Annotated in this window: 50 protein-coding genes (2 of these 50 cut by a window edge); 28 read left to right on the top strand and 22 right to left on the bottom strand. The window is 73.5% G+C overall.

What is annotated here, in order from left to right; genetic code table 11:
• Positions 1-977 carry the 3' portion of a hypothetical protein gene (locus IRQ30_RS05530; protein WP_193611990.1) on the top strand. Its footprint begins 190 nt before the window's first position, so the window shows 977 of its 1,167 coding nt (coding positions 191-1,167); its start codon lies beyond the left edge, outside the window; its stop codon occupies positions 975-977.
• On the top strand, positions 974-2,071 hold the full coding sequence (locus tag IRQ30_RS05525; RefSeq protein WP_193611989.1) for a hypothetical protein: 1,098 nt from the start codon (positions 974-976) through the stop codon (positions 2,069-2,071). Before IRQ30_RS05530 ends, IRQ30_RS05525 begins: the two co-directional genes overlap by 4 nt.
• A 21-nt stretch (positions 2,072-2,092) precedes the next feature.
• Here IRQ30_RS05525 and IRQ30_RS05520 read toward each other — a convergent pair whose 3' ends face one another.
• From IRQ30_RS05520 to IRQ30_RS05505, 4 genes are all read right to left on the bottom strand, one after another.
• A complete protein-coding gene (locus IRQ30_RS05520) occupies positions 2,093-2,641 on the bottom strand; it encodes a hypothetical protein (RefSeq protein ID WP_193611988.1) in 549 nt (182 codons plus the stop codon).
• A gap of 93 nt (positions 2,642-2,734) precedes the next feature.
• On the bottom strand, positions 2,735-3,139 hold the full coding sequence (locus tag IRQ30_RS05515; RefSeq protein WP_193611987.1) for a hypothetical protein: 405 nt from the start codon (positions 3,137-3,139) through the stop codon (positions 2,735-2,737).
• Positions 3,140-3,151: 12 nt separating this feature from the next.
• Positions 3,152-3,388 carry a hypothetical protein gene (locus IRQ30_RS05510; protein WP_193611986.1) on the bottom strand — a complete coding sequence of 79 codons (237 nt, stop codon included), beginning with the start codon at positions 3,386-3,388 and terminating at the stop codon, positions 3,152-3,154.
• A gap of 32 nt (positions 3,389-3,420) precedes the next feature.
• The gene (locus IRQ30_RS05505; protein WP_338089584.1) at positions 3,421-4,935 is read right to left on the bottom strand and encodes a DEAD/DEAH box helicase; all 1,515 of its coding nucleotides are present in this window, start codon (positions 4,933-4,935) and stop codon (positions 3,421-3,423) included.
• Positions 4,936-5,068: 133 nt separating this feature from the next.
• On the opposite strand from IRQ30_RS05505, the gene IRQ30_RS05500 reads away from it, so the two are divergent.
• Positions 5,069-5,782 carry a ferritin-like fold-containing protein gene (locus IRQ30_RS05500; protein WP_193611985.1) on the top strand — a complete coding sequence of 238 codons (714 nt, stop codon included), beginning with the start codon at positions 5,069-5,071 and terminating at the stop codon, positions 5,780-5,782.
• Here IRQ30_RS05500 and IRQ30_RS05495 read toward each other — a convergent pair.
• Both IRQ30_RS05495 and IRQ30_RS05490 read right to left on the bottom strand, forming a co-directional pair.
• A complete protein-coding gene (locus tag IRQ30_RS05495; protein WP_193607350.1) occupies positions 5,779-6,000 on the bottom strand; it encodes a DUF3107 family protein in 222 nt (73 codons plus the stop codon). The genes IRQ30_RS05500 and IRQ30_RS05495 overlap by 4 nt on opposite strands.
• Before the next feature lie 26 nt (positions 6,001-6,026).
• The gene (locus IRQ30_RS05490) at positions 6,027-6,614 is read right to left on the bottom strand and encodes a TetR/AcrR family transcriptional regulator (RefSeq protein ID WP_193607471.1); all 588 of its coding nucleotides are present in this window, start codon (positions 6,612-6,614) and stop codon (positions 6,027-6,029) included.
• A gap of 235 nt (positions 6,615-6,849) precedes the next feature.
• Between IRQ30_RS05490 and moeZ the strand changes: the two genes are divergently transcribed.
• From moeZ to IRQ30_RS05475, 3 genes are all read left to right on the top strand, one after another.
• Complete coding sequence (moeZ, locus tag IRQ30_RS05485; RefSeq protein ID WP_193611984.1) at positions 6,850-8,076, top strand: adenylyltransferase/sulfurtransferase MoeZ; 1,227 nt, start codon at positions 6,850-6,852, stop codon at positions 8,074-8,076.
• A 142-nt stretch (positions 8,077-8,218) separates the two neighbouring features.
• Entirely contained in the window at positions 8,219-9,103 is an 885-nt protein-coding gene (locus tag IRQ30_RS05480) for a chymotrypsin family serine protease (RefSeq protein ID WP_193611983.1), read from the top strand.
• An 86-nt stretch (positions 9,104-9,189) separates the two neighbouring features.
• Positions 9,190-9,507, top strand: a complete 318-nt coding sequence (locus IRQ30_RS05475) for an MGMT family protein (protein ID WP_193611982.1) — start codon at positions 9,190-9,192, stop codon at positions 9,505-9,507.
• Here IRQ30_RS05475 and IRQ30_RS05470 read toward each other — a convergent pair.
• Genes IRQ30_RS05470 through IRQ30_RS05455 form a run of 4 tightly spaced genes read right to left on the bottom strand, consistent with a single transcriptional unit; the run spans position 9,486 to position 15,462 of the window.
• Positions 9,486-11,888 (bottom strand): zinc ribbon domain-containing protein, encoded by a 2,403-nt coding sequence (locus tag IRQ30_RS05470; RefSeq protein WP_193611981.1) that lies wholly within the window; start codon positions 11,886-11,888, stop codon positions 9,486-9,488. The two genes, IRQ30_RS05475 and IRQ30_RS05470, sit on opposite strands and share 22 nt — an antisense overlap.
• A gap of 48 nt (positions 11,889-11,936) precedes the next feature.
• Positions 11,937-13,343 carry a YlbE family protein gene (locus IRQ30_RS05465; protein ID WP_193611980.1) on the bottom strand — a complete coding sequence of 469 codons (1,407 nt, stop codon included), beginning with the start codon at positions 13,341-13,343 and terminating at the stop codon, positions 11,937-11,939.
• Entirely contained in the window at positions 13,340-14,812 is a 1,473-nt protein-coding gene (locus IRQ30_RS05460) for an FdrA family protein (protein ID WP_193611979.1), read from the bottom strand. Before IRQ30_RS05460 ends, IRQ30_RS05465 begins: the two co-directional genes overlap by 4 nt.
• Complete coding sequence (locus IRQ30_RS05455; RefSeq protein ID WP_193611978.1) at positions 14,809-15,462, bottom strand: oxamate carbamoyltransferase subunit AllH family protein; 654 nt, start codon at positions 15,460-15,462, stop codon at positions 14,809-14,811. Before IRQ30_RS05455 ends, IRQ30_RS05460 begins: the two co-directional genes overlap by 4 nt.
• 110 nt (positions 15,463-15,572) lie before the next feature.
• On the opposite strand from IRQ30_RS05455, the gene IRQ30_RS05450 reads away from it, so the two are divergent.
• From IRQ30_RS05450 to IRQ30_RS05425, 6 genes are read left to right on the top strand one after another with little or no spacing between them, the layout of a single operon-like run.
• Positions 15,573-17,036 (top strand): uracil-xanthine permease family protein, encoded by a 1,464-nt coding sequence (locus tag IRQ30_RS05450; protein WP_193611977.1) that lies wholly within the window; start codon positions 15,573-15,575, stop codon positions 17,034-17,036.
• A 6-nt stretch (positions 17,037-17,042) separates the two neighbouring features.
• Positions 17,043-17,855: an FAD binding domain-containing protein gene (locus tag IRQ30_RS24105; protein WP_193611976.1), complete on the top strand. Its 813-nt coding sequence runs from the start codon at positions 17,043-17,045 to the stop codon at positions 17,853-17,855.
• The gene (locus IRQ30_RS05440) at positions 17,848-18,348 is read left to right on the top strand and encodes a (2Fe-2S)-binding protein (protein WP_193611975.1); all 501 of its coding nucleotides are present in this window, start codon (positions 17,848-17,850) and stop codon (positions 18,346-18,348) included. Before IRQ30_RS24105 ends, IRQ30_RS05440 begins: the two co-directional genes overlap by 8 nt.
• A complete protein-coding gene (cutA, locus tag IRQ30_RS05435) occupies positions 18,345-20,750 on the top strand; it encodes an aerobic carbon-monoxide dehydrogenase large subunit (RefSeq protein ID WP_193611974.1) in 2,406 nt (801 codons plus the stop codon). The genes IRQ30_RS05440 and cutA overlap by 4 nt, the downstream gene beginning before the upstream one ends.
• Positions 20,747-21,367, top strand: a complete 621-nt coding sequence (locus tag IRQ30_RS05430; RefSeq protein WP_193611973.1) for an SRPBCC domain-containing protein — start codon at positions 20,747-20,749, stop codon at positions 21,365-21,367. The genes cutA and IRQ30_RS05430 overlap by 4 nt, the downstream gene beginning before the upstream one ends.
• Before the next feature lie 4 nt (positions 21,368-21,371).
• On the top strand, positions 21,372-22,763 hold the full coding sequence (locus IRQ30_RS05425) for an amidase (RefSeq protein WP_193611972.1): 1,392 nt from the start codon (positions 21,372-21,374) through the stop codon (positions 22,761-22,763).
• 14 nt (positions 22,764-22,777) lie between these two features.
• On the opposite strand, the gene IRQ30_RS05420 is transcribed toward IRQ30_RS05425, so the two are convergent.
• Positions 22,778-23,425, bottom strand: coding sequence for a hypothetical protein (locus tag IRQ30_RS05420; protein WP_193611971.1), 648 nt, complete (start codon positions 23,423-23,425; stop codon positions 22,778-22,780).
• Positions 23,426-23,509: 84 nt separating this feature from the next.
• Here IRQ30_RS05420 and IRQ30_RS05415 point away from each other — a divergent pair, with 84 nt between their 5' ends.
• On the top strand, positions 23,510-24,166 hold the full coding sequence (locus IRQ30_RS05415) for a maleylpyruvate isomerase family mycothiol-dependent enzyme (RefSeq protein WP_193611970.1): 657 nt from the start codon (positions 23,510-23,512) through the stop codon (positions 24,164-24,166).
• Between the two features lie 28 nt (positions 24,167-24,194).
• Here the strand turns inward: IRQ30_RS05415 and IRQ30_RS05410 are convergent, their stop codons facing one another.
• Both IRQ30_RS05410 and IRQ30_RS05405 read right to left on the bottom strand, forming a co-directional pair.
• Entirely contained in the window at positions 24,195-24,371 is a 177-nt protein-coding gene (locus tag IRQ30_RS05410) for a hypothetical protein (protein ID WP_193611969.1), read from the bottom strand.
• 102 nt (positions 24,372-24,473) lie between these two features.
• A complete protein-coding gene (locus IRQ30_RS05405) occupies positions 24,474-25,754 on the bottom strand; it encodes an HNH endonuclease signature motif containing protein (protein WP_193611968.1) in 1,281 nt (426 codons plus the stop codon).
• Between the two features lie 1,091 nt (positions 25,755-26,845).
• Between IRQ30_RS05405 and IRQ30_RS05400 the strand changes: the two genes are divergently transcribed.
• Together IRQ30_RS05400 and IRQ30_RS05395 are read left to right on the top strand one after the other, a co-directional pair.
• On the top strand, positions 26,846-27,508 hold the full coding sequence (locus tag IRQ30_RS05400) for a GNAT family N-acetyltransferase (protein ID WP_338089579.1): 663 nt from the start codon (positions 26,846-26,848) through the stop codon (positions 27,506-27,508).
• A gap of 35 nt (positions 27,509-27,543) precedes the next feature.
• Positions 27,544-28,212, top strand: a complete 669-nt coding sequence (locus IRQ30_RS05395) for a lysophospholipid acyltransferase family protein (RefSeq protein ID WP_193611967.1) — start codon at positions 27,544-27,546, stop codon at positions 28,210-28,212.
• A 10-nt stretch (positions 28,213-28,222) separates the two neighbouring features.
• Here the strand turns inward: IRQ30_RS05395 and IRQ30_RS05390 are convergent, their stop codons facing one another.
• Positions 28,223-28,645 (bottom strand): DUF5990 family protein, encoded by a 423-nt coding sequence (locus IRQ30_RS05390; protein WP_193611966.1) that lies wholly within the window; start codon positions 28,643-28,645, stop codon positions 28,223-28,225.
• A 27-nt stretch (positions 28,646-28,672) separates the two neighbouring features.
• Here IRQ30_RS05390 and IRQ30_RS05385 point away from each other — a divergent pair, with 27 nt between their 5' ends.
• The 3 genes from IRQ30_RS05385 (at position 28,673) to IRQ30_RS05375 (ending at position 33,111) form a co-directional block, all read left to right on the top strand.
• Positions 28,673-30,754, top strand: a complete 2,082-nt coding sequence (locus tag IRQ30_RS05385) for a hydantoinase/oxoprolinase family protein (protein WP_193611965.1) — start codon at positions 28,673-28,675, stop codon at positions 30,752-30,754.
• Positions 30,751-32,655, top strand: a complete 1,905-nt coding sequence (locus tag IRQ30_RS05380; protein ID WP_193611964.1) for a hydantoinase B/oxoprolinase family protein — start codon at positions 30,751-30,753, stop codon at positions 32,653-32,655. Before IRQ30_RS05385 ends, IRQ30_RS05380 begins: the two co-directional genes overlap by 4 nt.
• Positions 32,656-32,727: 72 nt before the next feature.
• Positions 32,728-33,111: a hypothetical protein gene (locus IRQ30_RS05375; RefSeq protein WP_193607373.1), complete on the top strand. Its 384-nt coding sequence runs from the start codon at positions 32,728-32,730 to the stop codon at positions 33,109-33,111.
• On the opposite strand, the gene IRQ30_RS05370 is transcribed toward IRQ30_RS05375, so the two are convergent.
• Positions 33,108-33,830, bottom strand: a complete 723-nt coding sequence (locus IRQ30_RS05370) for a winged helix-turn-helix transcriptional regulator (RefSeq protein WP_227466995.1) — start codon at positions 33,828-33,830, stop codon at positions 33,108-33,110. The genes IRQ30_RS05375 and IRQ30_RS05370 overlap by 4 nt on opposite strands.
• Positions 33,831-33,942: 112 nt before the next feature.
• On the opposite strand from IRQ30_RS05370, the gene IRQ30_RS05365 reads away from it, so the two are divergent.
• Positions 33,943-34,752, top strand: a complete 810-nt coding sequence (locus tag IRQ30_RS05365; RefSeq protein WP_193611963.1) for a class I SAM-dependent methyltransferase — start codon at positions 33,943-33,945, stop codon at positions 34,750-34,752.
• Here the strand turns inward: IRQ30_RS05365 and IRQ30_RS05360 are convergent.
• Together IRQ30_RS05360 and IRQ30_RS05355 are read right to left on the bottom strand one after the other, a co-directional pair.
• The gene (locus tag IRQ30_RS05360) at positions 34,749-35,393 is read right to left on the bottom strand and encodes a response regulator (protein WP_338089578.1); all 645 of its coding nucleotides are present in this window, start codon (positions 35,391-35,393) and stop codon (positions 34,749-34,751) included. The genes IRQ30_RS05365 and IRQ30_RS05360 overlap by 4 nt on opposite strands.
• Entirely contained in the window at positions 35,390-36,373 is a 984-nt protein-coding gene (locus IRQ30_RS05355) for a sensor histidine kinase (protein ID WP_338089577.1), read from the bottom strand. Before IRQ30_RS05355 ends, IRQ30_RS05360 begins: the two co-directional genes overlap by 4 nt.
• Before the next feature lie 139 nt (positions 36,374-36,512).
• Between IRQ30_RS05355 and IRQ30_RS05350 the strand changes: the two genes are divergently transcribed.
• The 3 genes from IRQ30_RS05350 to IRQ30_RS05340 are packed head-to-tail and all read left to right on the top strand — an operon-like array spanning position 36,513 to position 39,050.
• Positions 36,513-37,058 (top strand): SPFH domain-containing protein, encoded by a 546-nt coding sequence (locus tag IRQ30_RS05350; protein WP_193611961.1) that lies wholly within the window; start codon positions 36,513-36,515, stop codon positions 37,056-37,058.
• Positions 37,045-38,562 (top strand): potassium/proton antiporter, encoded by a 1,518-nt coding sequence (locus IRQ30_RS05345; protein ID WP_193611960.1) that lies wholly within the window; start codon positions 37,045-37,047, stop codon positions 38,560-38,562. The genes IRQ30_RS05350 and IRQ30_RS05345 overlap by 14 nt, the downstream gene beginning before the upstream one ends.
• Positions 38,559-39,050: a GNAT family N-acetyltransferase gene (locus IRQ30_RS05340; RefSeq protein WP_193611959.1), complete on the top strand. Its 492-nt coding sequence runs from the start codon at positions 38,559-38,561 to the stop codon at positions 39,048-39,050. Before IRQ30_RS05345 ends, IRQ30_RS05340 begins: the two co-directional genes overlap by 4 nt.
• Before the next feature lie 6 nt (positions 39,051-39,056).
• On the opposite strand, the gene IRQ30_RS05335 is transcribed toward IRQ30_RS05340, so the two are convergent.
• The gene (locus tag IRQ30_RS05335; protein WP_227466994.1) at positions 39,057-39,755 is read right to left on the bottom strand and encodes an SDR family oxidoreductase; all 699 of its coding nucleotides are present in this window, start codon (positions 39,753-39,755) and stop codon (positions 39,057-39,059) included.
• Positions 39,756-39,872: 117 nt separating this feature from the next.
• Between IRQ30_RS05335 and IRQ30_RS05330 the strand changes: the two genes are divergently transcribed.
• From IRQ30_RS05330 to bar, 4 genes are all read left to right on the top strand, one after another.
• A complete protein-coding gene (locus tag IRQ30_RS05330; RefSeq protein ID WP_193611958.1) occupies positions 39,873-40,442 on the top strand; it encodes a TetR/AcrR family transcriptional regulator in 570 nt (189 codons plus the stop codon).
• Between the two features lie 304 nt (positions 40,443-40,746).
• Positions 40,747-43,821, top strand: a complete 3,075-nt coding sequence (locus IRQ30_RS05325; RefSeq protein ID WP_338089576.1) for a M14 family zinc carboxypeptidase — start codon at positions 40,747-40,749, stop codon at positions 43,819-43,821.
• A 92-nt stretch (positions 43,822-43,913) separates the two neighbouring features.
• Positions 43,914-44,846 carry a carbamate kinase gene (locus IRQ30_RS05320; protein ID WP_193611956.1) on the top strand — a complete coding sequence of 311 codons (933 nt, stop codon included), beginning with the start codon at positions 43,914-43,916 and terminating at the stop codon, positions 44,844-44,846.
• 20 nt (positions 44,847-44,866) lie between these two features.
• Positions 44,867-45,964: a barbiturase gene (gene bar / locus IRQ30_RS05315; RefSeq protein WP_193607382.1), complete on the top strand. Its 1,098-nt coding sequence runs from the start codon at positions 44,867-44,869 to the stop codon at positions 45,962-45,964.
• An 18-nt stretch (positions 45,965-45,982) separates the two neighbouring features.
• Here the strand turns inward: bar and IRQ30_RS05310 are convergent, their stop codons facing one another.
• Together IRQ30_RS05310 and IRQ30_RS05305 are read right to left on the bottom strand one after the other, a co-directional pair.
• The gene (locus IRQ30_RS05310; protein WP_193611955.1) at positions 45,983-46,561 is read right to left on the bottom strand and encodes a TetR/AcrR family transcriptional regulator; all 579 of its coding nucleotides are present in this window, start codon (positions 46,559-46,561) and stop codon (positions 45,983-45,985) included.
• A 100-nt stretch (positions 46,562-46,661) separates the two neighbouring features.
• A complete protein-coding gene (locus tag IRQ30_RS05305; protein WP_193611954.1) occupies positions 46,662-48,344 on the bottom strand; it encodes a hypothetical protein in 1,683 nt (560 codons plus the stop codon).
• Positions 48,345-48,519: 175 nt separating this feature from the next.
• Between IRQ30_RS05305 and IRQ30_RS24100 the strand changes: the two genes are divergently transcribed.
• Positions 48,520-51,768: a UvrD-helicase domain-containing protein gene (locus IRQ30_RS24100; protein ID WP_193611953.1), complete on the top strand. Its 3,249-nt coding sequence runs from the start codon at positions 48,520-48,522 to the stop codon at positions 51,766-51,768.
• Positions 51,769-51,821: 53 nt separating this feature from the next.
• A complete protein-coding gene (locus IRQ30_RS05295; RefSeq protein WP_193612026.1) occupies positions 51,822-54,968 on the top strand; it encodes an ATP-dependent helicase in 3,147 nt (1,048 codons plus the stop codon).
• Here the strand turns inward: IRQ30_RS05295 and IRQ30_RS05290 are convergent.
• Both IRQ30_RS05290 and deoD read right to left on the bottom strand, forming a co-directional pair.
• Positions 54,958-56,004, bottom strand: a complete 1,047-nt coding sequence (locus tag IRQ30_RS05290; RefSeq protein WP_193611952.1) for an FAD-dependent oxidoreductase — start codon at positions 56,002-56,004, stop codon at positions 54,958-54,960. The genes IRQ30_RS05295 and IRQ30_RS05290 overlap by 11 nt on opposite strands.
• 37 nt (positions 56,005-56,041) lie before the next feature.
• Positions 56,042-56,398: the final stretch of a purine-nucleoside phosphorylase gene (gene deoD / locus IRQ30_RS05285; RefSeq protein WP_193611951.1), read on the bottom strand. 360 nt of this gene lie beyond the right edge of the window; 357 of the gene's 717 nt are visible here — the last part of the coding sequence; its start codon lies beyond the right edge, outside the window; it ends in the stop codon at positions 56,042-56,044.

The raw sequence follows: 56,398 nt of genomic DNA, 5'->3' as shown, positions 1-56,398 counted from the left end.
GCCAGCTGTTCGACTCGCCCTTCCAGCAGGACGACCTGGCCGACTACGGCGAGGTGCTGCTGCCGTGGGCGCGCACGAAGGCCGGGGCGGGCGACGTGCGCGAGGAGCTGCCGGACCTGCTCGGGGCCGCGGCCAACGTGCGGGCGCCCGAGGGCGGGCGCTTCGTCCGGGTCGAGGTCAAGCTCGAGAAGGACTACCAGATCCCGTTGTCCGCGATCGCCCGGCCCTACGCGCAGGAGACCGAGGTCGTGCTGCGCGCCGACGGTCGCGACTACCCCGTCACCGGGCGTGGTGGCCTCGTCCTGGACCCCAACGGTCCCCTCCAGCAGGGAGGCGGGCGCTGGGTCGCGGTGGAGGGCGACCCGACCGAGCTCGAGGTGCGCGTCACCGTCGACGGCGTCACCCAGGTCGTCGACGCCTCCGACGGGTCCGTCGAGGCCGGTCAGGCGGTCGACCTCGCCGAGCTCCCGTCGCAGGAGGAGATCCGCGACGCCCCGGACACCCCCTGCGGCGCCCCGCGACGCCTCGACGACAGCGAGGTGCGGGTCGACTACCGGCCGGGGCTCGAGTGCCGGGTCCAGTTCACCCTGCGCACGCCCTACGTCGACGGGCTCGGCTGGGCCGAGGAGGGCCGCGAGTTCTTCATCGTGCACGTCGTCCGGCCGCACCGGCTGTCGCTGGTCAGCGGGCGCGGGGACGACACGACGTACTGGGACGACGAGCTGGAGCTCTCGGCACGGCTGGGAGACGCCGAGCCGCTGCGGCCGGCGGGGAACGTCAACCAGCTGAACGCCGGGTTCCTCAGCATCCAGGACCCCGACGACCCCGACCAGCTCGTCTTCGACGTCGCCCGGGGCGAGCCGGTCGCCGACCTGACCATCGACTACCGGGGCGAGGCCACCGACGGCGAGCCGTTCGTGAGCGAGCGCCGCCCGGTGCACTTCCAGTGGACGATCGCGGGCGGAGACCTGTCATGACCAGCAGCTCCTTGACCGACGCCCGACGCCAGGACCGCCTCCGGGCGCTGTCGCTGCTGCTGGCCGTGGGGCTCGCCGTGGCCGCCCTGGTCCTCGGCGTCCTCGTGTGGAACGCGGCCGCGGGCGAGCCGACGGTGGAGGCGGACGTCGGGGAGAGGCTGCCGCTGCGCTCGCAGCCCTACGGCCGCGAGGTGACGGTCAAGCTGCCCGGGAGCGACGTCACGGTGAGGGTCGGCGACCCGGTCCAGACCCTCGGTCACGACCTGCTCGACGTGGAGTACGACGACCCGACGTGGGACGAGCAGCAGGACCTCGTGGCGCCCGAGGACGGCAGCCTGGTGACCGCCAGCTGGAGGGTGCAGGCCCTCGGGGGGTTCGCCCGCGAGCCCGACTCGAACCCGATCGAGATCCGCCTCGTCGTCGACGACCAGCGCGTGGACCTGGACTCGGTGGTCGTCGGGGACACCAGCGACGCCATGAGCGCCCTCGACCCGACCTCGGTCGCCGTCGGCGTCGACGGGCACCCGGCCGCCGACGACCTCGTCGTGGAGGTCGAGTACGACGGCCACACCCAGACCGCCCACATCGGGTCGGGCGAGGTCGACGCCGGCGTGGCCCAGGCCCTCTACGACGACAACAACGACTTCAGCCCCGGCTGCGCCCAGGTCCAGGACACGTGTGCGATGCGCGCCGCGCCGGGCTCGAGCTACCGGCCGCGACGCGCCACCTTCACCGCCACGAACGTCACGCTCTACCCCTACGACGCCACCCTGGGCTGGGCCGACGAGGGCTCGGTGTGGGCGGGTGTGCGTCTCCAGCTGTTCGGCGCGGACAGCGTGGAGGACGCCGCGGGGGGCTACTGGTCCGTCCGTCGTCAGAGCGCCCCGCGCATCAGCCTGGACGGTGCCGACCCGGTGCGCCGCGAGGGGCTGGAGGCGTCGACGTTCGACTCGCACGGCCGGGTGGTCTTCCAGGTGGACGCCGACACCGAGCCGCGCGAGCTGGTCGTCGCTCAGCTCGTCACGCCCCGGGGCGCGGGCGCACCCTCGCCGCTCACGATCCGGGCCCGGCTCCCGCTGACCCCGGTCGGCTGACGGACCAGCCGGCCCACGCCGTCAGCGAGAGAAGCGGGCGTACTGCCAATCGCTCTCGCGCCCGAGGTTGACCCGGTCGCCCGCCCACTCGGCCCGCACCCGGATCGGGATGCCCACGAGGTGTGGCTGACCGGGTAGGTAGACGCGCGCCCTGCTGGAGCGCGACATCCTCACGCACTTCGTGCCGCTGCCGCGGTCCCACCGGCCGGCCACCTTGAACTGGAGGTGGAAGCGGAGACAGTCGCCCGCGTGGTTCGGGCTGACCCTGCCCACCATCCACAACGTCTGGCGTGCCCCATAGATCGCGTACCGGCCCGCTCGGCTGCGGAACCTGGTCATCCGTCCCGTCACCGCGGCCCGCACCCGGATCGGGACGGTGTCGGTCGCCGAGTCGATGCTGGCGTTGCCGGTGAAGACGGCGGTGAACGTGGTGGCGGAGCGGGCCCTGGCCCTGACCACGAGTCGACCGCGCGCGTCGACGCGACCCACCGCCAGGCGCTGACGGCTCTCTCCGGCGCGGACCTGGTAGACGGCGACCAGGCTGCGGGTCGGCGCCCCGGTCAGCTGCACACGGAGGGCCCTCCTGGGTCGCAGTACCGGACGACCCTAGGCCACGACGTGGCTGCGCGCCGGCAAAGGCCCGAGGCCCCCCTGCGTGCTAGCTCAGGCTGCAGGTGCCGCGGGGTCGCGCGCGTGGGACAGCCACGCCGGGGCGAGGGGCAGCAGCGTCAGGGTCACCAGCAGACCCGCGACCGGGGCCTCCAGGTCGCGGCGCAGGAACCACAGCACGGAGGCGAGCACCAGCACCGCGGCGACCGTGGCCACGCCGAGGCACCAGGTGCGCTCGCGGTAGGTGTCGGCGTAGCCGGTCAGCGCCGCCAGGGCCAGCTCCAGGCACATCAGGAAGATGAACGGCGTGCTCATCACCAGACCCGCCAGCACCGCCTCCGTCGACGAGTTGCTGCTGTACTCGTCGTCGTGGACGGTGCGGTAGACCAGCCACACCAGGATCGCGGTGACCGCCGGGGGCAGCCACATCAGCACGGCCGTCAGCCGAGCTCCCCGCATCGGCGCCGCGGGCTAACGGGGGAGCTGCGGCTCGGGACGCTCGTAGTCGTCGGGCTCGCGGTCGATCATGAAGTTCGGGTCCTCGTGGATCTTCTGCACGATGTGCTCGATCCAGGCCTCGTCCTTGGTCTCGATGTCGCGCTCCTCCAGCTGCTCGCGCAGGTAGGAGGCGAGGTCGGTCTCGCCGATGGACTTGGCGATCGAGGTCGCGTCGACCGCGGCCTGGAGGTTGGCGTCGTACGTGGCCATGAGGGGCTCCCGGGACTCGAGGGGGTGGACGTTCAGACGGGCTGCTGGGTGGCGTCGCCGCCACCACCGGTCGCACCGCCGCCGCTGCCGCCGCGCGAGCGACGGCGCCGGTTGCGGCTGCGCGGGGCGCCCTCGCCGGCAGGGGCCGGGGCGTCGGAGGAGGCGGGGGCCTCGGTGCTCGAGGACGCCTCGCCCGACGCGGCGCCGCTGCGGGTGCGGGTCCGGTTGCGGTCGCGGTTGCGCGGGGGGCGCTCGCCGCTGCCACGACGGTCGCCACCGCGGTCGCCGCGGTCGCCGCGGTCCTCGCGGGGCTTGCGCTCCACCGGGGCGGGGTCGACGATGCGGCCCTTCGTGCCCGGCGGGATGCCCTGGTCGTGGTAGAGGTGCTCGGAGGTGGAGTACGTCTCCTGCGGCTCGTCGAAGGGCAGGTCGAGCGTCTTGTTGATCATCTTCCAGCGGTGCAGGTCGGCCCAGTCCACGAAGGTGATCGCGATGCCCGAGGCGCCGGCGCGGCCGGTGCGGCCGATCCGGTGGACGTAGGTCTTGTCGTCCTCGGGGCAGGTGTAGTTGATGACGTGGGAGACACCGGCGACGTCGATGCCGCGGGCGGCGACGTCGGTGGCGACGAGTACCCGGATCTTGTCCTCGCGGAACTTCGCGAGCGCCTTCTCGCGCGCCACCTGCGCCATGTCGCCGTGCAGGGGGCTGGCGCTGAAGCCGCGCTCGGCCAGGTCGTCGGCGACGCGCTGGGCCTGGCGCTTGGTGCGGGTGAAGACGATGATCTTGCCGGCGTCCTCGGCCTGCAGCACGCGTCCGATGATCTCGGGCTTGTCGAGGTCGTGGGCCTGGTAGATGAACTGCGCGGTCGCGGGCACCATCGTGGTGTCGTAGGACGACTCGGCGCGGATGTTCATCGGGTGGCGCATGTGGGTGCGCGCGAGCGCCACGATGGCCGCCGGCATGGTTGCCGAGAAGAGCATCGTCTGGCGGGTCTCGGGGGTCATGCTCAGCAGGCGCTGGACGTCGGGCAGGAAGCCCAGGTCGAGCATCTCGTCGGCCTCGTCGAGCACGACCGCGTGCACGTGGGAGAGGTCCAGGGCCTTGCGGTTGGCCAGGTCGATCAGCCGGCCCGGGGTGCCGACGACGATGTCGACGCCGGCCTCGAGGGTGTCGAGCTGGGTGTCGTAGCCGACGCCGCCGTAGACGGTGAGGACCCGCAGGCCGAGGTCCTTGCTGGCGAGGTGCAGGTCGTTGGAGACCTGGAGCGCGAGCTCGCGCGTCGGCGCCACGATCAGCGCCTGCGGCTTGCCCTGGGGCAGGTCGGCGTAGGCCGCGTCGGTCGACACGACGCTGCGCTGCAGCACCGGGATGCCGAACGCGAGGGTCTTGCCGGTGCCCGTGCGGGCCTGGCCGATGAGGTCGGTGCCCATCAGGGCGACCGAGAGGGTCATCTCCTGGATGGCGAAGGGGGTGGTGATGCCGGCGCGCTCGAGCGCATCGCAGATCTCGGGCAGGACGCCGAGCTCGCGGAAGGTGGTGGAAGTCAGTGTCTTTCGCTTTCGTGTGGGATCAGCCGGTCAGCCGAGTCGATGTCGGTTGCGGCTAATTCACACGTAGCCGCGCACATACGGGCCGCCTGTGGCGGCACAAGTGCCCTCAGTCTATCGGTAGGGTGCGGCCATGCCCGCATCTCCGGTCGAGCCGACCGACCCCGAGCTCTCGGTCGCGTTCGCCGATCCGGTCTACCGCGAGGCGGTCGTCGACCTGCTCGGCGTCATCGCGTACGGCGAGATCTCGGCGTTCGAGCGGCTGGCCGAGGACTCCAAGCTGGCGCCCTCCCTCGAGGACAAGCTGGAGCTGGCCGAGATGGCCTCCACCGAGCTGCGCAAGGTGGCGCTCCTGCGCACCCGCATCGCCGAGCTGGGCGCCGACCCGTTCGCCGCGATGGCGCCGTTCCGCGGGGCGATCGACCTCTTCCACGCCCACACCGCCCCGGCCGACTGGTACGAGGGCCTGGTCAAGGCCTACGTCGGCGACGGGCTGGCCAACGACTTCTACCGCGAGATCGCGGCCTACCTCGACCCGGAGACCCGGGACCTGGTCGTGTCGTCGGTGGACACCGCCGGCAACTCCGCGTTCGTGGTCGACCGGGTGCGCGAGGCCATCGTGGCCGACCACCGCCTCGGCGGCCGGCTCGCCCTGTGGGGTCGCCGGCTGATGGGGGAGGCGCTGATCCAGGCCCAGCGCGTCGCCGCCGAGCGGGACGCGCTGACCGCCCTGCTCGCGGGCGGCGTCGACCGACCCGGCCTGGACCTGGCGAGCATCGGCCGGATGTTCACCCGGCTCACCGAGCGGCACACCGAGCGCATGGCCGACCTCGGGCTCGCGAGCTAGCTCCGGAAGCCCACGTGGCCGCCGGTGGCGCGGCCGAGCTCGACGTAGGCGATCTTGGCGCCGGGGACGATGATGCGGCGGCCCTTGGTGTCGTTGAGGGCGAACACGCCGTCGCCGGACAGGGCGTCGGCCACCAGCTTCTCGACCGTCTCCGCGGTCTCGTCGGTCTCCACGACCAACTCGCGGGATGCGTACTGAACGCCGATCTTGACCTCCACAGGTCGTCTCCTTCTGCTCGTGCTTCTCAGTGCTCGTCGGTCTTGGGGTAGCCGCGGATGCCGCGCCAGGCGAGGGCCGACACCAGTGCCGCGGCGTCGGTGCGGGTGATGTCGCCCGCCTCGCTGAGCCAGAACCGCGCGCTCACCTGGGCCATTCCCACCAGGGACACGGCGAGCAGCTTGGACGCCGCGTCGGGCAGGCCGGTGTCGTCGTGGATGACGTGGGCGATCAGGGTGGCGCACTCGGTGGTCACGCGGTCGACGTGCTCGCGCACGGCGGGCTCGTTGGTGAGGTCGGACTCGAACACCAGCCGGAACGCGCCGGTGTCGTTGGCGACGTACTCGAAGAAGGCGTCGACGGCCGCGCCGACCCGCAGCTTGTTGTCCTGCGTCGACTCCAGCGCCAGGCGGCAGTTGTCGATGATCTGGTCGCAGGAGACGTCGAGCAGCGCGAGGTAGAGGTCGAGCTTGCCCGGGAAGTGCTGGTAGAGCACGGGCTTGGAGACGCCGGCGCGCTCGGCGATGTCGTCCATGGCCGCGGCGTGGTAGCCCTGGGCCACGAACACCTCGAGGGCGGACGACAGCAGCTGCGCGCGACGCTCGCGCCGCGGCATCCGGGCGCCGCGCGGGCGAGGTGCGTCGACGTCGTACTGCCCTGCGCTCACCCTGTGCTCCCTCGTGCTGCCGGTGCTGCGGACGTCGGTCCCTGCTGACGCTGGGAGCCTACTCGTTGGTACCTGGTCCGGATGACGGGACGCCGTCGGGTGGCCCCACCACGCCCGAGGGAACATGGCAGGAGGCCCCGGCGTTGGGCCAGAGCATCCCCACCACCCGCACCGAGGAGTATCCGTGAGCTTTCCCGCGCTGGTCGAGCCAGCTGACGAGCTGACCATCGACGAGGTCCGGCGCTACAGCCGGCACCTGATCATCCCCGACGTGGGCATGAGCGGGCAGAAGCGGCTCAAGAACGCCAAGGTGCTGGTCATCGGCGCCGGCGGCCTCGGCAGCCCCGCCCTGCTCTACCTCGCCGCGGCGGGTGTCGGCACGCTCGGCATCGCCGAGTTCGACACCGTCGACGAGTCCAACCTGCAGCGCCAGGTGATCCACGGCGTCAGCGACATCGACAAGCCCAAGGCCCAGTCGGCGAAGGAGTCGATCGCCGAGATCAACCCCTACGTCGAGGTCGTGCTGCACGAGGAGCGCCTCGACAACGACAACGTCATGCAGGTCTTCGAGGGCTACGACCTCATCGTCGACGGCACCGACAACTTCGCGACGCGCTACATGGTCAACGACGCGGCGTACTTCCTGAAGATCCCCTACGTGTGGGGCTCGATCTACCGCTTCGACGGCCAGGCCTCGGTCTTCTGGCCGCACGCCACCGACGAGAGCGGCGAGAGCGTCGACGCGCCCTGCTACCGGTGCCTCTACCCCGAGCCGCCGCCGCCGGGCATGGTCCCGAGCTGCGCCGAGGGCGGCGTGCTCGGCGTCCTGTGCGCGCAGATCGGCTCGATCCAGGTCAACGAGGCGATCAAGGTCCTGACCGGCATCGGCGACCCGGCTGTCGGCAAGCTCGTCATCTACGACGCCCTCGAGCTGGAGTGGCGCAAGCTCAAGGTCCGCAAGGACCCCAACTGCGCGCTGTGCGGCGAGAACGCCACGGTCACCGGGCTCATCGACTACGACGCCTTCTGCGGCGCGATCTCGACCGAGGCCGCCGACGCGGCCGCCGGCTCGACGATCTCGGTCGTCCAGCTCGAGCACATGCTCAAGGAGCGCGAGGAGGGCACCCGCGACTTCGTGCTGGTCGACGTGCGCGAGCCCAACGAGTACGAGATCAACCGGATCCCCGGCTCGGTGCTGATCCCGAAGGGCGACTTCCTCAACGGAACTGCTCTGGCGAAGCTTCCCCCTGTCGACACTGGCAAGCAGGTGGTCATGCACTGCAAGTCCGGCGTCCGCTCGGCGGAGACGCTGGCGATCGTGAAGGGCGCCGGGTACGCCGACGCCGTGCACGTCGGCGGCGGGGTCGTGGCGTGGGTCGACCAGATCGACCCAAGCCAGCCCGCCTACTGACCGACTCCTGGAGCGTCCGGGACCTGCGCCCGAGTAGTCAGATTTGACTACTCGGGCGTAACCCGTTCGGGGGGTGTGCCGTTGGGCAGGGGACACCAGCTCTCGGCACCACCGCCGACCGCACCCAGGAGGGACCTCCCCGATGCAGCTCGCCACGAAGACCAAGCGCCTCGCCGCGCTGGGCGCCGCCGCCGCCAGCACGACGCTCGCGGCCGCGCTCGTCACGGCGCCCACCGCTCAGGCCGCCGACGCGACCGTCGCCTGGGCCCCCGCCGGCAGCGCCGCCATCACCCCGGGGGTGCAGACCAACACCGCGGGCAGCGGTCAGTGCACCGCCAACTTCGTCTTCTCCGACGCCGCCGGCGGCGTCTACCTCGGTCAGGCCGCCCACTGCGCGAGCACCGGCGAGGCCACCGACACCGACGGCTGCGTGGCGGCGTCCCTGCCGCTCGGCACCCGAGTCACCTTCAACCGCGGCGGCTCCCTGCTGAGCGCCGGCGAGCAGGTCGGCGCCGGCACCCTCGTCTACAGCTCCTGGGTCACCATGCAGTCGCGCGGCGAGACCGACGCCGACACCTGCGCCTACAACGACTTCGCGCTGGTCAAGGTCGACGCGGGCGACGTCTCCAAGGTCAACCCGAGCATCCCGTTCTGGGGCGGTCCGAGCGGCATCAACACCTCCGGCACCGCGGCGGGCGACCGCGTCCACAGCTTCGGCAACTCCGGCATCCGCGCCGGCATCGAGCAGCTCTCGCCCAAGACCGGGGTGAGCCTCGGCGCCGACGGTGGCGGCTGGACCCACCCGGTCTACACCGTGACGCCCGGCGTCCCCGGTGACTCCGGCTCGGCGTTCGTCGACGGCCAGGGCAAGGCGCTCGGCACCCTGTCCACGCTGGCGCTCGCACCGCTGCCGGCCTCGAACGGCGTCGGCGACCTGGGCCGCGAGCTGGCCTACGCCCAGCAGCACGGCACCATCTCCGGCCTGGCCCTCGCGCAGGGCACCGAGCCCTTCTCACCGGTCCTCTGACACCTCGGCACCGCAGGGTGCAGCACGTGGCTCCGTCCGCCTCGGCGGACGGAGCCACTGCGCCGTCAGGGGAGTACCTTGCTCGCATGCCGGACCGCGAGGACTACGTCGAGCGCGTGCTCGGTCTGGTCGAGCAGATCCCGCGCGGGCGCGTCACGACGTACGGCGCGATCGCCGACGTCGTCGGGGGAGGCCCACGGCAGGTGGGCGCCGTGATGTCGCGCGACGGCGGGCCGGTCCCGTGGTGGCGCGTGGTGCGCGCCGACGGGTCCCTGCCGCCGAGCCACGAGGGCGAGGCGCGGCAGGCCTACCTCGAGGAGGGCACCCCGATGCGGGCCTCCGGCAACGTGGACATCGTGGCGGCGTTCTGGTCGCCCAAGGCTCAGCGCAGGCGCTCGAGGTAGGCGCCGGCCGAGCGCAGCTCCACCAGCCGGCGCTCCCAGGTGACGCCGACGACCGTGAGGAGCGTGCCGGCGAGCCCGAGCAGCACCCACTGCGGCGTCTCGGCGACGTACGGCGCGAGCTCGCGCAGGACGAGCAGCCCGCCCGCGGCCGCGCCGACGACGAGCGGCGAGCTCCACCGCAGCCGGCTGCCGGCGAGCACCAGCACGAGGCAGGTGGCGCCCAGGAGCACCGCGCGCACCGACACCGGGTCGCCGGCCAGCACCCACAGCAGCGACGGGACCGTCGCGAGGACCAGCCCGGGGGTGAGGGCGGAGGTGGAGGCCTCGTCGCGGCGGAGCACGGCGTGCAGGCCGACCAGCGTGAGGACCACCGCGAGCGGCAGCGTGTAGGCCTCCGGCGCCTCGACGCCGAGGTCGGCCAGGCGGACCCAGGTCGCGGCGAACAGCAGCGCCCCGCCGGCGACCACGGTGGCCCGGCGCCGGTGCAGCAGCCCCGAGGCGGACACGACCACACCGCCGACCGTCAGGTGCACGCTGGCCGCCGTGCCGAGGTCCTGCGCGGCGAGCACGCTCGCGAGCGCCGCCAGCGAGCCCGCGACGACCGCGGACGCCTCCAGCTCGACCCGTGACCTGGCGATCGCCAGCAGGCCCACGACGAGCAGGATCGGGACCCCGCGCAGCACCGGATCGACGTCGGCCAGGCCGGCGCCCGACCAGATCAGCCCGGTCAGGGCGGCGGGCAGCAGCAGGTCGCCGAGCGGGCGCGACTCGGGGGACCAGCCGCGGGTGACGAGGGCGACGGAGGCGAGCGTGACGAGCGCCAGGGCGCCGGTCACGAGGACCTCGCTGGAGCGCCCGGCGAGCAGCGCCGACCCCAGGACCAGCAGCCCCGCGACGGTCTCGGCGATGCCGGTCTCGCGGCGCAGCGAGTCCGCGACCAGGGCGGTGCCGGCCAGGGCGAGGATGACGACGACGCTCCACAGCGGCACCGGGTGGAGCGCGAGCGTCGCGACGCCGGCGGCCGCGAGCGACGAGACGGCGGCGACCCGGCCGGCGGTGCCGCGCGTGGTCGGGAGGGCGACCGCCACGAGCGCGAGCAGCGCGGCGAGCGAGGGCAGCAGCAGCGCGGGGTGCACGAGGGCCTCGAACTTCTCCAGGGACACCCGGGCACCCCGCTGCTGCCCGGCGGCCAGCGTGCGCACGGTGGCCTGGAGGGAGAGGCTGCCGGAGACGACGAGGACGGGGAGCGCCGCGGCGCAGGCCGGGACCAGGGCCACGACGGTCCACGCCCGCGGCACCAGGACCGCCGCGGCGGTCCAGGCGACCAGGAGGCCGAGCGCCACGGTGGCGAGCACGGTCGCGCTCTCGTCGCCGGCGGGCAGGGCGAGGGTCAGCGACGTGAGGCACGCCGCCGCGGCGACGGCGCACACGACGGTCTCGCGGCCCCGGTGGAAGGCCAGCGGCAGCAGGAGCATCCCCGAGGCGGCCAGCAGCGCCCACCCGGGGCCGGACCAGAGGGACGCGAAGGTCATGGGGCCGTCGTCGGTGGCGGCGAGTGCGTAGGTCGTCAGGACCATCCACGCGACGGCACCGCCCGTGGCGGCCGACCACAGCAGGACCGGGAGGGCGACGCGTCGTGCCAGCTCGACGACCGCGGTGAACACCACGACGGTGGAGCCGGCCAGCCACAGGGAGCCCTGGGTCAGGTCGAACGCCGCGATGGCGGCGACGCCGAGCCCCACGACGCCGGCCAGCTGCGGGGCCAGGAGGCGCGTGGGCGTCAGGGCCAGGCTTAGGGAGACGGCCGCCACGACGACGCCCACGACGAGGAACAGCCCCTCGTCGGTGAGGGCGCCCAGCCAGCCCGAGTTCTCGGCGCCGACCACGTCCAGCACCAGCAGGCCCAGCGCCACCGTGGTGAGGGCCTCGCCCGCGACGCGGAGCCCCCGGCGCGCGAGCCACTGGCCGAGGACGCCGGCGCCGGCAGTGAGGGTGAGCAGGACCGCCGTACGACCGCCGACGCCGAGCCACGACCAGGCCACGGCCAGGAAGATGACGGAGGCGACGAGCAGGCAGAACGCGCCGAGTCCGAGCAGGATCGTCGGCACGGACGCCGCCCGCACGCCCGTACGGCGCTCAGGTGCGGCGGGGCGGGGCAGCGGCGCGACCGGCGGCACGAACGACGCCAGGCGCGGCGACTCCTGCGTGCGGGCGACGACGCGCAGCCGGGTGAGGAGGGTGTCGGCGTAGGTCAGCGTGCCGAGCAGCTCCGCGGCGATCGGGTGCGCGAGCGGCAGGTGGCAGGCGGGGCACTGCTGGGCGCCGACGGGCAGGTTGGCGCGGCAGTCGGGGCAGGTGAGCGGGTCGGCGTAGCGCGTCATGGACCCAGTAGGCCCCAGGGGCACGCCCCCGCGAGCGTGCCGCAGCGCTCAACCGGTCTGAGTACGCGTGCTCAGCTCGGCGAGCCGGGCCAGGGCCTGCGGGAAGATCTCGGCCGGCGGCGTGACCAGTCCGGCGCCGACCTGCCCGACGCCCGCGACCCGGCCGGCCATGCCGGTGTTGATCTGCGGGAGGATGCCGGTGCGGCAGACCCGGGTGACGTCGATGCCGGTGGGCGTGCCCTGGAACTCCAGCACCGGGACGGACCAGCGGGGGTTCTTGGCGAGCGTGATCTCGTGCATCCGGCGCGTGGTGGCGAGGGCGTCGGGCACGCTGCCACCCACCAGGCGGACGATCGCCGGCGCGGTGGCCATCGCGAAGCCGCCGATGCCGGCGGTCTCGGTGATCGCGGAGTCGCCGATGTCGGGGTTGGCGTCGTCGGGGCCGTAGTCGCCGAGGTAGAGCCCGTCGGCGACCTGGGCCGGTCCGGTGAACCACTCGTCGCCGGTGCCGGAGACCTGGATCCCGAAGTCGGTGCCGTTACGGGCCATCGCGACGACCATCGTGGAGCCCGGCACGTCCCTGGCGGCGTCGAGGGCGAGCTTGCAGGCGGGCATCGCGAGGTTGAGGAAGAAGTGGTCGTTGCCGCCGACGAAGCGCAGCACCTCGGCGACGTCGGTGGCCGGGAGCCCGCTCGTGGCCAGGGCCGGGGCGAGGTCGCGCAGCAGCATCAGCGTGCCGGCGCGGTTGCGGTTGTGGGCCTCGTCGCCCATCTGCAGCATCTGGGTGAGGATGCCGGTCACGTCGACCGGCCCCTGGGCGTCGACGGTGGCGCGCACCGCGGCCCTCAGGGCGGGGCCCAGGACGTCGCCCATCCACCGGAGGCGGGTGAGGACGTCGGGGGAGTAGGCGCCGTAGCGCAGCACCTTGCCGAGGCCCTCGTTGAGCGAGCAGTGCGTGCGCCGCCCGGTGGCTCGGTCCTCCAGGACGAACATCCACATGCTCGGGGTGACCACCCCGGCCATCGGACCGACCGTGCCGCGGTGGTGGCAGGGCTCCAGCGAGACGCCGGCCCCGGACTCGAACAGCGCGACGGCGTCCTGGGGGTCCTCGACCAGGCCCTCCAGCGCCGCGCCGGCCATCAGACCGCCGCGCAGCGGACCGGAGGCGCGGGCCCACTCGATAGGGGGCCCGGCGTGCAGGAACTCTCCTCGCTCGAGGCCCAGCACCTCGGAGGCGGGACCCACGTCGACGAGGTGCGCGGTGACGCCGAGCATGGCGGCGACGGCCTGCGCGTTGGCGGCGGCGCGACGCGGGTCCACGGCCACCGTCGCGAGGTCGGCCTCGGTGCCGGGCATCGGCGGACGCCAGTCGACGCGCGTGACGTCGACGGCCTGGGCCTCGACGGCGTCGGCGAGCAGGTCGACCCCGGTGGTCGCGACGCGGGCGGTGCTCATCGGGTGGCTCCCAGCAGCTCGAGGGCGCGCCGGGTGGCGCGCGCGTTGGAGAGGTGGACCTCGGCGCCGGCGGCGGCGAGGGCGGCGCGCTGGCGCTCGAGGCCCTGGGGATCCCCGGCGGTGCCGACGAGGCTGACGACGACGGGCGCCGTCACGGCCTCGAGGGCGGGTGCCAGCAGCGCGGCGGGGTCGGGCTCGGCGCCGTGGCCCAGCACGACGTCGAGCAGCACCACGCCGGTGCGCGGGTCGTCGGCGACCCGGGCGAGGTGGTCGAGGCGCAGGGTCGGGTCGATCATCGGGTGGGCGCGACCGGAGGTGTAGGCGTCGTCGCCGAAGTCGACGACGCCGTGCCCGTCGCCGTGCAGGTCGTCCAGCGCTGCGCCGACGGCGCCGAGCGCCTCGGCGGCCAGCTGTCGGGCCTCCCCGGCGAGCGTCCCGCCCACGAACAGCCCGCGCAGCATGGTGCCGCCGACCGGGCCTCGCGCCGTGGCCGGCTCGGCGACGGGCCAGGTCGGCACGGGACGGCCGAGACGCTCCAGGACCCGCTCGGCGGCGGCGGTCAGGTCGGGCTGCCCGGCCCCGAGCAGCGCCAACTCGACCGGCGTGGCCAGGCCGGCGGCGTACTCCTGCACGGAGGTGGCGACCTCCGGCGCGGGCGGCTTGGAGACGAGCACGACGAGCTCGACGGACTCCTCCGCGTCGAGCCGGCGCAGGGCCTCGCGGGTGGCGAGCCCGCCGACGTCGGCGCCGAGGTCGCGACCACCCACGCCCAGGGCGGACGTGACGCCGACGCCGGCGTGGTCGAGCAGGGCGAGCAGCTGCTGGCAGCCGGTGCCGGAGGCGGCGACGATGCCGACGGGTCCGGGGGAGACGACGTTCGCGAAGCCGAGGCCCACGCCGTCGACGATCGCCGTGCCGCAGTCGGGTCCCATGACCAGGACCCCTCCGGGCTCGGCGGCCCGCTTGAGCGCGAGCTCGTGCTCGACCGGCACGTTGTCGCTGAAGATCATCACGTCGCGTCCGGCCTCGACGGCGTCCATGGCCTCGACCACGGCGCTCGGACCGGGCACCGAGACCAGCACGACGACGCCACCGTCGTGGACGTCGCGCAGCGCGGTGGCGGTCGTGCGGTGCGCGGCGAGCTCGGCCGAGCCGGACGGTCGGCGGGTGCTGTCCGCGAGCGCGCGGTCCACGCCGGCCAGCACGTCGGCCAGCACGTCGGCCAGCACGGCCTCGGCCGGCGAGTCGTTGGCGGTGTCGTCCAGGCGCACGGCGACGACGAGGTCGTTGACGCCCGCCTCCGGCGGGATCTCGAAGCCCATGCCCTCGAGGACCTCCACGTTGAGCGGGGTCGCCATCGCCACCTGCGCGGCCGCGACGCCGGGCAGCTGGGCGACGGTGCGGCTCACCTGCAGCAGCGTCACCGAGTCGGCGTACGCGCCGGGTCGGAGCTCGACGTGGGCGCTCATGCGGCGAGCGCCAGACGGGCGCCCTCGAGCAGGCCCGCCCCGGACGAGCTGCCGACGCGCAGCAGCGCGGCCTCCGCGTCCGCGGCGCGGCCGGTGCCCCAGGCGGTGAGCAGGTCGCCGACCTCGGGCAGCACCTCCCCGCGCATGGCGCACTCCAGGAGGGTGGCGGACAGGACGGTCGTGCGGGGGAGCAGGTCGGACACCTGCGCGTCGAGGTCGGCGGTGGCGCTGCCGGCGGCACGGTGGGCGGCGAGGTAGCCGCACAGCACGTCGTCGCCGTACGGCGTGAGGCCGGCGCCGCTGCCCACGAGCGCCGCCGGGTCGAGGCGCCGGCCGGACAGCCCGAGCGGGCGCACGGCCACCCGGGTGCTGACGACGCGGCCGACCTGCACCGGCACGCCGTCGAGGTGCAGGACGCCGCCGACGACCGCGGCGGAGCGCACGTCGGGCAGCTCGTCGAGGCGGGTGCGCAGCGCGCACGGCACCTGCCACGCGCGACGCCCGACCACCCCCAGCGCGCGTCCGTCGAGGTCGACGTAGACCGCGTCCGGTCCGGTGTGGAGGAGGGCCAGGGGCCCGTCGGGAGCCGAGCGGAGGCGGGCCGCGACCCGGTCCGGGGCGCTGGCCGGGATGGCAGGTCGCTGCGTCACGGTCCAGACGCTACTCCGCAACGATGCGGCGTTCCTCCAGCGCCAGGAGGCCCGGAGGGTGTTTCCTAGGGGTCGCATGGGGGCCATCGCCACGATCTAGGAGGGTTCTGATGTCGCAGTTCACGTGGGAGAAGGTCGACCCCGGGCCCGGTGAGGCCGTCGCGCCGCACCAGCGGCTCGGCTGGGGCAAGACCGCGGGACTCGGCGCGCAGCACGTCGTGGCGATGTTCGGGGCGACGTTCGTCTTCCCGATCGTCATGGGGCTCAACCCCAACCTGGCGATCCTGATGAGCGGCATCGCGACCATCTGCTTCCTGCTCATCGTCAAGGGCAAGGTGCCGAGCTACCTCGGCACGTCCGCGTCCTTCGTCGGCGGCGCCACCGCGATCTACACCTACTCGGGCTCGGGCGGCCCCGGCGGCCCGGCCGACGTGACCGGCGCGATCCTGGTCGCGGGCGTCGTGCTCGCACTCGTGGGCGTGCTGATCCACGTGCTGGGCGCGGCCGCGGTCAACGCGGTGCTGCCGCCGGTCGTGACCGGGGCGGTCGTGATGCTGATCGGGTTCAACCTGGCCCCGGTCGCCACCGGCACCTACATGCCCTCCGACCCCTGGATCGCGATCGTCACGATGACCCTGGTCATCCTGATGGCGGTCGGGCTGCGGGGCTTCCTGGGCCGGATCGCGATCTTCCTGGGGCTGATCGCGGGCTACGTCATCTCCTGGCTCGCCGACCTGGCCTTCGGCAAGATCTCCCTGCCGCTGCCGAGCAGCGCCGAGCCCGGTCCGCACCACCGCGTCGACTGGTCCGGCGTGAAGGCGTCCGACTGGGTCGGCTTCCCGGTCCACACCAAGGACGGGCTCGTCGGCAACCAGAACGCGAGCCCCGACTTCCTCGAGGTCGTCGGCTGGCACGCCCCGTCGTTCAAGATCGCGTTCATCCTCCTCGTCCTGCCGGCGGTGATCGCCCTCGTGGCCGAGAACCTCGGCCACGTCAAGGCGGTCGGCGAGATGACCGGCGTCGACCTGGACCCGGTGATGGGCAAGGCCGTGGCGGCCGACGGGGTCGGCACCGTCGTCGCCTCGGTTGTCGGCGGCTCGCCCACCACGACGTACGCCGAGAACATCGGCGTCATGGCGGCCACCCGCGTCTACTCCACCGCCGCCTACTACGTGGCCGCCGTGGTGGCGATCCTGCTCGGCTTCGTGCCGAAGTTCGGCGCCCTGGTCAACGCCACCCCGCCGGCGGTGCTCGGCGGCATCACCTTGGTGCTCTACGGGATGATCGGTCTCCTGGGCGCCAAGATCTGGAAGGAGAACGGGGTGGACTTCGGCAAGCCGATCAACCTCGTGCCGATCAGCGCCGGCATCATCCTCGCCATCGGCAACGCCTCGCTCGAGATCACCGACGACTTCGTGCTCAGCGGCATCGCCCTCGGCACGATCGTCGTCGTCGCCGGCTACCACCTCGCGCGGCTCGTGGGCCGCAACGACGACGGCACGATGATCGCGGTCGGCACCCCCGGCGCCCACACCGAGGGCCAGGACCCCGTCCACCGCCACCGGGAGGGATAGCACCGCGTGAAGCCCGCCCCCTTCGACTACGTCCGCCCGGGCTCGCTGGACGACGCGCTGGCCGCGCTGTCCGGCGACCCGGGTGCGAAGGTGCTCGCGGGCGGGCAGTCGCTGGTGCCGCTGCTGTCCATGAGGCTGGCGGCGCCCTCGACCCTGGTCGACATCAACGGCCTGCCCGGGCTCGACTCGGTCGAGGTCACCGACGACGGCGTGCGCGTCGGCGCCCTGGCCCGCCACGCCGACGTGCTCGCCCACGACGAGGCGGCCCGCGTGCAGCCGCTGCTGCGGCTGGCGCTCTCCCACGTGGCCCACGCGACCATCCGCAACCGCGGCACGACCGTCGGCTCGATCGTGCACGCCGACGCCGCCGCGGAGATGCCGGTGGTGCTGCGGCTGCTCGGTGGCTCCGTCGACGTCGCCGGCCCCGGTGGCGCCCGCACGGTCCCCGCCGACGAGCTGTACGTCGGTCCGCTGGAGTCGAGCCTGGCGCACGACGAGATCGCGACGTCGGCGTTCTTCCCGGCGCTGGCGCCCGGCGCCCGCGTGGCGTTCGCCGAGATCGCCCGCCGCCACGGCGACTACGCCCTCGTGGGGGCCGCCGCGCTGGTGGACGGCGACACCGTGCGGGTCGGCTTCGTGTCGGTGAACGACGTACCGACGGTGGTGGACCTGACCGGCGTCGCGACCGAGGACCTGGGCGACGCCGCGCTCGCGCAGCTCGACCCGACCGACGACATCCACGCCACCGCCGCCTACCGCGCGCAGCTGGTGCGGGTCCTGACCGCGCGCGTGGTGCGAGAGGCGACGACCGATGAGTGAGTCCCTGCTGGACGTGCGGCTGAGCGTCAACGGCGTGCTCCACGAGCTGCGGCTGCCGGCGCGGCGGCTGCTGTCCGACGCGCTGCGCCACGACCTCTGCCTGACCGGCACCCACGTGGGCTGCGAGCACGGCGTGTGCGGCGCGTGCACCGTGCTGGCCGACGGCCGCCCGGTGCGGGCGTGCCTGATGTTCGCCGTGTCGGCGGTCGGGCTCGAGCTCACCACGGTCGAGGGGCTGGCCGACGACGACGGCACCCTGAGCAACGTGCAGCAGGCCTTCGTGGAGTGCCACGGTCTGCAGTGCGGCTTCTGCACGCCGGGGTTCCTGACCACGATCACCGCCGGGCTGCGCGAGAACCCGCAGCCGACGCACGAGGAGGCGCGCGACATGATCGCCGGCAACCTGTGCCGCTGCACCGGCTACCAGAACATCGTCAAGGCGGTCGAGCGCGCCGCCGAGCTGGGGGCCCAGCAGGAGGTGGAGGGCTCGTGACCACCAAGCTGATGGGCACCGGCGTCCAGCGGGTCGAGGACCAGCGCCTCCTGCGCGGCCACGGCCGCTACGCCGACGACGTCGCCGTCGACGCCTCCACCCTGCACTGCGCCGTGCTCCGCTCGCCCCACGCGCACGCCCGGATCGTCGACATCGACGTGGCCGACGTGCTCGACGTCGACGGCGTGCACGCGGTGTGGACCTACGACGACCTGACCGGCCCGATGGCCGAGCCGCTGCCCCTGCTGATCCCGCACCCGGCACTGACCCACGGCCGCACGCAGTACGCGCTGGCCAAGGACGAGGTCAACTACGTAGGCGAGGCCATCGCGTTCGTCGTCGCCGACGACCGCTACGTCGCCGAGGACGCCGTCGGGCGGATCCGGGTCAGCTACGACCTGCTCCCGCCCGTCGTCGGCATCGAGGCGGCGCGCGCCGCCGACCGGCTGGTCCACGACGACGTCCCGGGCAACGTCGGCGCCCGCATGGAGCAGAGCACCGGCGACGTCGAGGCGGCGCTGGCCGCGTCGCCCCGCCGGCTGACCCTCGACCTCGACGTCGAGCGCAGCGCCTGCATGCCGCTGGAGGGCCGCGGCACGGTCGCGCGCTGGGACCCCGACATCGACCGGCTCCAGGTCTGGTCGTCGACCCAGACCGCCACCGGCGTGCGCGCGGTGGTGGCCGTCAAGCTGGGGCTCGACCTGCGGCAGGTCGACGTGATCACGCCCGACGTGGGCGGCGGCTTCGGCGTCAAGATCAACCACCCCTGGCCCGAGGAGCTGCTGGTCCCGCTGGCGGCGCGCACGCTGGGGCGGACCGTGAAGTTCACCGAGGACCGCCGCGAGCACTTCATCTCCTCGGCCCACGAGCGCGGCCAGGTGCAGCACATCGAGGTGGGCTTCGACGACGACGGGCGGCTGCTCGCGCTGGACGTGATGTTCTGGCACGACCACGGCGCCTACTCGCCGTACGGGCTGATCGTCCCGATCATCACCTCCACCCAGCTGCTCGGGCCCTACAAGCCCGAGGTTTACCGCGTGGTGTTCGAGTCGCTCTACACCAACACGGTCATGGTCACGCCCTACCGCGGCGCCGGGCGCCCCCAGGGCTGCTACGCCATGGAGCGCGCCATGGACGCGATCGCCGCCGAGCTCGGCAAGGACCGCACCGAGGTGCGCGCGGCCAACTTCATCCAGCCCGACGAGTTCCCCTTCGAGCAGGGGCTGGTCTTCCAGGACGGCCGCGAGCTGACCTACGACAGCGGCGACTACCCGGCGTCGCTGGAGAAGATCAAGGCGCTCATCGGCTGGGACGACTTCCCGGCCTACCGCGCCGAGATGGCCGCCCAGGGCCGTCGCGTCGGCATCGGGCTGGCCTGCTACGTCGAGGGCACCGGCGTCGGCCCCTACGAGGGCGCCCACGTGCACGTCGAGACCTCCGGCAAGGTCAAGGTCGCCACCGGCCTCACCACCCAGGGCCAGGGGCACGCCACGGTCTTCGCGCAGCTGGTCGCCGACGAGCTCGGCTGCCGGTTCGAGGACGTCGAGGTCGTCACCGGCGACACCCGGCGGATGCCCTACGCCGTCGGCACCTTCGCCTCGCGCGCCGCGGTGATGAGCGGCTCGGCCATCCACCTGGCGGCCAGGAAGGCCAAGCAGAAGGCCCTCAAGATCGCCGCCGAGGCGCTCGAGGCCTCGCCCGACGACCTGCAGATCGTCGACGGGGTGGTGTCGGTGAAGGGATCGCCCGGCTCCGCGATCGACCTCGGCACCGTCGCGGTGCTCTCCAACCCGCTGCGCTACGCCTTCGACGAGGCGTCCAAGGCGGCGACGCAGTTCACCGTCGGCGACGCGAGCAAGCCGCCCGTGGCCGAGGACGAGGAGCCGGGGCTCGAGGGCACGGACTTCTACTCGCCCGAGCGCTCGACGTTCGCCTCCGGGATGCACGCCGTGATCGTCGAGACCGACCCGCTGACCGCGGAGATCACGGTGCTCAAGTACGCCGTCGTCCACGACTGCGGCAAGCTCATCAACCCCACGATCGTGGAGGGCCAGATCCACGGCGGCGTGGCGCAGGGCGTGGGCGGCGCGCTCTACGAGCGGATGGTCTACGACGAGTCCGGCCAGCTGCTCAACGCCTCGTTCATGGACTTCCTGATGCCCTACGTCACGGAGGTCCCCGACGGCATCGACATCGACCACCTCGAGACGCCCTCCCCGCTGAACCCCCTCGGCATCAAGGGCGCGGGGGAGGCCGGGGTCATCCCGTCGGCCGCCGTCTTCGCGTCCGCGATCGAGGACGCGGAGGGGCTCACCTCCACCGGGTTGGCGATCACGGCGATGCCGATCTCGCCGTCCGACCTCTTCCACCTCCGACTCGCGCACGCCGAGGAGACCTCGTGAAGATCACCGGAGCCAACGTCCTGCCCCACCCGGTGGACCGGGTCTGGGACGCGCTGCTCGACCCGCAGGTGCTGGTCTCGACCATCCCCGGCTGCTCGCGGCTGGAGACGGTGGGGGAGCACTCCTACGCGATGACGGTCACGGCCGGCGTCGCCGCGATCAAGGGCACCTACGACGGCTCGTGCTCGCTGACCGACCTGGGCGAGCGCGAGTCGCTGACGATGCGCCTCCAGGGTGCCGGGGCGCCCGGCACGGTCGACGCCACGGTGGCCGTGCGGTTCGAGGAGGTCCCCGAGGGCACCCGCATCGCGTGGGACGCCGACGCGGTCGTGGGCGGCATGGTCGGCGGCGTGGGCCAGCGGATGCTCTCCTCGGTCTCGAAGCGGATGGCCGGGGAGTTCTTCGACAACGTCGGCGGCGCGCTCTCCGGCCCGCCGGCCCCCGAGGCGTCACCCGCGGTCGCCTCCGGAGACCCGGCCTCGCAGCCCGTCTACGTCGGCGCGGCGTCGGCGCGCACGTCGTCGCAGGAGGACTTCGTCCGGGGCATCGCGGTGGGCGCCGGCCTGGTGCTCCTCGGGGTCGTCGCGCAGGGTCTCTTCGGCCGTCGGCGATCATGACCCCATGAGCGAGCTGACCGTCGAGTCCACCGCACGGGAGATGGCGGCCGCGGTCCGCGAGCGGCGCATCTCCGCCCGCGAGCTGCTCGACCTGCACCTGCAGCGCATCGGCAGCCGCAACTACGAGCTCAACGCGATCGTCTCGCTGGACGTCGAGCGCGCCCGCGCGGGCGCCGCCGCGGCCGACGAGCACCTGGCGTCGGGCGGACCCGTGGGCCCCCTCCACGGGCTGCCGTTCGCCGTCAAGGACACCCACGCGGTCGCGGGGTGGCGCACCACCTACGGCTCGCCGCTGTTCGCCGACCACGTCCCGGACGCCGACGACCTGCTCGTCGAGCGGATCCGCCGGGCGGGCGTCGTGCTCCTGGGCAGGACGAACGTGCCGGAGTTCGCGGCCGGCTCCCACACCTTCAACACCGTCTTCGGCACGACCCTGAACCCCGTCGACACCAGTCGGTCGGCGGGCGGGTCCAGCGGGGGAGCGGCGGCCGCGCTCGCCTCCGGCATGGTGCCGCTCGCCGACGGCTCCGACATGGGCGGCTCGTTGCGCAACCCGGCGTCGTTCTGCGGTGTCGTGGGGCTGCGCCCCTCGCTCGGCCGGGTGCCGGAGTGGCCGCTCTACAACCAGTGGGAGACGACGTCGGTCGGCGGCCCGATGGCGCGCAACGTCGGCGACGTGGCGCTGCTGCTGTCCGTGCTCGCCGGGCCCGATGCGCGCGCGCCGCTCGCGCTGGGCGACCCGGGGTCGACGTTCGCGCCGCCGGTGTCGGGGAGCCTGCAAGGGCTGCGCGTCGCCTGGTCGCGCGACCTCGGCGGAGCCTTCGAGGTCGACCACGACGTGGCGTCCGTCGTCGAGGAGGCCGGGCGGCTGATGGTGCGCTCGGGTGCTCGCGTGTTCGGCGACCACCCGGACCTGACCGGGGCCGACGAGACCTTCCGGACGCTGCGCGCGTGGCACTTCCAGGCCCGCTTCGGCGAGCTGCTCGCGCGCAACCCGTCGTCGTTCAAGCAGTCGCTGGCCGACAACATCCGTGCCGGGGAGTCGCTGACCGGCGCCGACGTGGCGACGGCCTACGCGATGCGCACGACGCTCGCCGAGCGGATGCGGGTCTTCTTCACGCGCTACGACGTGCTGGTGCTGCCGGTCTCGCAGGTGCCGCCGTTCCCCGCCGACCAGGAGTACCCCCCCTCGATCAACGGCGTCGAGATGGACACCTACCTCGACTGGATGCGCTCGGCGTACTTCGTCACCGTGACCGGCTGCCCCGCGATCTCGGTGCCTGCCGGGCTCACGCCCGACGGGCTGCCAGTGGGGGTGCAGATCGTGGGACCGCACGGGAGCGAGCGCCGGCTGCTCGAGGTGGCGGCGGCGTTCGAGGCGGCGCGGGCCGGCTGAGGCCTAGCGCGCCCTCACTGCGGAGCGGCGTTGACCGAGAGGACGGCGTGCAGCGACACCGGGCCGGTGAGCACTCCGGCGACCGTGCCCTCCCCGTCCTCGTCGCCGGCAGGGGTGCTGCTGAACGGGTCGTCGGTCATGCGGACGTCGCGGCAGCCGAACTCGTCCATCACGACACCGGTCAGGCCGTCCTCGCGGGGCACCACCAGCAGCAGGCGCCGCCCCAGGTCGGCGGTGCAGACGCGGTCCACGGGCGCGGGCTCGAGCTCGGACAGGGAAGCAGCCAGGTCGGCGAGCCGCGCGTCGGGCACGAACCTGCCCGGCCCCGACGGCACCCAGCGCGGGTCGGGCTCCGCGCCCGACTCACCGCCCGACTGCGTGTCCCGGAGGTCGTAGGGGCAGACCCAGGCCGCGGCGGGCGTGTCGACGTCCGGTGGCGCCTCGGCGGCCGGCTCGTCGGTCCCCAGACCGAGCTCGGTGCCCTCGCCCACGGCCAGCTCGCCGGGGCACTGCGGCTCGTCCGGCTTCGTGGGCGTGGTCGTCGCGGTGGGGGTGGGCTCACCGCTCCCGCCGGAGTCGGTCGCCGACCCGGAGTCCTCGTCGGAGCAGCCGGCGAGCAGGGCCAGCACGAGCAGGGCGGGGGCGAGGAGACGCGGGACCATGGTCATCCCAGTATGACGGCGCGGCCGCTCGCACGGTTTCCTCGACGGGCGATGAGTAACGCGCCCGCTGGAGGTCGGAGGGCCATGGATCCGACCTCTGCCGACCCGACCCTGGACCGAGCCTCGATCGACGCCGCAGTCGGCGCTGAGCGCCTGGCCCTCGCCGACCTCGTCGCCGGACTCGACGACCGGCAGTGGGCCACGCCGTCGCTGTGCGGCGCCTGGACGGTCCGCGACGTCATCGCCCACCTCTGTGGCACCACGCGCGACAGCCTGGGCACGATCCTGGTCGCGGCCGTGCGCGCCCGGGGCAGCTTCGACCGGATGGAGGTGGACCGGGCGGCGCGACGCGCTGCCTCCCACTCCACCGCCGACCTCGTCGCGATGCTGCGCGAGAGCGCCGGCTCGCAGCGGCGGATGCCGGGCAGCAGCCCGATGGACCCGCTCATGGACCTCGTCATCCACGCCCAGGACGTCGCCCGGCCCCTCGCTCTCGACCACTCCTCACCCCCGGACGTGGTCACCGCGTCGCTCGCGTTCGTGGCGACGAACAGGTTCATGGGAGCGCCGAAGCGCCTGCGCGGCCTGCGGATCGTGGGCTCCGACAGCGGCTGGTCCCACGGTCACGGGCCGACGGTGCGGGGTCCCGACCGCGACCTCCTGCTCGCCGTGTCCGGGCGTCCCGCCGGGCTCGCCGCCCTCTCGGGTCCGGGGCTCTCCAGGCTCACCGCCCAGCTCTGACCGTCACAGCCTCAGCCCTCGGGCTGGGTCAGGGCGTGGGGGCGTCCGCGTCGTCGCTGCGGTTGGTCGGGCAGTCCGGGTTGGTGCAGATCCGCAGGTCCACCGTGCCGTCCGGGTTCGTCCCCGGGCGCACCTCGGAGGCGTCGTGGGCACGCAGCTCGACGTCCGATCCGCAGACGCTGCAAGGCTTGTTGTCGAAGTACATGGAGGTCCCGTCCCTAGGAGAGTGCTCACGCTAGCGGCCGACGGCTGGCTCCCTCACGCGCGGACGCGCCGATGGCCCCGCCCGGGGCGGGGTGTGGGGCGGTCAGGGTCGTCGTTCGGGCTCGAGCGGGGTGGTGCCGGTGTGGTCGCGGCGGTAGAGGTGGCCGAAGGGCGAGTGCCACAGGTAGGTGCCGCGGTCCAGCACGTCGTAGGTCCACCGGCCGTGCGTCTTCAGGCGGTGGTGCCCACGGCACAGCGGTGCGGTGTTGCACGAGCAGGTCGGCCCGCCCTCGGCGTGGGGGATGGCGTGGTCGATGTCGCACCTGGTGGCGGGTCTGGTGCACCACGGGAAGACACAGGTGTGGTCGACGAGATCGCCCTGCTCGCGCAGCCGGTCGGGGATCTCGTAGGCCGCGACGTGGACGTGGTCGGCGAGGTCGCGGACTGGCTTGACGATGACGCGGGTGCCGGGGTTGCCGCACCAGGTCCGGATCGTCTCGGCCAACACCGGTGTCCGGGTGTTCCCCAGCCGTCCCACCCCGTCGAGGTCCTCGTGCACGTGGAGCACCACCTCGGTGCCCCCGGTGGTTGAGGTGCGAGCGCAGCGAGCCTCGCAACCACCCTCAGCGGCGTGCCCAGCATCCTCGAACGGCAGCGAGTCATACCCGCGAGCCAGATCGCCGGCCGCGATCGACCGCCGTACGTCCAGCGACTCCTCGGAGCCGGCGGCCTTGATCTCAGCGGCGCGCCGGGAGAGTGCGGCGTCGAAGTCGCACGCGTCGACGTAGTCCAGGGTCCCGGTGACCTCGACGGTGCCGTTGATCGAGACCTCGCCCTTGTGGACCTCGAGCCGCCGCCCGTCGGCGGCGAGGAGTCTGGCCTTCTCGGCGGCCTCGGGGTCGAACCGGGCCTGCGCGGTGGTGATCTGTCGCTCGATCTCGGCGTAGGACACCGAGTGGGCGCAGAAGCCGACCATCTGGTCCACGTAGGCCGCGGCGGCCTCGGACAACGCCATGGTGTGCTCGGCGATCCAGCGGGCCTTGTAGAACGGCAGCTCCATCGCCTCGACGCGTCCCCAGATGCGAGGCAGGCGATAGCGGGCCTCGAGGGTGGCCCCGACGTAGCGCTTCGCGGCGTCGGTGGACATGCCGAGCGCGGCGCCGAGCTCCATGACCGCGAACTCGCTGACCCAGGGGGCGCCGTCGCCGGCGAGCGGGATCCCGCGGTCACCGAAGGACGCCTCGCCCTCGTCGGTCGTGGTGTGCAGGAGGCACCACTTCAGGACGCCGTGGAGGGTGTCGAGCTCGGCCCGCGCCTGGTCGGCCTTGCCCGCGCGGACCTGGGCCAGCACGGCGCTGGCCTCGGGTCCGGTGGGGTTGCTCATGGGTCTACTCAAGCACTGGCCACCGACAGTCGACGGCCTGAACCGATCGTCAGGAGGCCTTATCCACAAGGGGCTTTGAGTATTTTTGATCCCTTTTTCGGTGGGGTGGTTTCGAGGCTCGCTGCGCTCGCACCTCAACCACCGACGGCTGCCTCGTTGGTTGAGGAGGTTGCGCTAGCAACCGTCTCGAAACCAACCCCACCCCAACGCCCTGCCTTCGCTGCGGGGGTCTCGACGGGCGCTCCTCGCTGGCGCTCGTCGCTGCTCGACCACCGGTCGTGGTCGGCCTCGTTGGTTGAGGAGGTTGCGCTAGCAATCGTCTCGAAACCAACCCCACCCCAACGCCCTGCCTTCGCTGCGGGGGTCTCGACGGGCGCTCCGCGCTGACGCTCGTCACTGCTCGACCACCGAGGGTGGTCAGGCCCCGTTGGTTGAGGAGGTTGCGCAGCAACCGTCTCGAAACCAAGCCTGCCCCAGCGGCCTGCCTTCGCTGCGGGGGTCTCGACGGGCGCTCCTCGCTGGCGCTCGTCGCTGCTCGACCACCGGTGGGGTGGTTTCGAGGCTCGCTGCCCTCGCACCTCGACCACCGAGGTCCCGGGTTGTCCACAGGGGGCGGTGGAGAACCTGTGGAAATGGGGTGGCTGTGGTGGAGGACGGGGGGTGGATCTGTGGAGTCGCGGTGGAACCAGAGGAATGTGGGAGAAAGGCTTGCGGGGTGGGGGCGGACGGGCATAGAACTGACCCACGCACTCCCCCCGGGGAGAGCGGGACAGCTCGGAGACGAGGGTCCGAACGGCGGAGAACCGGCTTGCCGGGGACCTGCCGCGGTAGCCGGATGGTGAGGCTGCCGGGGCCGGAGGAGAAGAGCAGTCGATCGGGACCACCATCGGACCGGTCACCTGAAGGGCCCTTGTGACTCATACTCACGAGGGCCCTTCGCCTATTTCCGCCGAGTCCCGGGAGCTGCCATCACCGTCGACCTCCTCGCCGTCTACGACGACCAGCTGCGCGGGCACGCCGAGGTCACGGGCGCCCGCACCTGGGACCGCGCGGGGCCGCTGTGGCGCGCGACGTACGGCGACAGCGGGCTGGTGTCGTACCGATCCCTGGCCGGTCTCGAGCGGGCCGCCCTGGAGCGCCTGGTCGGTGAGACCGTCGAGCACTTCGCGGCGCAGGAGGGGCTCACGTCGTTCGAGTGGAAGACGCGGGGCCACGACGAGCCGGCCGAGCTCACGGACTGGCTCGCGCAGCTGGGCTTCGTGCCGGAGGAGGCCGAGACGGTGATGCTCGGCGAGGCGGCGGTCCTGGTGGACGCGCCCGCGCCGCCGGTGGGCGTGGTCGTCCGCCGCATCGACGACCTGCCCGACCGCGCCGCGCTCCTGGAGGCTGCCGCCGACATGCAGGCGGGGGTCTTCGGCCACGGAGGTGGGGGAGCCGAGCTCCTGGAGCGGGTCGAGCGCAACCAGGGCGGCACGGAGGTCTGGGTCGCCGAGGCCGACGGCGTCGTCGTCTCCGCAGGACGGCTCGAGGTGGTGGCCGGCACGGAGTGCGCGGGGCTCTGGGGCGGAGCCACTGTCGCCGAGTGGCGCGGCCGCGGGATCTACCGCGCGCTGACGGCGGCCCGCGCGGCCTCGGCCCTGGCCCGCGGGGTGCGCTACCTGCACAGCGACTGCACCGAGATGTCGCGGCCCATCCTGGAGCGGTCGGGTCTGCGCGCGGTCACCACGTCCACGCCGTACATCTGGACGCTGTAGGTCCCGGCGCCCCGAGGGACGCCTACCATCGGGCCATGCTCTACCGCGTGCTCCACGCCGTCGTCCCGCCGCTGGCCAAGGCGGTCTGGCGGCCGACGGTGCACGGGCTGGAGAACATCCCGGCGACCGGCGGGGTCATCCTGGCCAGCAACCACCTGAGCTTCGCCGACTCGATGGTCATCCCGATCGTGGCGCCGCGCCGCGTGGCGTTCCTGGCCAAGTCCGACTACTTCACCGGCAGCGGGGTCAAGGGCGCGCTGTCGAGGATGTGGTTCGAGGGGATGGGGATGCTCCCGGTCGACCGCGACGACAGCAAGGCCGCGATCAAGAGCCTCGACACGGCGCTGGGCGTCCTGGGTCGCGGAGAGGCGTTCGGCATCTACCCCGAGGGCACCCGCTCCCGCGACGGCCGCCTCTACCGCGGCCGCACCGGCGTCGCCCACCTGGCGCTGACCGCCGGCGTGCCCGTCGTGCCGGTCGGTCTGATCGGCACGGACAAGCTGCAGCCGGTCGGCTCCTCGCGTCCCAAGGTGGTGCCGGTGACGGTCTCGTTCGGCGCCCCGATCCAGGGGGTCGGCAGGTACGACGGCGTGCCGCTCGGCCGCGCCCGTCGCGAGGTGACCGACGAGATCATGGCGGCCATCCAGGAGCTCACCGGCCAGGTGCCGGCCGGCATCTACAACGAGCGCGCCGCCGACGCCTGAGGCGTGAGCCTCAGCCCGACGTGACCGACCACGCGATGGCCGGCGGGTCCACGCGCGCGCACCGGGGCCCGCCGCGCTCGTCGGTGAGCTCGACCGTGCACCGCAGCGCCGCGCCCGGCCGCTCGGCCGGCTCGAGGAGGCTGCCGTCGAGCCCGGAGAGCACGAGCTTGGCGCGGCGGAACATCTCCCACGCACCGTCACCGCCCGGCTCGCCCCACGTGAGGTACAGGAAGCGCTGCCCGCGCGGCCCGTGGACGGCGGGCCCGCGGAAGTCGCCGTCGACGTGGCGGACCTCGACCTCCCACCGCGCGGACGCGGCGTCGCCGGGCACCGGAGCCTCCGGATCGCGGCCCACCTGCAGGGCGACGTGGACGTCGTCCCTGCCCTCGAACGAGCGGCCCGGCAGATTGCGACCCTCCACGACGATGCGCATCCACCCAGTGTGCACTTAGATCTACCCATGCCTCGGATCAGGATCGGGATCGACACGGGCGGCACCTTCACGGACGTCGTGGCCTTCGACGAGGAGTCGGGGGAGCTCGTCACGACCAAGACGCCGTCGACGCCGAGCAACCCGGCCGACGGGTTCCTGGAGGGGATCGAGAGGGTCCTCGGCCTGATCGGCGCCACCGGTGCCGACGTCGCGGCCGTCAGCCACGGCACCACGGTGGCGACCAACCAGCTGCTCGAGGGCAAGGTCGACCGGCTGGGCTTCGTCACCAACACCGGCTACGAGGCGATGCTCGAGATCGCGCGCCAGTCCGTGCCCGACGGCTACGGCAACTCCTACTTCTGGGTCAAGCCCGACCGGATCGTCCCGCGCGACCTCGTGAAGGGCGTCGAGGGCCGGCTCGACGTGACGGGCGCGGAGGTGCGGCCCTTCGACGAGGCGGGGGCCCGCGAGGTGGCGCGCTGGTTCCGCGACCACGACGTCAACACCCTCGGGATCTGCTTCCTGCACTCCTACGCCAACGCCGACCACGAGGAGCGGATGCGCCGGGTCCTCGCCGAGGAGCACCCCGACTGCGTGGTGTCGGTGAGCAGCCAGGTGCTGCGCGAGTACCGCGAGTACGAGCGCGCGATGACCACGCTGGTCGACGCGGCGGTGAAGCCCCGGCTGTCGGCGTACGTCACGAACATCAAGAGCCGCCTGGTCTCCTACGGCGACCTGCCGTTCTACGTCATGAAGTCCAACGGTGGCGTCCTCTCGGCCGACGAGGTCGTGCACCAGCCGATCACCACCGTGCTGTCGGGCCCGGCGGCCGGCGCGCTGGGGGCGGCGATGATCGCCAAGGTGGCCGGCTTCGACCACGTGCTCACCAGTGACGGGGGAGGGACGTCGACCGACGTCTCGGTGGTCGTCCACGGCGAGCCCACGCTCACGACCGAGGGCTCGGTCGGCGCGTTCCCGTCCAAGATCCCGATGATCGACGTGGTCACCGTCGGCGCGGGCGGCGGCTCGATCGCCTGGCTCTCGCCCGAGGGCACGCTCAAGGTGGGGCCGCAGTCGGCGGGCGCCGACCCGGGCCCGATCTGCTACGGCAAGGGCGGTCGCGAGGTGACGATCACCGACGCGCACGTGTTCCTCGGCCGGATCCCGCCGCACCTGCTCGGCGGCGAGATCCCGCTGGACGTCGACGCCGCCGCGACCGGCGTGCGCGCGCTGGCCGAGGAGCTGGGCCTCACCCCCGAAGCCTGCGCCGCGGGCGTCCTGGAGATCTCCGCGTGGAACCAGGCCAACGCGCTGCGCCAGGTCACCGTCAAGCGCGGCCTCGACGTCCGCGACTTCACGCTGACGACGTTCGGCGGCTCCGGGTCGCTGCTGCTGTGCCGGCTGATGGACGTGCTCGGGATCCCGACCGTGCTGGTGCCGCCGAACCCCGGCAACGTGTCGGCGTTCGGGCTGCTGACGGTCGACGTCAAGAACGACTACGTGCAGACCCACGTGGCGCTGGCCGAGCAGCTCGAGGCGGCCACCGTCGCCGCTATCTACGACGACCTCGCCGAGCAGGCCGCGCAGGCGCTCACGACCGAGGGGTTCGCCCCCGAGCAGCACCAGTTCGTGCGCACCGCCGACCTGCGCTACTTCGGGCAGGCCTTCGAGGTGCGGGTCCCGGTGCCCGACGGGGTCGTCGACGTCGCCGTCCTGGCCGACGTCGCGGGCGCCTTCCACGCCGCCCACCGCGGCCTCTACGGCTACGACTTCTCGGCCGACCCCACCCAGCAGGTCGAGTGGGTCAACCTGCGGGTCTCCGGCATCGGGCCGATCCAGCGGCCCGAGATCGCGCGGCACCCCGTCGTCGAGGGTGGTGCCGAGGCTCGCACCTCGACCGCCGAGCGGCCGGTGTGCTTCGACGCCGCCGCGGGCTACGTCGCCACGCCGGTCGTGCCGCGGACCGCGCTGCCACCCGGGTCGGTCGTGGCGGGGCCGGTGATCATCGAGGAGTTCGGCTCGACGGTGCCGATCCACCCCGGCTTCACCGCGCGCGTGGACGAGTACCTCAACATCATCGTGACCCGGGTCGAAGGAGCACGGGCATGAGCAGGCGAGCGCCCACCCAGTTCCCGTTCGGGCACCTCACCGACGACGCGGGCGCGAGCGCCGACCCCGTGCTGGTCGAGATCGTGCAGGGATCCCTGGCCAGCGTGGAGATGGAGGTCGAGACCGCCATCGGGCGCACCAGCCGCAGCCCGATGATCCGCGACGCGCACGACTTCCGCGCGGGCATCCACGACCGGCTGCTGCGCAAGCTGACGGGCCGCTCGTACTCCGCGCTGGTGCACCCGGTGGCGCGCGACTTCCCGATCGAGGAGATGCAGCCGGGGGACGTGTTCTTCCACAACGACGTCTACCGCTCCGAGGGCGGGATCGGGCACCTGCCGGACCTGTGCGTCACCGTGCCGGTGTTCAGCGAGGGCCGCGTGGTGGCCTTCGTGCAGGCGTTCGGCCACCACGACGACATCGGCGGCGCCGTGCCCGGCTCGATGCCGAGCAACGCCACCAGCGTCTTCTCCGAGGGGCTGATGGTGCCGCCGATCAAGCTGTGGGACGCCGGGGTGCCCAACCGGGCCGCGCTGGCGATCATGACCCGCAACTCCCGGATGCCCGAGTCGCTCGCGGCCGACCTGGACGCCGAGTGCTCCGCCTGCCTCATGGGGGCGCGCCGGCTCGGCGAGCTGTTCGACCGCTACGGCGTCGACGTCGTCGAGTCGTGCTTCGACGCGATCATCGACCGCACGACCACGACGTACCGGCGCGAGATCCTCAGTCAGATCCCTGTGGGCAGCTGGGTCTGGGAGGACTATGCCGAGCACGACGGCGTCGACGAGCCGCAGCTGCACACGCAGCGGATCACGCTGACCCGCACGGCCGCCGACGATCCCGACGGCGAGCGCATCGTCCTCGACTTCGACGGCACCTCGCCGCAGGCGAAGGGACCGATCAACCACTGCGGCGACTACAGCGACGGGGTCTTCCTCAAGAAGTGGCTGGCGCCGATCCTGCGCAACCTCGCCGAGTCGCCGGAGCGGATGGCCGAGCTCGACGTCAACGAGGGCATCGTCCCGCTGATCGAGATGCGGTTCCCCGAGCCCGGCACGCTGCTGACGCCGGTCTTCCCGGCGCCCACCAACGCCCGGACCTTCGTGATCCTGCGGCTGCTCGGCGTGCTGGCGGGCGTGCTCGCCAAGGCCGTCGACGGCCGGATGCCGGCCGACCAGGAGACGATCCGCTACACCGGCGTCTACGGCGAGGACCTCAACGGCCTGCCCTACCTGATGCGCGAGGTGCTCGGCGGCGGCTCCGGCGGGCGCCACTACGCCGACGGCGAGGACACCATCCACGTGGTGCCCGACTCGCGCAACCTGCCCAGCGAGTTCACCGAGGCGCGCTTCCCGTTCCGCGTCGAGTCGCTCTCCCTCGCAGTCGACAGCGGGGGAGCCGGCCGGTTCCGCGGCGGCCTCGGCTACGAGAAGCACATCCGGATGCTCAAGGACGGCCACTTCATGTCGATCGCCGACCGCTCGATCCTGGCCTGCTGGGGAGTGCGCGGGGGACTGGCCGGACAGCCGTTCTCGGTCGTCATCGACCCCGGCGGCCCGGCCGAGCGCGAGGTCGACGCACTGGCCGACGCGGAGCCGGTGCGCGCGGGCGAGGTGATCCGGATCCGCACCACCGGCGGCGGCGGCTGGGGCGACCCGCTGGAGCGTGACCCGGCGCTGGTCGCGCGTGACGTGCGGTGGCACAAGGTCTCGCCGGAGGCCGCCCTCACGGCGTACGGCGTGGTCCTCACCGGGGAGGGCGACGACCTCGGCTTCGACGTCGAGGCCACCGCCGCCGAGCGGTCGTCGCGGCCCGCGGCGAGCGAGGCGTTCTTCGACCGGGGCGCCGGCTACGCCAGCCTCGCGGGCGGTGCCGCGTACGCCGACGTCGACCTCGTGTGACCGCGGGCTGTCACGCTCGAGGGGCCCTGTGACAGGTAGGGGGTGACAACCGCCTACACCTCAGGAGCTCACATGACGAAGTCCACCAGGATCGCCGCAGCCGTAGCCGGTCTCACCCTGTCCTTCGGCGCCCTGACCGTGCCCGCAGCCACGGCCGCGGACGAGGCCCCCGCCGACAAGTGCGCCACGCAGGCCGCGCAGCTGGAGAAGGCCGAGGGTGCCCTGGCCCGGGTCACCGCCGTCCACGAGCGGAAGCAGGACAAGGTCGTCAAGGCCCGCAAGGCCGTCGCCCGCGCGGACAAGGCCAACGAGCGCAGCAAGGCCAAGGCGGCCCTCGCCAAGGCGAAGGAGCAGCGCGCCACGTCCCGCAAGGCGAAGAAGGCCCAGGTGCAGCGCGTCGCGAAGGCCACCGAGCGCCTGGAGAAGTGCGAGGCGACGCAGCAGCCGGCCGCCTAGCCGACGGCAGTCACCGGGCGCGGCACCACCGCCAGGGTGGACCGGCCGAGCCAGCGCGGGATCTCCCGTCGCACGGCGCTCGGCCCGTCCACCCGGCACCCGCCGCCGGCGAGGAGCTGCGCCCACTCGAGGTCGCCGCGCCACAGCCGGGTGAGCGTCCGCAGCCCGGTGTGCAGGGTCGCGGTGACCTCGAAGCCGGGGTCGTAGTCGCAGACGTCGACCTCGTCGCCGGACACGACGATCCACCACCGGGCGGCCCGCGGGTCGACGTCGTCGAACTCGATCGCCAGCACCGTGCGCGACCTCGGCCACGCGTCGAGCGGCACCGTGCGCCGGATGTCCCAGAGGAGCAGGTGCGGGTCGAGGTCCTCGGCGCCCAGCTCGCCGACCCATCGCACCCCCCACACCCCGAGGGCCTCCACGACCACCCGGAGCTCGCGTCCGCTCTCGGTCAGCGCGTACGACGTGCGGCCGCCCTGCTCGGTGCGCCGGACTACGCCGGCGCGCTCGAGGGTGCGCAGCCGCTTGGACAGCAGCGCCGGCGACATCCGCGGCACCCCGCGCCGCAGCTCGTTGAAGTGGCTGCTGCCGGCGAGCAGCTCGCGCACGACGAGCAGGGTCCACCGCTCGTCGAGCACCTCCATCGCCTTGGCCACCGGGCAGAACTGTCCGTACGTCGACATGCCGACCTCCTCGGGCTGCCTCCAGTAGACGCCCATGGACGGTGTCCTGGCCAGTACAGATCCTGAACCGCGGCCGGTGCAGAAGCGGCACTGGAGCGCGTGCCGTGGCGCGGCCAGCATGGGACTCCGACCACGACAGGAGCGTCCCATGACCGACACCGCCACCGCCGACCTCAAGGCGAGACACCGGGCCCTGTGGGCGCTGGGCGACTACCCCGACGTCGCCGCCAGCGTCATCCCCGACCTGGGCCAGGCCCTCGTCGACGCCTGCCGGATCGGCCCGGGGGACCGGGTGCTCGACGTCGCGGCCGGCTCCGGCAACGCCAGCGTGCCCGCCGCCCTCGCCGGCGCCGACGTGGTCGCCAGCGACCTCACGCCCGAGCTCCTCGACGCCGGCCGGGTCCGAGCCGGGCGCGACGGCGTCCGGCTCACCTGGGAGGTGGCCGACGCCGAGGCGCTGCCCTACGCCGACGCGTCGTACGACGTCGTGATGTCGTGCGTCGGCGTCATGTTCGCGCCCGACCACCGGGTCGCGGCCGGCGAGCTCCTGCGGGTCGCGCGTCCGGGCGCCCGGATCGGGCTGCTGAGCTGGACGCCGGAGGGCTTCATCGGCCGGATGCTCGCGACGATGAGGCCCTACGCGCCGCCTCCGCCCCCGGGGGCGCAGCCGCCGCCGCTGTGGGGGGACGAGGGTCACGTCCGTGACCTGCTCGGGGACGGGGTGGTCGACCTGGTCGCCGCCCGCCGGCACGTGACCGTCGACGGCTTCGCGACGCCGGAGGCGTTCCGCGACTACTTCAAGGCGCACTACGGCCCGACGATCGCCGTCTACCGCGGCCTCGACGACGACCGCGCCGCCTCCCTGGACGACGCCCTGTGCGGTCTCGCCCGCGACGCCGACGAGGGCGGCGGGGTGATGCGCTGGGAGTACCTGCTGGTCACCGCCCACCGCGCCTAGGGCTCGATCAGCCCGGCCCGGATCGCGTAGCGGGTGAGCTGGGTGCGGTCGCGCATCCCCAGCTTGGCCAGGATGTTGGCGCGGTGGCGCTCGACGGTCTTGACGCTGATCGTCAGGTCCCGCGCGATGTCCTTCGACGACCGGCCCTCGGCGATCAGCTTGAGCACCTCGTCCTCGCGCTCGGTGAGCACGGTCTGCGGGACGCTCTCGCCGCGACGCAGCCGGTCGAGGTAGTCGCGCGCCAGCGAGCCCATCGCCCCGGGGTAGACGAAGGCCTCGCCGCGCATCGCGGCCCGCACCGCGCCGACCAGGTCCTCGTCGGCGACCGACTTCAGCACGTAGCCGCTCGCCCCGACCCTGAGAGACTCGAAGAAGTACTGCTCGTTGTCGTGCATCGAGAGCATCATCAGCCGGGGCGGCTCGCGCCGCCGGGTGATCTCGCGCGCCGCCTGGAGCCCGGTCATGCGCGGCATGGCGATGTCGAGCACCACCAGGTCGACCTCGAGGTCGCGCAGGGCCTCGACCGCCTCCGCGCCGTCGCCGGCCTCGCCCACGACGGTCAGGTCGGGCTCCTGCTCCAGGATCAGCCGGACCCCGCGCCGCACCAGGGCGTGGTCGTCGACCAGCAGGATCCGGATCACGGAGCCACCGCCTCGACCGGCTCGTCCGACGCGACCGGTACGGCGAGCCGCACCGTGGTGCCCGCGCCGGGCCCGCCCGTGACGGAGACCTCGCCGCCCACGAGCAGGGCACGCTCCCGCATGCCCAGGAGCCCGGCGCCGGGCCGGGTGCCGTCGGTGCCGCGCCCGTCGTCGGTCACCTCGAGCACGACGCGGTCGCCCACCCGGGTCAGCGACAGCGACACCGAGCCGGCGCCCGCGTGGCGCGCCACGTTGGTCAGCGCCTCCTGGGCGACCCGGTAGACGACCAGCTCCGCCTGCGGCGACAGCGGGGGCAGCCCGGGGGCGACCGTGCGGCGCACGTGGGGGCCGGCGTGCTCGGCGAAGCCCGAGGCCAGCGCGGCGAGGGCGCTGTGCAGCCCGAGGTCCTCGAGCACTCCCGGGCGCAGCTCGCGCGCCACGCGGCGTACGTCGTCGAGGCTGGTGCGCACGCTCTCGCGGACCAGCGCCAGCTCCTCGGCCAGCTCCGGCGGCGCCTGGTCGTGGACGCGCTTGAGCCCCAGCAGCACGACGGTGAGGCTCTGCCCGACCTGGTCGTGCAGCTCCTGGGCGATGCGGTGCCGCTCGGCCTCCTGGGCGGCCAGGGCCTGGGCGTTGCTGGCGCTGCGCTCGGCCTCCAGCCGGTCCAGCATGTCGTTGTAGCCGCGGACCAGCTGGGCGCCCGGCCCGCTCGTCGGCTGGGCCAGGCGGTGCCCCGGCTTGAGCAGCTCGACGGTCTCCATCTGGCGCACGACCCGGTCCACGGGGGTGAGGCTGCGGCGCAGGAAGACCGCGTCGGCGAGCAGCATCAGCCCGAGCCCGACGACGACCACCAGCACCTCGGAGAGCAGCGGCCGGCGCGAGACGCTCGCGGGCGAGAGCACCAGGGCGAGCGTGCCGACGACGAAGACGGCCCCGTTGGTGAGGAAGACCTTCCAGTACAGCGACGGTTGCCAGGTCACTCCCTCACCCTGTCCGACGCGACCCCGCCGCGTCCACGCCAGGGCACGCCGCCGGGGGAGATGGGTGGTAGCACCCATTCTGCGCAGCCGCCTCCCGACGAACACTGGAGGTGTCGACGAGCACAGCGAGGAGGGAAGCGTGGATGACTACCAGGTCCCCATGGTGGCTCTGCTGGGAGCGCCCCTCCTCGCCCTGCTCGCGACCGTCTCGCTGCGGTGGGTGCCCGAGGGGCACGTCCTCGTGGTGAGCCGGCGCGGGATCGTCTCCCGCGTGACGGGGGCGGGGCTGCGGTGGCGCTGGCCGGTCGTCGACCGGGCAGAGGTCGTCCCGGTCGAGCCGCAGGAGCTCCCGTTGGTCGTTCGTGCTGACACGGCCGACGGGTGCGACGTCCGGCTCCTCGTGATGGGGCGCGTCACCCTGGTCCCGCCGACCCCGCTGGAGCGGTTCGTCGAGCCCCTCGCGTCCGCCGAGCTGGTGGCGCAGCGGGTGCTCGCCGAGGCGGTACGGCGTCAGGCGGTCGCCGACCTGGCCGACGGGCTCACGCAGTCCTGGCCGGCCCTGGTCGCGACCGTCGACGCCGCCACCCGCCCCCGGGGGGTCCGCGTGCTCGACCTGGAGCTCGCCGAGCTCGACGTGCTGCTGGTGCCGCAGCTCCCGGTCACGGCGGCCCGTGGACCCGGCTGACCTGAACCTCGCCCTGCTGGTCGGGGCGGGCGTCCTCCTGGCCGCGGTCGCCGCCGTGCGCATCTCCACCCGCGCCGGACTGCCCAGCCTGCTGGTCTACCTGGCCCTGGGGCTGCTGCTCGGGGAGGCCGGGCTCGGCCTGGACTTCGAGGACGCCGACCTGACGCAGGTGCTGGGCACCGCGGCCCTGGCGGTGATCCTCGCCGAGGGCGGCTTCACCACCGACTGGAAGGTCGTGCGCCCCGTCGCCCCGCTGGCCGGGGTGCTGGCCACGGTGGGCGTCGCCGTCTCGGTCGCGGTCACCTCGTTGCTCGTCCACCTGGTGCTCGACGTCGACCTGCGCACCGCCATCATCCTGGGCGCGGTCGCCTCCTCGACGGACGCCGCGGCGGTCTTCGCCGTGCTGCGCTCGATGCCGATCCGCAGCCGGCTGCGCGCCACCGTCGAGGCCGAGTCCGGCTTCAACGACCCGCCCGTGATCATCCTGGTCACGGTCGTCACGTCGAGCGCGTGGGCCGACTCCAGCGGCCCGGGCATCCTCGGGCAGATCGGCTACCAGCTCGTGCTCGGCGTGGTGCTGGGCTACGTCGTCGCGCGGCTCGGCCTGTGGGTGCTGGTGCGCAGCGCCCTGCCGGCGTCCGGGCTCTACCCGGTCGCGACCCTCGCGATCGCCTTCCTCGGCTTCGCGGTCGCCGGCGTGGCCGGCGGCAGCGCGCTGATGGCCATCTACGTCGCGGGGCTCACGCTCGGCAACGCGGACCTACCGCACCGCAGTGCGACGGGGAGCTTCGCGGAGGGCCTGGCCTGGCTCTCGCAGATCGGCCTGTTCGTCCTGCTGGGACTGCTCGCCAGCCCGTCCCGGCTCTGGGAGGCGCTGCCCTCCGCCCTGCTCGTCGGTGGCGTGCTGACGCTGGTGGCGCGGCCGCTGTCGGTCGTCCTGTGCGCGACGCCCTTCGGCGTCCCGTGGCGCGACCAGGCCTTCATCAGCTGGGCCGGACTGCGGGGAGCGGTGCCGATCGTGCTCGCCACGATCCCGATGAGCGTGGGCCTGCCGGCCGCCGAGCGGGTCTTCGACGTGGTCTTCCTGCTCGTCGTGGTCTTCACCCTGGTCCAGGGCCCCACGTTGCCTTGGGTGGCGCGGCGCCTCGGCGCCGCCACGGGCGACCGGCCGCGCGACCTGCCCATCGAGTCGGCCCCGCTGGAGGAGATCGGGGCGACGCTGCTGCAGTTCTCGGTGCCACCGGGCTCCCGCCTGGCCGGGGTGGAGGTCTCCGAGCTCCGGCTGCCGACGGGGTCGGCGGTGTCGCTGCTGCTGCGCGACGGCGCCATCGCGGCGCCGACGCCGACCACCGTGCTGCGGGTGGGCGACCACGTCCTGGTCGCCGCCGCCCGCGAGGACCACCCCGCCGTCGAGCGCCGTCTGCGCGCGGTCAGCGACCACGGACGCCTGGCCGGCTGGCACGTCGACCGACCCGAGCGGAGCCCCGCTAGGTTCGGCACATGAGCGATCCACGGCTGCGCCCCGCCGGTGAGGACGACGTGGCGGTGATCGCCGAGATCTGGGAGCGCGGCTGGCACGACGGCCACGACGGGCACGTGCCCGACGAGCTGACCGCCGTGCGCACCGCCGCGACGTTCCGCGCCCGCGCCGCCGACCGGGTCGGGCAGACCTCCGTGGCCGAGGTCGCCGGAAGGGTGGTCGGCTTCGTCGTCGTGCACCACGACGAGCTGGAGCAGGTCTACGTCGACGAGGCCCATCGTGGCTCCGGGGTCGCGCAAGCGCTGATGGCCGAGGGCCTGCGACGGGTGGCGGCCGCCGGCCACCGGCAGGCGTGGCTGGTCGCCGCCGCCGGCAACGCGCGCGCCCGCCGCTTCTACGAGCGCCAGGGATGGACCGACGAGGGGCTGGTCGACTACGCCGCCGAGGGGCCGGACGGCCCGATCGTCGTGCCCAACCACCGCTACGTGCGGCGGGTCCGGCCCCTCGCCTGAGCTCGCTCAGACCACCAGGTGGGCGGGCGGACCGGAGAGCACGGACTTCACGAAGCGGCTGGTGTCGTCGCCCAGGACCTCCTCCTCGCCCTGCTGCAGGGCCTCGAGCACCTGGCGGACGAGCTCGGCCGGCGCCAGCTTGGGGCCCTCCACGTCGGCGGCCATGTCGGTGTCGAGGAAGCCGACGTGGACCCCGACGACGAGCGTGCCCTGGTCGCGCAGCTCCCCGCGGGTGACGTTCGTCAGCGACCAGGCGGCCGCCTTCGAGGCGGAGTAGCCGGCGAGGGTGGGGCTCGTCGCCCACGACAGCGCGGAGAGCACGTTGACGATCGCGCCACCGCCGTTGGCCGCCAGGACGGGGGCGAACGCGCGCGTCGTCCTCAGCGGGCCCAGGGTGTTCGTCTCCAGCTCCTCGCGGAAGCCGTCGAGGGAGGGCGTCGAGAGCAGCGAGCCGCTGCGGCCGATGCCGGCGTTGTTGACGACGACCGTCACGTCGCCGAGCCGGGCGGCGAGCTCGGCGACCGAGGCGTCGTCGCTCACGTCGAGGCGCACGGGCGTGGCGCCCGGCGTCGTGACGGACCCCGGGTCGCGCGCCCCGGCGTACACGGTGGCGCCGGCGGCCACGAGGGCCTCGGTGAACGCCTTGCCGAGGCCGCGGTTGGCGCCGGTGACGAGGACGGTGGACTGGTCGAGGACGATGCTCAAGGGACTGCCTTCCGTTGTTGCGGACCGATCGGTCCGTTACCGGGGTGCAGCGGTCGCGGACGCGGGTCCATTCCCGGATCCGCGAAGTCGGACCGAGCGGTCCGTAAGGTGGGTGGCATGCCCCGCCCCGCCGACCCCGCCCTGCGCGACCGGATCGTCGGGACCGCCACCGCGTTGTTCTACGAGCGCGGCGTGCGTGCGGTGGGCCTGGCCGAGATCGTGGCGGACGCCGGCTGCGGAAAGAACGCGCTCTACCGCCACTTCCCGAGCAAGGAGGCGCTCGTCCTCGCCTACCTCCAGCAGATGGCGACGCGGCTGGACGCGACGATGGACGGCGCGCTGGCCGGGCTCGACCGGGTGCCGTCCGCCGCGCTGGTGGCGCTGACCCGCCAGGTCGCCGACTGGGTGGCCGATCCCGGCTACCGCGGCTGCCCCTTCCGCAGCTACCTGCGCGAGGTCCGCGAGGACGACCACGCCCCGGCGCGCCTCGCCGAGGCGGAGGTGCAGGGCCTGCGCGAGCGCGTCGACACGCTGGTGGCCGACCTCGGCACGTCCGAGCCCGACGTGCTCGCCGAGCGCATCTGGCTGGTGCTCGAGGGCCTCTACGCCAGCGCCCCCTACGGCGACCCGCAGCAGAGCGCCACGACGGCGGTCGGCCTGGTGCAGGACCTGCTCGCCGCTGCCTGACCCGGGTTAACGCAGCCGTAACGGAGCGTTACGCGCTCGACGCGCCACATGCCGAGAAAGGTATGCGTTACCCCTGGCGCCCGGGGGAGTTGTCAGACAGTCTGACAAGCCACATCCCTTGAGGAAATGAGCATCGGTGAGAAAAACACGCCTCCTCGCAAGCCTGAGCGGCCTCGCTGTCGTCGGCTCGGTCTTGCTGGTCCCGCCCGCCTCGGCGGAACCGACCACCCCTGCGGCCAAGAGCACCTCGGAGGGTCGCGGGCCGGGCACGGCCGCCACGGTCGACCCCCTCGAGCAGGCACGCGTGGCGAAGGCCGCCGCGGCCGCGCCCGCGGTCGCCGACCCGATCGAGATGCCGTCGTCCTACCCCTACCAGCCGGAGCTGCGCCTCTACCGCGACAACGCCGACGACGCGGCGAAGACGGCGGCCCTCCTGGGCCACCCCGACCTCGCGCCGAAGCTGAAGCAGTGGATGGCGGCCAGTGACCGCATCTCGACGCAGGTGATCGGCCAGTCGACCGAGGGTCGCGACCTGTACCTCGTCACCGTCACCGCTCCCGAGCGCCCGGAGGACACCGCCCAGCAGGCCGCCTGGCGGGACAAGATCAAGAGCGACCCGGTCGCGGCCAAGGCCGACGCCCAGCTGCTCTCGCAGTACAAGACCCCGGTCTGGGTCAGCGCCAACATCCACGGCAACGAGTGGGAGGGCACCGACGCGGTCATGCAGTACATCGACTGGCTCGTCACCGCCTCCGACGCCGAGGTCGGCAGCATCCTGCGCAACAACCGCCTCTACTTCTCGCTGTCGCTCAACCCCGACGGCCGCACCAACGCCACGCGCGCCACGGCCCTCGGCCTGGACCCCAACCGCGACATGATCACGAACACGACGCCCGAGTCGACGTCGTTCGTGCGTCAGGCGCAGGCGATCCAGCCGATCTACAGCGCCGACCTCCACGGCTACACCAGCGTGCTGCAGGTCGAGCCCACCGGTCCGCCGCACGGCTCCAACTACGAGTACGACGTCTACCTGCCGCACAACTACGCGATGGCCCTCAAGGTCGAGCAGGAGGTCGTCGCCGCCAACATCCCGAACAACACCTACTTCAACACCACGACCGGGGCCGTCGTGCCCGCCAACACCGGGCCCGAGACCGCGCACATCAAGATCCCCTACCGCGACACCCCCGACGGCTGGGACGACTTCCCGCCGATCTTCACCGCGCAGTACGCCGCGTTCTACGGCGCCGCGACCTCCACCGTGGAGCTCCCGCTGACGCGGGGCGCCGCGGGTGGTCGGCAGACGCCGGCACGAGCCGTGGTCAACACCGCGGTCGGGCTCGAGACCGTCAAGAGCATGGTCGAGTACATGAACGTGGCCGCCAACGCGCGCGGCATGCTCGAGAACCAGATCGAGGTGTTCCGCCGCGGCGAGGCCGGGGCCGCCAAGACCGCCCTCACGACCGAGAACATCGCGAACGTGCCGGGCCCCCAGGAGTGGAAGCCCCTGTGGGACGTCGTGGACAACCAGGAGCCGGTCACGCTGCCGCGCGCCTACGTGATCCCCGCCGGCGACAGCCAGCGCTCGGCGAGCGACGCCTCCGCGCTGGTGGACAAGCTCCTGTTCAACGACATCGAGGTGGGCGTGCTCGACGCTCCTGCCGCGATCGGTGGTACGACCTACCCGGCCGGCTCCTACGTCGTGGACATGCACCAGCCGCTGCGTGGCCTGGCCAACGCGCTGCTCGACCTCGGCGAGGACATCTCCCCCAAGGTGCCGTCGATGTACGACATCTCGGCGTGGAGCTACTCCTACCTGTGGGGCGCGACCGTCGACAAGGTCGGCCTGACCAGCGACGGCCCCCTGCCCGCGACGACGCCCGTCGACGACGCCGCCCCCGTGGGCGACGCTCCCGACGAGGCCGGCTACCTCACCTTCGACCTGGCCGGGGTGCGCGACTTCCGCGGCCTCAACGCCCTGCTCGAGGACGGGGTCGAGGTCTCCATGCTCGAGGACGGCTCCGCCGTCGTCGGTCCCGAGGACTTCGACGCGGCCGTGCTGGCCGCCGACGAGTTCGACATCGCCTTCGAGGCCGCCTCGGCCGAGGACGTCGCCGCCCTGGACGACGAGGGGACTAAGGGTCTGACCGACCTGACGATCGCCTACGTCGGCACCCAGGACGACCGCCTGTCCCTCATCGAGCTCGGGTTCGACGACATCAAGCCCATCACGGCGGCCGCGATCAACACCGCCGCCACCAACGGGACCCCCACGGGCCTCGAGGGCGTCGACCTCCTGTGGGTGGGCAGCGCGTTCAACCCGGCCGCCGGCTCGCCCGGCCGCCTCGCGGTCCAGAGCTGGGTGGACGCCGGCGGGTCGATCGTCGGCCGCTCCGGCAACGCCTTCACCGCCGCGTCGTCCTTCGGGCTGGTCTCCGGCACCGCGGTCGCCGGCAACGGCTCGGGCAACGGCATCGTGGACGTCGACACCCCGGCCGACTCGGTGCTCGCGCCGTACGCCCAGGAGAGCTCGTTCATCTACCCGGCCACCTGGTTCACCCCGGGTGAGGGCACGCGGGTCCTGCAGACCTACGGCACCGACCCGCTGCTCGCCGGTCACTGGCGTCCCAGCGGTGCCGGCACGAACGGCCCGGGCAACGCCGCGGGTCAGCCGTCCGTCATCGCCGGCGAGGCCGCCTCGGGTGCCCGCGCCGTCGTGTTCGGCACGTCGGTCTTCTACCGCACCCACGTCAAGGGCGGCATGAGCCAGGCCGCCCGGGCGATCTTCTGGGCCGGTCCGACGGGTGACGGCGTCCAGGCGCCGTCGAGCACCACCGTGGCGCTGACGACGGACTCGTCGATCAGGTACCCGCAGGCCGCCAGGTTCGGGGTCACCGTGACCTCCGACGAGGGCACGCCCAACGGCACCGTCGCGCTGCGCGACCGGGCCGGCAGGACCGTCGCCTCCGCCACGCTGGTCGAGGGTGCCGCGACGCTGGTCGTCAAGGGCCTCGAGCCCGGCCGGTCCAGCTTCACGGCCGTCTACACGCCGGCCGGCGGCGGGTTCGAGTCCGCCAGCAGCGAGAGCGTCGACGTCGTGGTGGCGAAGGCCACCTCGACGACGAGGCTGACGGTCAAGAAGGTCCAGGCCCGTGTGGTCCGGGCGACCGTCTCCCTGACGATCCCCGGCATGAACGGCCGGGGAACGGTCCAGATCAAGGACAAGGGCCGCACCGTCCGCACGGTCACGGTGAGCGGTGGCCGCAAGGCCGTCGTCCTCCGCCTGGGCAAGGGCCGGCACGTGCTGACGGCGGTCTTCGCCGGCAGCGGCCGCGTGGCGCCCAGCCGCAGCACCAAGGTCGTCGTCATCGTCCGCTGACGACGCCCGACGCACCACGGCCGGAGCCGGCACCAGCATCCGCTGGTGCCGGCTTCGGCGCGTCCGGGGCTCCCACCGCCTAGGGTCGGCCCATGAGGGTCCTGCTCGCGCTGGGCGGCAACGCCATGACGAACGCCGAGGGCCGCGCGCGTCCCGAGGACCAGATCGCCGCCGCCGAGGTCGCGATGTCGGCGGTCGCCGGCCTGCTCGCCCACGACGTCGAGGTGGTCGTCACCCACGGCAACGGGCCGCAGGTGGGCAACCTGCTGGTCAAGAACGAGCTGGCCGCCGCCGTCGTGCCGCCCGTGCCGCTGGACTGGTGCGGCGCGCAGACCCAGGCGACGCTCGGGTTCGTCCTGATGAACGCCCTCGAGGCGGCCCTCGCGGCGCGCGGTGTCGAGCGCTCGACGGCGACGGTGGTCACGCGCACGCTCGTCGACGGCGACGACCCGGGCTTCGCCAGCCCGACCAAGCCGATCGGCCGCTACCTGCCCGCCGACGAGGCGGCGCTCCTCCAGGGGCACGGCGAGGTGTGGGAGGACCGGGGCCACAAGGGCTGGCGCCGCGTCGTGGCCTCCCCGGAGCCGCGCGAGATCCTGGACGCGCCGGCGGCGCTCGCGCTGATCGAGGCCGGCTTCGTGGTCGTGGCCAACGGCGGCGGCGGGATCCCGGTGGTGCGCGAGCACGGGCGTCTGCGCGGGGTGGAGGCCGTGATCGACAAGGACCTCGGCGCCGCGCTGCTCGCCGAGACCGTCGCCGCCGACGTCCTCGTCGTGGCGACGGACGTGCCGCACGCCGTGCTGCGCTACGGCGAGCCGGACGCCGAGGAGCTGGGGGAGGTGAGCGTCGCCGCGCTGCGCCGCCACGCCGCCGACGGTCACTTCGCGAGCGGCTCGATGGGTCCCAAGGTCGACGCGGTGTGCCGGTTCGTCGAGCGGACGGGTCGTCGTGGTGTGATCACCAGCCTGGACAACATCACCCAGGCCGTGGACGGTGGAGCCGGCACGGTCGTCACGCCCGCGTAGGTCTCGAAAGGACACTCCCCATGCCCGACGCCATCGAAGTACGCAAGGTCCCGATCCACTCCGTCGCGGACGCGAGCGAGCTCGCGAAGCTGATAGACGACGGGGTCATGGCGGCCGACCGCGTGATCGCGATCATCGGCAAGACCGAGGGCAACGGCGGCGTCAACGACTACACCCGCATCATCAGCGACCGCGCGTTCCGCGAGGTCCTGGTCGAGAAGGGCGCCCCGGCCGACCAGGTCAAGCAGGTCCCGATCGTGTGGTCCGGCGGCACCGACGGCGTCATCAGCCCGCACGCGACGATCTTCGCCACCACCGACGCGGAGCCCAGCGAGGAGCCCCGGCTGACCGTCGGCTTCGCGATGAGCGAGGTGCTGCTGCCCGAGGACATCGGCCGTGTAGCCATGGTCGAGAAGGTCGCCGACGCCGTCCGGGTGGCGATGGAGAAGGCCGGGATCACCGACGTCGCCGACGTGCACTACGTGCAGACCAAGACCCCGCTCCTGACCGTCCACACCATCCGCGACGCCAAGTCGCGCGGCAAGACGGTCTGGACCGAGCACACCCACGAGTCGATGGACCTGTCCAACGGCTGCACCGCGCTCGGCATCGCCGTCGCCCTCGGCGAGATCGAGATGCCCACCGACGCCGACGTGATGCACAACCGCGAGCTCTTCTCGGCGGTCGCCTCCTGCTCCTCGGGCGTCGAGCTCGACCAGGCCCAGGTGGTCGTCGTCGGCAACGCGACCGGCGTGGGCGGGCGCTACCGCGTGGGCCACTCGGTGATGAAGGACGCGCTCGACCAGGACGGCATCTGGGAGGCGATCCGCTCCGCCGGCCTCGACCTGCCCGAGCGCCCGCGCACGGAGGACCTCGACGGCCGCCTGGTCAACGTCTTCCTCAAGTGCGAGGTGTCGCAGGACGGGCAGGTGCGCGGACGCCGCAACGCGATGCTCGACGACTCCGACGTGCACTGGCACCGCCAGATCAAGGCGGCCGTCGGCGGCGTCACCGCGGCGGTCACGGGCGACCCCGCCGTGTTCGTCTCCGTGTCGGCGGCCCACCAGGGCCCCGACGGCGGCGGCCCCGTGGCCGCCATCGTCGACCTCGGCGACTGAGCGGGTCGGCCCCGCGGGTCAGCTCCGCGGGTCGGTGGCGCCCGGACGAACGCCGGCGACCCACATGTCGGCGATCTGGTCGACGCAGCCGGGGTCCAGCCGGTAGAGCGCGAGGGAGAAGATCACGGCGGTGCCGAGCGCCGTGCGCGCGGTGACGTAGTCGAGCGCGGGGTCGATCTCGCCGCGTGCCAGGCCGCGCTCCCAGATCGGCACCATGTAGACGTCGCTGGAGCCGCCCGTGGTCTCGAGGAACGCCTGGTTGGCGCGGTCCTCGGCGATGGCCTTGCCGATCTGCTGGCCCAGCGTCGCGCGGGCCGCGGGGGAGTCAATGGTGGGCACGACGGCGCGCACGACGGCTCGGATGTCGCCGCGCAGGCTGCCGGTATCGACCTGCTCCACCGGGGCCGAGCCGGCGACGTTGAGCGCGAAGACCACCTCGTCGCGGTTGGCGTAGCGGCGGTAGACCGTGGGCTTGCCGACGCCGGCGCGCTCGGCGATCGCCTCCATCGTGAGGCCGTCGTAGCCGGTCTCGGCGATGAGGGTCTGGGCGGCGCCGAGGATGCGCTCCTCGATCTGGGGGTCACGGGGTCGGGCCATGGGCACTCCTTCGTCCGGGTCCGGACGCGCCTGTTGCGGCCGGGCCCGGGGGCGCCGACCGCAACAGGTGCATGTGGTGGATGATCTCAGACCTCGTGGGTCAGGACCGCTTGACCTTGCGCGGCACCGACGTCGCCGTCACCGCGTTGTGCCCGGCCATGGTGCCGGTGACCCGCACGCTGACGCGCTTGCCCCGGTCCTTGCGGGTCAGCTTGTAGGTGCGCTTGGTGGCGCCGGGGATCGGCTTGCCGGCGCGCAGCCAGCGGACGGTCAGCTTGGCGCCCTTCTCCCAGGTGCCGGTGACGACCTTGAGCCGCTTGCCGACGCGGGCCTTGCCGCCCTTGACGACCTTGGTGCGGGGCTTGGCCGACCTGACGTCGAAGTAGCGCTGCACGTCCACGCCGAACAGCGTGGGCTTGCCCTCGACGGTGCCCTGGTAGAGCACCTTGGAGCCGAAGGAGGTCACGGCCTGGATCTCGGTGTTGCCGGGCAGCGTGTCCCTCACGAGTGCCGTCCCGGTCGAGAGCCCGTTGCTCACCCAGGGCTCGCGCCCCGTCGCCGGCGTGGTCGCGCCGAAGGCGAGGAACCGGCCGTTTGCCACGAGCGGTCCGAGGATGCCGCTCGACGGTCCGGGGCTGATGTCGCGGACCAGTCGCGTGCCGGCCGCCGTGCCGTTGGAGGTCCAGAGCTCGCGGCCCTGGGCCGCTGTCTGGGCCGTGAAGTACGCCGTTCCGGCGATGTCGGTGATCGACTCGATGATGCTCCCCTGGTTGCCGGGGACGATGTCCTTCACGAGACCCGTGCCGGCGGTGGTGCCGTCGGTCGCGAAGAGCTCGGGGTCCTGGCCCGGTGAGCTCGAGGAGTAGAACACCTTGGCGCCGACCTTGGAGAACTTCGCCAGCGAGCTGTCGCTGGCGCCCGGGGTGACGTCCTTGACCAGGACCGTGCCGGCCGCGGTGCCGTTGCTGCGCCACAGCTCGCGACCGCTGAGGCCGTTCTCGGCGCTGAAGACCACGGAGCCAGCCGCGAGGGGCGTGATCCCCTGCGGGTTGCTGCCGACCCCGCCGGGGTCGATGTCCTTGACCAGCGTGGTGCCCGCCGGGGTGCCGTCCGTGCGGTAGAGCTCGGCGGCGACGTTGTCGCCGAACGCCGCGAAGAACGCGACACCGGACGAGGTGAGGGTGATGTCGTGGGGGGACGAGGACTGGTTGCCGAGACGGAGGTTGTCGAGGATCTGCGTCGTGGCGGCGGTGCCCCCGCTGCTCCACAGCTCGCGACCGTGCACGTTGTCGTCGGCGACGAAGACCAGCCGGTTGCCGACCGCCGTGAGCGAGCTGGGCTCGGACGAGAAGGCGTTGGGCCCGATGTTCTCGACCAGGTGGGTGCCGCCGGCGGTGCCGTCGGTCACCCAGAGCTCCTCGCCGGTCGCGGCGGTCTCGGCCTTGAAGTAGACCTTGGAGCCGACCGTGGTGAAGTCGCGGGGGTTGCTGCTCCCGGCGCCAGGGACGATGTCCTTGATCATCTTGGTGCCGGCCGCGGTGCCGTCGGTGATCCACGGCTCGTCGCCGCCCGTCTCGGCAGTGGCCGCGAAGACCACCCGCTTGCCGAGGACGGCGATGCCGAACTCGGCGTCCATCGAGGTGAACGACTTGATGAGGGCGGCCGTCGAGCCGCCGTGGGCCGAGGCCGGTGCGGTGGCGCCGACGCCGACCGCGAGGGCGGAGAGACCGAGGGCGACGACGGCGGCGCCCGAGGTGGTGGTGCGGAGGGGAGAGGTTCGCATGATGTCTTCCGATGGTCGGGGGCTCGTCGTCGAGCCGCAGCTGATTACGTGCCGTAACGTAACGTAACGGAACGCGAGGTGGCAAGGGGGTTGCCGGCAGTGGTCCAGACCAGTGGTCCCGGGCGCCGCTGTGGGCCGTCGCGGACCTGTCGGTGCCCGGTGGTTAGGTGGAGCCGTGAGCGCGCCGACCTACCACCTCGTCCGGCCGGAGGTCCGTGTCGACGTGCCGCAGCTCGACGAGCAGCAGCAGCGCGTCGTCGACCATCCCGGCGGACCGCTGCTGGTCCTCGCCGGACCGGGCACGGGCAAGACCACGACCCTGGTCGAGGCGATCGTGCGCCGCGTCGAGGACGGCGCCCGCCCCGACGAGGTGCTGGCGCTGACCTTCTCCCGCAAGGCGGCCGAGCAGCTGCGCGACCGGGTCACCGCCCGCCTCGGGCGCACGATGGCGACGAGCCTGTGCGCGACGTTCCACTCCTTCGCCTACGGTCTCGTGCGCCGCTACGCCCCGGCCGAGATCTACGCCGCCCCGCTGCGCCTGCTCTCGGCGCCGGAGCAGGACGTCGTGCTCCGCGAGCTGCTCAGCGACCACCCCGAGTCCGTCGACTGGCCGGAGTCGTTGCAGCGGGCGCTGGGCACCCGCGGCTTCGCGCGCGAGGTCAACGCCGTGCTGTCCCGGGCCCGCGAGAAGGGCAAGGACGGTGCGGAGCTGCGGGCGCTGGGGGAGGAGCACGACCTGCCGGAGCTGATGGCCGCCGGGCTGTTCCTCGAGCAGTACCTCACCAACCTCGACTACGTCGGGGCCACCGACTACGCCGACCTGATCCGGCGGGCCACGATCGAGGCGGCCGAGCACCGCGACGAGCTGCGCGCCGCCTACCGGCACGTCTTCGTCGACGAGTACCAGGACACCGATCCCGGGCAGGTCGCGCTGCTGCGCCAGCTCGCCGGCGACGGCCGCGACCTCACGGTGGTGGGCGACCCCCACCAGTCCATCTACGGCTTCCGGGGCGCCGAGGTGCGCGGCATCCTCGACTTCCCGGCCGACTTCCCCCGCACCGACGGCCGACCCGCGGAGGTCGTCGCGCTGCGCACCACGCGCCGCTTCGGACCGCACCTGCTGCTCGCCTCCCAACGGGTCGCGTCGCGGCTGGCGCTGCCCGGCTCGATCCCCGACTCCGCGAAGCTGGCGTTCCTCGAGCCGCTCGCCGACCCCCCCGGCCTCGGCAACGGCAAGGTCGTGGTCCGCACCTTCGACACCGATCGCGCCGAGGCCGAGCACCTCGCCGACCTGCTGCGCCGCGCCCACCTCGAGGACGGCATCGCCTGGGACGACATGGCCGTCCTGGTGCGCTCGGGGCGGACCTCGATCCCACCGCTGCGCCGCGCGCTCGGCGCCGCCGGCGTCCCGGTCGAGGTCGCGAGCGACGAGGTCCCGCTCGTGCGCGACCCGGCGGTCCTGCCGCTGATCGAGGCCATGAAGGCCGTGGTCAACCTCGACAACGAGGACCCCGACCACGTCGACTTCCTCCACCCGTCGCGCGCCGAGGCGCTGCTCCTGAGCCCGCTCGGCGGCCTCGACTCCGGCGACGTACGCCGCCTGGCGCGGGCGCTGCGGGTGCGCGCCAAGGAGCGCGCCCACGCGGACGGCACGTCGCCGCCTCCCTCGCGCGAGCTCGTGCGGCTGGCGGTCGTCGACCCGTCGTGCCTCGAGGGCCTCTCGGGCCCCGAGATCACGCGCGCCCGCGCGCTCGTCGACCTGCTGGCCGGTGCGCGCGTCGCGCTCGACGAGGGCGCGTCCGCCGAGGAGGTCCTGTGGCACCTGTGGGCCGGCACCTCCTGGCCCCAGCGGTTGCGCCGCTCGGTCGAGGTCGGCGGGGGCGCCGCCCGGCGTGCCCACCGCGACCTCGACTCGATCTGCGCGCTCTTCGAGGTCGTGGCGCGCGCCGAGGAGCAGCGGGTCCACCTGGGCGTCGCCGACCTCCTCGCCACGCTGACGGCCCAGCAGATCCCCGCCGACACGCTCGCCGAGCGGGGCGCCCGGGGCGCCGCCGTCCGGCTGCTCACCGCCCACCGCGCCAAGGGCCTCGAGTGGCGCCTGGTCGTGGTCGCCCACGTCCAGCAGGACGCCTGGCCCGACCTGCGGCGACGCACGACCCTGCTCCAGGCCGACCGCATCGGCACCGACGGGCTGGTGCCCCCGGTCACCGCCCGCGAGCTGCTGCTCGAGGAGCGGCGGCTGTTCTACGTCGCCTGCACCCGCGCCCGGGAGCGCCTGGTCGTCACGGCGGTTCGCTCGCCCGAGGACGACGGCGAGCAGCCGTCGCGCTTCCTCGAGGAGCTGGGGGTCGGCGACGTCGCCCACGTCGTCGGCCGGCCGGCGCGTCCGCTCTCGATGGGCGGGCTCGTCGGCGAGCTGCGCCGCACCCTCGCCGACCCCGAGACGCCCGAGCCGCTGCGCGACGCCGCCGCCCGTCGCCTGGCACGGTTGGCAGGCGAGACCGCCGGTGCCCGGCAGCTGGCGCCGCAGGCCGACCCCGCGTCCTGGTGGGGCACCCGCGCCGCGTCGCGCTCGCCCCAGCCGGTCCGCGACCCCGACCTGCCGGTGCCGGTCTCGGCCAGCGTGCTCGACTCGCTCATGGTCTGCCCCACGCAGTGGTTCCTGGAACGCGAGGCCGGCGGCGTGGCCCGGGCCCACCAGTCGGCCAACCTCGGCCAGCTCCTGCACGCCTTGGCCGAGCGGGTCGCCTCGGGGGAGATCGACGCCGGCCCCGACGACGCTGACCTGCTGATGACCCACGTCGACGACGTGTGGGAGCGCCTGGAGTTCCGCACGCCGTGGTCGAAGGCCCGCGAGCACGAGCGGGTGCGGGCGGCGCTGGCGCGCTTCCTGCAGTGGCACCACGCCAACACCCGCACGCTGCTGGCGACCGAGCAGCAGTTCAGTGCGGTGGTCACCCTCGGCGCCGAGGACGAGGAGCCCGTCGAGGTCCAGCTCACCGGCTACGCCGACCGGGTCGAGCTCGACTCCGACGGCTCCGTGGTGGTGGTCGACCTCAAGACCGGGCGCAGCAAGCCCAGCGACAAGTCGGTCGAGCAGCACCGCCAGCTCGGCCTCTACCAGTACGCCGTGGACCGCGGGGCCGTCGACGGCCTGCTGCCCGAGGGCACGGAGGTCCGGGCCGGGGGGGCGGAGCTGGTGCAGCTCGGCATCCTCGACGACTCCACGGCTGCGGCCGTGCAGACCCAGGACCCCCAGGCCGACGACGGCCCCTACCGCGGTGCCCTGCGCGCCGACCTCGTCCGCGCTGCCGACCTCCTGCGCACCGAGCGCTTCCCCGCCGTCGCCGGCGCCCAGTGCCGCGACTGCTCGTTCGTCCCGATCTGCCCCATCAAGAGCGCCGGGTCGGTGACCGACCAGTGACCACCACCCCCCAGGCCGTCCGCATCGAGACGCCGCAGGACCTCCAGCGCGTCATGGGCACCCCCTACGCCCCCAGCGACCAGCAGTGGGAGGCCATCTCCGCGCCGCTGAGCCCGGCGGTCGTGATCGCCGGCGCCGGCTCCGGCAAGACCACGTTGATGGCCGCGCGCGTCGTCTACCTCGTCGTCACCGGGCAGGTCCGCCCCGAGGAGGTCCTCGGGCTCACGTTCACGACGAAGGCCGCCAGCGAGCTGCGGCGCAAGGTCCGCGAGGCGCTGGTGGCGGCGGGCGCCCTGGACGCGACGGTCCGCGAGGGCGACGAGGAGCCGATCGAGCCCACGGTCCTCACCTACAACGCCTACGCCGCCAACCTGCTCACCGAGCACGGCCTGCGCATCGGCCACGAGCCCGACACCCGGGTGGTGACCGACGCCGCCCGCTACCAGCTCGGCGCCCGGGTGGTCGACCGGTTCACCGGCGAGGTCCACCACCTCACCGACCACCCGGCCACCGCCATCCAGAACCTCCTCGCCCTCGACGGCGCGATGAGCGAGCACCTGCGCAGCGCCGCGGACGTGACGGCGGTCGACGCTGAGGCGCGCCGCGGCTTCGAGCGGGCGATCGTGGAGGAGCGGACGGGAAGGGACCGCAAGGGCCACCGCGAGGCCTGCGAGAAGGCCATCTCGGCGATCGACCGGCGCGCGGAGCTGCTGCAGCTCGTCGCCGGCTACCGCCGCCTCAAGCGCGACCTCGGGCTGATGGACTTCTCCGACCAGATCGAGCTCGGAGCCCGGCTGGCCGAGGACCAGCCGGAGGTCGGGGCCGCCGAGCGCGCGAAGTTCAAGGTCGTGCTGCTCGACGAGTACCAGGACACCTCGGTTGCCCAGGCCACCATGCTCTCGCGGCTCTTCTCCGGACCCGACACCTCCTCCGGGCTGGGTCACGCCGTCATGGCGGTGGGCGACCCCAACCAGGCGATCTACGGCTGGCGGGGGGCCTCGGTGTCCAACATCCTCGGCTTCGACCAGACCTTCCCGGCGGCCACCGGGACCTGCCCGACGTACCACCTGACGGTGAGCCGCCGCTCCGACGAGCGCATCCTCGAGGTCGCCAACCGGCTCGCGGCGCCCCTCTACGACGCCTACGACCAGGTGCAGCCGCTGCTCGCCAAGCCCGACGCCGAGCGCGGCACGGTGACGACCGCCGTCTTCGAGACCCACGCCGACGAGCTCGACCACCTGGTGGCGGCGGTGCAGCTGGCCCACACGGGCGCCTGGTCCGACATCGGGGTGCTCACCCGCGACAACGCGCACGCCGAGGACGTCTTCGATGCGCTGACCCGCGCCTCCGTGCCGGTCGAGATCGTGGGCCTGTCCGGTCTGCTGCGCCTGCCCGAGGTGGCCGAGGTGGTCGCCACCCTGCACCTGCTGCACGACGTCACCTCCAACGCCGCCATGCTCACGCTGCTCACCGGCCCGCGGTGGGCGATCGGCCCCCGCGACCTGCGCCTGCTGAGCCGGCGCGCCCAGGAGCTGGCGGGGCGCCACCTGAGCCGTGCGGAGTCCCCGTCCATCGGCGAGCAGCTGGTCGAGATCGCCGACGGCATCGACCCCGCCGAGATCCCGGCGCTCGACGACGCGCTGGCCGACCCGGGCGACGCGCCGTACTCCCCGGAGGCGCGGGAGCGCTTCGGCCTCCTCGCCGGCGAGCTGCGCCAGCTGCGAACCCACGTCGGCGAGCCGCTGCTCGACGTCGTCCGCCGCATCATGGAGACCACCGGCGTCGACGTCGAGCTGGCCTCCGCGGTGAGCCCCGCCGCCTCCGCCCGCCGCGACAACCTCGACCTCTTCGTCAAGGCGGTCGCCGACTTCCAGGCCGTCGACGGCGACGTCACCCTGCCCGCGCTCCTCGCCTACCTCACCGCCGAGGACGACCAGGGCAACGGCCTGGACATCGCCACGCCCAGCGAGGCCGACTCGGTCAAGCTGCTGACGGTCCACCGCGCCAAGGGCCTCGAGTGGGACTCGGTGTTCCTGGTCGGGGTCTGCGAGACGCGCTTCCCGTCCAACCGCTCGCGCACCCTGTGGACGTCCTCGCCGTCGGTGCTCCCGGCGCCCCTGCGCGGCGACGCCGCCGACCTGCCGCAGCTGGCGGGCTCCGACAAGGCCGCGCTCGACGCCTACCGCGCGGCGACCCGCGAGCACGACGCCGAGGAGGAGCTGCGCCTCGGCTACGTCGCCTTCACCCGCGCGGCCCACCTGCTCTCGGTCACGTCCTACTGCTGGGGCACCCGGGCGACGCCGTTCGGGCCCTCCGACTACCAGCGGGTGGTGCGCGAGCAGCTCGAGCAGTGGGGCGAGCCGGTCGAGGGCTGGCGCGACAAGCCGGTCAAGGGCGACCCCAACCCCTACGACGCCGTCGACCCGGCCCGCCCCTGGCCGCCCACCGAGCGGGGGGTGGAGGCGCGGCTACGGCTCGACGCCGCGGAGCGGGTGCGGGCGGCCTACCCCGACGCCGACGACGAGGGCCTCGACATGGTCCAGGCCGCGCAGGTGGCCGACTGGGACGCCGAGATCGACCGGCTGCTCGTCGAGGCGCGCCAGGACCGCGCGGCCGACGTGGCCGTCCCGATGCCCTCGAGCCTGTCGGCCACCGCGCTCGCGCGGCTGCGCGACGACGCCGACACGTTCGCCCGCGAGCTCGCGCGGCCGATGCCGCGCCAGCCGTCGCCGGCGGCCCGCTTCGGCACCCGCTTCCACGCCTGGGTCGAGGCGCGGTTCGGCCAGCAGTCGCTGCTCGACCCCGACGAGCTCTCGGGGCGCGGCGACGCCGACGTCGCCGACGACGCCGAGCTGCAGGAGCTCGTGGAGCTCTTCGAGAAGGGCAGCTTCGCCGACCGGGTGCCCCACGTCGTGGAGCCGGCGTTCGCGCTGGTCCTGGACGGCCAGGTCGTGCGGGGCCGCATCGACGCCGTCTACGACGAGCCGGACGGCGGCTACCTCGTCGTCGACTGGAAGACCGGCCGCTCCCACGACGCCGACCCGCTCCAGCTCGCCGTCTACCGCCTGGCCTGGGCCGAGCTGCACGGCGTGGCGCCCGAGCGGGTCCGGGCGGGCTTCTACTACGTCCGCAGCGACCGGTTGGTCGAGCCGCCCGACCTGCCGGGACGCGACGCGCTCGAGCAGCTGCTCAGGCGCTAGCCCGAGCGGTGTCCAGCCAGCGGGCGACGCCGCGCGCGGCGGCCCGTCCGGCGCGGTTGGCCCCGATCGTGCTGGCCGACGGGCCGTAGCCCACCAGCTGCACCCGGGGGTCGGCGACGGCGGTGGTGCCGTCGAGCTGGATGCCGCCCTGCGGGCTGCGCAGCCGCAGCGGTCCCAGGTGCGTCACCGCCGGGCGGAACCCGGTCGCCCACAGGATGACGTCGGCGCGCTCGAAGGACCCGTCCGGGAAGCGGACGCCTCCCGGCTCGACCGACGAGAACATCGGGCGCCGTGCGTAGGCCCCGCGCGCCTCGGCGGCGCGCTCCTGCTCGCGCAGGGCCAGCCCGGTCACGCTCACGACGCTGGCCGGCGGCAGACCGCGGCGCACCCGCTCCTCGACCAGCGCGACCGCGGCGCGTCCGGCGTCGGGGGTGAAGTCGTCGGTGCGCCACACCGGGGGACGGCGCGTCACCCACACGGTGTCGGTCACCAGCGCCACCTCCCCGAGCAGCTGGACGGCCGACGCGCCGCCGCCCACGACGACGGTGCGCCGGCCGCGGAAGTGCTCGGGGCCGGGATAGTCCGCGGTGTGCAGCTGCTCGCCGGCGAAGGTCGCCATGCCGGGGTAGCGCGGCACGAAGGGATGGCTCCACGTCCCGGTCGCGTTGACCAGCGTCCGGCTGGTCCAGGTGCGCTCGCCCGCGCGCGTGACCAGCAGTCCCTCCTCGTCGGTGACCCGCTCCACGCGCACCGGACGCTCCACGGGGATGGCGTGCTCGCGCTCGTAGCCCGCGAAGTACGCCGGCAGCGCCTCGCTGGCGCGCCGCTCGGACAGGGCCGGGGCCTGCGAGTCGGGCAGCGCCGCGATGCCGTGGACGTCGTGCATGGTGAGGGAGTCCCAGCGGTGCTGCCAGGCTCCGCCGGGCCCCTGGTCGGCGTCGAGGACCAGGTAGGAGAGCCCCCGACGGCCGAGGTGGTAGGCCGAGGACAGCCCGGCCTGGCCGGCGCCGATCACGACCGCGTCGAGGATGTCCATGTCGGTGCAACGCCGGGAGGGCGCGGGATATTGCTCGCTACTGCGCGCCGAGCCCCGCGGCGAGGGCGACCTCGACCATGTCGCCGAACGTCTCCTCGCGCTCCTGCGCGGTCGTCTCCTCGCCGGTGACGATGTGGTCGGAGACCGTGCAGATCGCCAGCGCCCGGCGGCCGTGCTTCGCGGCCAGCGTGTAGAGGGCGGCGGCCTCCATCTCGACGGCCAGCACGCCGTAGCCGACCATTCGCGCGGCCAGCTCGGGTCGCGCGGCGTAGAACGAGTCGCTGCTGAAGATCAGCCCGACGTGCACGGCCGCCTCGGTGTCCAGCGCCTCGGCCGCGGCGGCCGCGTCGCGCAGCAGCCCGAAGTCGGCGACGGGGGCGTAGTCGATGCCCTC

This window comes from Nocardioides lijunqiniae (genome assembly GCF_015024225.1).
Classification (GTDB): domain Bacteria; phylum Actinomycetota; class Actinomycetes; order Propionibacteriales; family Nocardioidaceae; genus Nocardioides; species Nocardioides lijunqiniae.
Note: the sequence above shows the minus strand (reverse complement) of the source record. Positions and strands in the feature narration are given on the sequence as shown.

Coding starts and splice junctions, on each gene's coding strand:
- IRQ30_RS05525 (WP_193611989.1), top strand. CDS start 974: ATGACCAGCAGCTCCTTGACCGACGCCCGACGCCAGGACCGCCTCCGG.
- IRQ30_RS05515 (WP_193611987.1), bottom strand. CDS start 3,139: ATGCGGGGAGCTCGGCTGACGGCCGTGCTGATGTGGCTGCCCCCGGCG.
- IRQ30_RS05510 (WP_193611986.1), bottom strand. CDS start 3,388: ATGGCCACGTACGACGCCAACCTCCAGGCCGCGGTCGACGCGACCTCG.
- IRQ30_RS05500 (WP_193611985.1), top strand. CDS start 5,069: ATGCCCGCATCTCCGGTCGAGCCGACCGACCCCGAGCTCTCGGTCGCG.
- IRQ30_RS05490 (WP_193607471.1), bottom strand. CDS start 6,614: ATGCCGCGGCGCGAGCGTCGCGCGCAGCTGCTGTCGTCCGCCCTCGAG.
- IRQ30_RS05480 (WP_193611983.1), top strand. CDS start 8,219: ATGCAGCTCGCCACGAAGACCAAGCGCCTCGCCGCGCTGGGCGCCGCC.
- IRQ30_RS05475 (WP_193611982.1), top strand. CDS start 9,190: ATGCCGGACCGCGAGGACTACGTCGAGCGCGTGCTCGGTCTGGTCGAG.
- IRQ30_RS05470 (WP_193611981.1), bottom strand. CDS start 11,888: ATGACGCGCTACGCCGACCCGCTCACCTGCCCCGACTGCCGCGCCAAC.
- IRQ30_RS05465 (WP_193611980.1), bottom strand. CDS start 13,343: ATGAGCACCGCCCGCGTCGCGACCACCGGGGTCGACCTGCTCGCCGAC.
- IRQ30_RS05460 (WP_193611979.1), bottom strand. CDS start 14,812: ATGAGCGCCCACGTCGAGCTCCGACCCGGCGCGTACGCCGACTCGGTG.
- IRQ30_RS05450 (WP_193611977.1), top strand. CDS start 15,573: ATGTCGCAGTTCACGTGGGAGAAGGTCGACCCCGGGCCCGGTGAGGCC.
- IRQ30_RS05440 (WP_193611975.1), top strand. CDS start 17,848: ATGAGTGAGTCCCTGCTGGACGTGCGGCTGAGCGTCAACGGCGTGCTC.
- IRQ30_RS05425 (WP_193611972.1), top strand. CDS start 21,372: ATGAGCGAGCTGACCGTCGAGTCCACCGCACGGGAGATGGCGGCCGCG.
- IRQ30_RS05420 (WP_193611971.1), bottom strand. CDS start 23,425: ATGGTCCCGCGTCTCCTCGCCCCCGCCCTGCTCGTGCTGGCCCTGCTC.
- IRQ30_RS05415 (WP_193611970.1), top strand. CDS start 23,510: ATGGATCCGACCTCTGCCGACCCGACCCTGGACCGAGCCTCGATCGAC.
- IRQ30_RS05410 (WP_193611969.1), bottom strand. CDS start 24,371: ATGTACTTCGACAACAAGCCTTGCAGCGTCTGCGGATCGGACGTCGAG.
- IRQ30_RS05405 (WP_193611968.1), bottom strand. CDS start 25,754: ATGAGCAACCCCACCGGACCCGAGGCCAGCGCCGTGCTGGCCCAGGTC.
- IRQ30_RS05395 (WP_193611967.1), top strand. CDS start 27,544: ATGCTCTACCGCGTGCTCCACGCCGTCGTCCCGCCGCTGGCCAAGGCG.
- IRQ30_RS05390 (WP_193611966.1), bottom strand. CDS start 28,645: ATGCGCATCGTCGTGGAGGGTCGCAATCTGCCGGGCCGCTCGTTCGAG.
- IRQ30_RS05385 (WP_193611965.1), top strand. CDS start 28,673: ATGCCTCGGATCAGGATCGGGATCGACACGGGCGGCACCTTCACGGAC.
- IRQ30_RS05380 (WP_193611964.1), top strand. CDS start 30,751: ATGAGCAGGCGAGCGCCCACCCAGTTCCCGTTCGGGCACCTCACCGAC.
- IRQ30_RS05375 (WP_193607373.1), top strand. CDS start 32,728: ATGACGAAGTCCACCAGGATCGCCGCAGCCGTAGCCGGTCTCACCCTG.
- IRQ30_RS05370 (WP_227466995.1), bottom strand. CDS start 33,830: ATGGGCGTCTACTGGAGGCAGCCCGAGGAGGTCGGCATGTCGACGTAC.
- IRQ30_RS05365 (WP_193611963.1), top strand. CDS start 33,943: ATGACCGACACCGCCACCGCCGACCTCAAGGCGAGACACCGGGCCCTG.
- IRQ30_RS05340 (WP_193611959.1), top strand. CDS start 38,559: ATGAGCGATCCACGGCTGCGCCCCGCCGGTGAGGACGACGTGGCGGTG.
- IRQ30_RS05330 (WP_193611958.1), top strand. CDS start 39,873: ATGCCCCGCCCCGCCGACCCCGCCCTGCGCGACCGGATCGTCGGGACC.
- IRQ30_RS05320 (WP_193611956.1), top strand. CDS start 43,914: ATGAGGGTCCTGCTCGCGCTGGGCGGCAACGCCATGACGAACGCCGAG.
- bar (WP_193607382.1), top strand. CDS start 44,867: ATGCCCGACGCCATCGAAGTACGCAAGGTCCCGATCCACTCCGTCGCG.
- IRQ30_RS05310 (WP_193611955.1), bottom strand. CDS start 46,561: ATGGCCCGACCCCGTGACCCCCAGATCGAGGAGCGCATCCTCGGCGCC.
- IRQ30_RS05305 (WP_193611954.1), bottom strand. CDS start 48,344: ATGCGAACCTCTCCCCTCCGCACCACCACCTCGGGCGCCGCCGTCGTC.
- IRQ30_RS05295 (WP_193612026.1), top strand. CDS start 51,822: ATGGGCACCCCCTACGCCCCCAGCGACCAGCAGTGGGAGGCCATCTCC.
- IRQ30_RS05290 (WP_193611952.1), bottom strand. CDS start 56,004: ATGGACATCCTCGACGCGGTCGTGATCGGCGCCGGCCAGGCCGGGCTG.